Raw genomic sequence first — 57,671 nt, 5'->3', positions numbered from 1 at the left:
GGGTTCGCCGCGCCCGGTGAGTACGCGCGAGTGGTAGTCCGCGGTGACGTGGCCGCGCGCGAGTTCGTCGCATTCTGGCTCGATACCGATAACCGGGTCTTGGCGGGCATGAACGTGAACATCTGGGATGTCACTGACCGGATCAAGGAGCTGATCGGCCAACAGGTCGATCCAGAACTGCTCGCCGACACCTCCGCGCCACTGTGACGCAGGCCATGATCGAGTATGCGTCGAATCGGCGGTGCCGGTTCCGACCTCATCGCGAGCGCGCCGCAGAGGCGCACCGCAGGCTAGGAGACCCGATATGAAATACATGCTGCTGAAGACCTACGGCCCCGCCGCCAACTGCGACGTCCCGATCACCGAGTGGACGCCGGAGGAGATCAAAGCGCATATGGACTTCCAACGGGCCCTCGGCGCGGAACTGGCCAAGTCCGGTGAGCTGGTAGACGCGCAGGGCCTGGCGGGCCCGGATGAGGCACGGCTCGTCAGCTCGGACGGGCGCGCCGCGCCGGTGATCACCGATGGGCCGTTCCCGGAGACCAAGGAGTTCCTGGCCGGATACTGGATTGTCGATGTGGAAAGTCCGGAGCGTGCGCTGGAGATCGCCGCACAGGCCTCGGCGGGCCCCGGACCCGGTGGCGCGCCGATCGGTGAATACATCGAGGTACGCGCGGTGATGGGCGCCCCGGCGACCGAGCAATAGTTGGCGATGAACCGACCAGTGCCGATCGAGGACCTGTTGCGCGAACTCGCACCACAGGTCCTCGGCACGTTGGTCCGCCGATTCGGCGATTTCGACACCGCCGAGGATGCGCTCCAAGAGGCGATGCTGGCAGCGGCCACCCAGTGGCCCGCCGATGGCTTGCCGGATAATCCACGTGGCTGGCTGATCCAGGTCGCACAACGACGGATGGCCGATGCGGTGCGCGCTGACGTGGCTCGGCGACGCAGGGAGACAACGGTTTTCGAACGCGACATACCCGACGCGGAGACCTTCGACCGCGACGACACTCTCGCCATGTTCTTCCTCTGCTGCCATCCGGCACTCTCATCCGCGAGCGCCATCGCCCTGACACTGCGCGCCGTTGGCGGTCTCGGCACCGCGGAGATCGCCAATGCCTTCCTGCTGCCGGAAACGACCATGGCGCAACGAATTACGCGCGCGAAGAAGAAGCTGGCCACCCTGGACCGCCCATTCGCCCGACCCGGTGACGTGGAATGGCACGAGCGACTCAGTGCCGTGCTACATGTGCTGTACCTGATCTTCAACGAGGGCCACACCACCACCACAGGCCCAGACCTCCAGCGACCCGACCTCTCCAACGAAGCAATCCGCCTGATCAGGTCGATCCACCGGCTACTCCCCGACGACACCGAGGTCACCGGCCTGCTGGCACTCATGCTGCTCACCGACTCCCGGCGAACCGCCCGCACCGGAACCCACGGTGAACTGATACCTCTCGCCGAACAGAACCGCGCACTATGGGACCGCGACCTGATCACCGAGGGCATCACATTGACAACCAGCACCCTCGCCTCGGGCCTGGCCGGCCCCTACCAAATCCAGGCCGCAATCGCCGTTCTACACGCGAAGGCGCTGCGCGCCGAAGACACCGACTGGCACCGAATCCTGGCTCTGTACAACATAATCGAGCGCATCTCGAAGAATCCTATGGTCACCCTGAACCGCGCCGTCGCCACCGCCATGGTCCACGGCCCCGTCGCCGGACTGGAACTCGCCGACACCCTCGAAGACCAACTGGCAGGCAACCACCGCCTCGACGCCGTCCGCGGCCATTTACACGAAATGGCAGGCGATTTCCCCACAGCCATCGCCTACTACACCTCCGCCGCCAACCACACCACCAGCACCCCCGAACGCAACTACCTGACCCTGCGCGCCGCCCACCTCCGCCACCACCCCTGAACCAGCGGAGGCACCCATGGGAAGCCAAGCTGTTGAGCCGACTCCGCGCGGTGCAGGGCCCATTCCCGATTGGCGCGGGGATGCGCGATCCGGGTGAGAGATCGGTGCTGCGACGCAGTGAGCGAGCTGGTACGCAGCCCAGACTGGCTGTGCGCCTTGGGCATTCGTGGTGGATGTCCGGTTGAAGCGCAGATATTGTGACTGGTCGGCGGCGTGCATCGAGACAGATCCACCCCTCGCTGGATCCGTGTGTCTCGTGCGCGCGCTGGCGGCAGGCGGCAGACTGCTTGGTGTGGCAGGCAAATTCAGTGCTGGGATTCTGTTGTTCCGCCGGAGCTCCGGTGCGGTCGAGGTGCTGATCGGGCATATGGGTGGGCCGTTTTGGGCGCGCAAGGATGCGGGGGCCTGGTCGATTCCGAAGGGTGAGTACCAGCCGGAGCACGAAAGCGCGGAGGCGGCCGCGGCGCGGGAATTCGTCGAGGAGCTCGGGCTGCCGGTGCCCGAGGGCGAGCGGGTGCCGTTGGGCGAGGTCCGCTATGGCAGTGGCAAATCCACCAAGAACCTCACCGTCTGGGCCGTCGAGGGCGATCTGGATCCCTGCACAGTTGTCCCCGGCACCTTCGACATGGAATGGCCGCCCAAATCCGGCCGCCTCGCCACCTTCCCGGAAATCGACCGCGCCGCGTGGTTCGACCTGCCTATCGCCCGCGAAAAACTCGGCACCGGCCAACGCCCCTATCTCGACCGACTCGCCGAACACCTCGCCTGACCGGCGCTATACACCGAACACTCTGCCTGTTACCGGCCCTCCGGCCGATGGTGAGCACTCCGCACACTTGGGAACCGGGCGCACCACGCGGGAACCGGGCACCCGACACAAAGGTTGCCCGGTCCTCGGCGGGCTGCTCGGCGGCCAGCGATTATGCGGCTCCGGGTCACGCTGCCACTCGGCACGGCACGCGACCAGAACGGCACCCCGCCGATCACGTAGTCTGCCGCCCCGCCCGCGCCGAAGGTCGGCAATGCATGCACCCAAAATCCTCCAGCGGTCAGCGCAAGCACGGCACCAACGTCAACGCTGCTGGGCAACACAGGACACCACCTCAGCTCGACGATCATCGCGATGTGCCGCCCAACTTCCGATAGTCAGCGGAGCATGCCGGCCAACATCCTGCCGGTCAGAGCGGCATGCCCGACGTCAGCGCGGCACACCACCCCAGGTCTGCCCGGTAATCAGCTCATACGCCTCCATGTACTTCTGGCGCGTGGCATCGACAATCTCAGCGGGGATCTCCGGCCCCGGGTACTCCTTGTTCCAGCCGGTGGAGGTGGACCAGTCTCGGACGAACTGCTTGTCGAAGGAACGCTGGGGACGCCCGGGTTCCCATTCGGCGGCGGGCCAGAAGCGGGAGGAGTCGGAGGTCAGTACCTCGTCGCCGAGGGTGAGAATGTCATCGTCCCAACCGAATTCGACCTTGGTGTCGGCGACGATGACACCGTGTTCGGCGGCGTGCGCGGCACCGCGGGAGTAGATCCGCAGCGTCAGGTCACGCAACTGCTCGGCGACCTCGCGGCCCTCCTGATGCACCACATCGGCGAAGGTGATGGGCTCGTCGTGGCCCTCGGCGGCCTTACTGCTGGGGGTGAAGATCGGCTCGGGCAGTTTGTCCCCATCGCGCAGACCCGGCGGCAGCGCAATGCCGGAAACCGTCCCGGTCTGCTCGTATTCCCTCAGCCCGGATCCGGTCAGATAGCCGCGCGCGATGCATTCGACCTGCACCATCTTCAGCGGCTTGACCCGGATGCCGCGACCGGCGAACTCCGCGGGCACATCGGTCGCGGAGACCACATGGTTGGGCACCTCGGTGAAGTATTCGAACCACCAGTTCGACAGCTGGGTCAGCAGTGCGCCCTTATCCGGGATCGGTGTCGGCAGCACCACGTCGTAGACCGATACCCGGTCCGACGCCACGAGCAGCAGGGTGTCGCCGTCCTCATAGAGGTCGCGCACCTTTCCGGCGTGGACATGCTTCACGTCGCAGCTCCGATCCTGGTCGATAGGGTTTATGGGAAAAAGTCCCGCGCGGGCAACCTTACCGAGGTGGCATTGTGGTGAGTGTTGTGCCCGCCGGGGGCCGCCCGCGCACGTTCTTCGAACCACGAAGGAGTCCCATGTCCGCACCGAATCTGACACGCGACCAGGCGATCGAACGGGCCTCGACAGTGCAGGTCGAGAACTATCGCATCGAGCTCGACCTGACCGACGGGGCGGCGCAGCCGGGCGAGCAGACCTTCTTCTCCCGCAGCACGGTCACTTTCACCGCGACCGCGGGCGCGAGCACGTACATCGATATCGTCGCCCGCGGGGTCCGCTCCGCCGTGCTCAACGGCACGCCGATCGACATCGCCGACTACGACGAAGCCAAGGGCATTACCCTCACCGGTCTGGCCGAGCGCAACGAACTCGTCGTCGAGGCCGATTGCGAATACTCCAACACCGGTGAAGGCCTGCACCGCTTCGTCGACCCCACCGATTACGAGGTCTACCTGTACTCGCAGTTCGAAACCGCCGATGCCAAGCGCATGTTCGCCTGCTTCGATCAGCCGGATCTCAAGGCCACCTTCGATATCAGCGTCACCGCCGCGCCGAACTGGAAGGTCATTTCCAACGCCGCCGTGGTCGATACGCTCCTCGCCGACCCCGGCAAGCACCTGTTCAGCACCACCCCGAGGATGAGCACCTATCTGGTCGCGCTCATCGCGGGCCCGTACGCGGAATGGACCGACGCCTACACCGACCATCACGGCACCATCCCGCTCGGCATCTACTGCCGTGCCTCACTCGCCGAACATATGGACGCCGAGCGCCTCTTCACCGAGACCAAGCAGGGATTCGGCTTCTACCACAAGAACTTCGGTGTTCCGTACGCCTTCGGCAAGTACGACCAGCTGTTCGTCCCGGAGTTCAATGCGGGCGCGATGGAGAACGCGGGCGCCGTTACGTTCCTGGAGGACTACGTCTTTCGGTCCAAGGTGACCCGGGCGTCCTACGAGCGGCGCGCCGAGACCGTCCTGCACGAGATGGCCCATATGTGGTTCGGCGATCTTGTCACCATGAAGTGGTGGGACGACCTGTGGTTGAACGAGTCGTTCGCGACCTTCGCCTCGGTGCTGTGCCAGTCCGAGGCGACCGAATATGCAAGTGCCTGGACCACTTTCGCGAATGTGGAGAAGTCCTGGGCCTACCGGCAGGACCAGCTGCCGTCCACCCATCCCATCGCGGCGGACATCCCGGACCTGCATGCGGTGGAGGTCAACTTCGACGGAATCACCTATGCCAAGGGCGCTTCCGTGCTCAAGCAGCTCGTCGCGTATGTCGGTCTGGAGCCGTTCCTCGCGGGTCTGCGCGCATACTTCACCGAACACGCCTACGGCAATGCCACTTTCGACGATCTGCTGTCGGCGCTGGAACAGTCCTCGGGCCGTGATCTGTCCAGCTGGGGCGCCCAATGGCTCAAGACCACCGGTTTGAATATCCTGCGGCCGGATTTCGAGGTCGACGCCGAAGGCAAATTCACCTCGTTCGCGGTGGTGCAGGAGGGCGCCACGCCGGGTGCCGGCGAACGTCGTGTCCACCGCCTCGCCGTCGGCGTCTACGACGACCAGGACGGAAAGCTGGTGCGCACCAAGCGCGTAGAGCTCGATCTCGATGCCGCCGACCGCACCGCCGTCCCCGAACTGGTCGGCGTCCCGCGCGGCAAATTCGTGCTGATCAACGATGACGACCTCACCTACTGCTCGGTGCGCCTCGATGCCGATTCGCTCGACGTGCTGGTGAACCGCATCGCCGATATCGCCGAACCGCTCCCCCGCACACTGGCCTGGTCGGCCGCATGGGAGATGACCAGGCAGGCCGAATTCCGGGCCCGCGATTTCGTCGCCCTGGTCCAGCGCGGCATCGGCGCCGAATCCGAAATCGGTGTGGTGCAACGACTCCTGATGCAGGCCAACACCGCGATCGGCAGCTACGCCGATCCGGAATGGACCACCACCGCCGGCTGGCCCGAATACGCCAACCGGCTGCTGGAACTCGCCCGCGAGGCCGAGGCGGGTTCGGACCACCAACTCGCCTTCGTCAACGCACTGACCGGTGCCAAGCTGTCGGCCTGGCATACCGAGGTGCTGCGCGAACTGCTCGACGGCGATCCGGCGAAGGTCGGTCTCCCTGGGCTGATCGTCGATACCGATCTGCGCTGGCGGCTCGTCACCGCACTCGCCGCCGCCGGTGAGATCGACGCCGACGGGATCGACACTCCCATGATCGATACGGAGTTGTCCAACGATCCGACCGCGGCGGGTAAGCGGCACGCCGCGGCCGCGGCGACGGCCCGTCCGATCGCCGAGGTGAAGGAGCAGGCCTGGACGACGGTGATGACCGACGATTCGGTCCCGAATATCACCGCCCGCTCGATCGTCGGCGGCTTCGCGCCCAACGGCCAGGGTGAGCTGCTGACGCCCTACGTGGAGCGCTACTTCGCCGAGATTCCCGCCGTCTGGGAGCGCCGCTCCAGCGAAGTCGCGCAGACCGTGGTCGTCGGGCTCTACCCGGCGTGGGCTATCAGCGAGGAAGCCGTCGCGACGGCGGACAAATTCCTTGCCGATGACCATCCGCCGGCCCTGCGCCGCCTGGTGATCGAAGGCAAGGCGGGCATCGAACGCTCGCTGCGCGCCCGCGCCTTCGACGCCCAGGACTGAAATACAAACGGCGCGTTCACCTCAACCGAGGTGAACGCGCCGCAGGCGCAACGGTCAGCGACCGATGGCCGCGGCCATCACCCGAACCGCGGAGACCAGACCGTCGATGAGCTGGCCCTGCCGGAACGAGCTCAGTGCGGCGGTGACGCCGAGCTGGCAGACGCGGTCATTGACGCGATCGGCGACCTCGTGGCCGGAGCGCACCTCGATGGCCTTGTCATTGGGCGAAACCGCGATGAGCACCGAACGCGCTGCCTCGGGGGTCGCGGGGAAGACCGCGTCCGCACCGGCGGCCGGATCCGCGCCGAGATCGCCGATGTAGATGTTGAAGCGCACCTTGGTCGCACGGGTCGCCTCGGTGAGCACGTTGTCCATGGTGAGCCGCTCGTCATCGCTGAACGGGGCTTCCTTGAATACCGCACCGGCCTCATGTACGCCGGAGACCCGGCCGCTGCTGGTGACCACCGAACCGTGCGGCAGTTCGGATTCGACTACCGCGGGCCAATTAGAACTTGCCACTTGCCCGGCCTCCGATCAGCTCCACCTCGGTGGATTCGATTGCCGCATGGTGCCCATGCGACGACTCAGCGGTGTGGTGACCCGATCCGGTCACCTCGTCGGTGGCACTCCACAGCACGGCAGGCTGAGTCCACTTCTGACCGAGGTCGAAGTGGACCGGCTTCTCGCCGGGCAGTGGCTTGCCGAGAAACGACAATCCGGCGATCGCGCCGTAGATCACCAGCGGAATGCCGAGGAAGATCAGCACTGTCTCGAGAATGCTCACGACTGCGCCTCGCTGACGCTCGGCTCCGTCATGCGCATCGCGCGCTGGCACATGGTTCGCTCGCTTCGCTCACTCACGAACCTAACGGTAGACGATCGTGTGTAGTAGTTCGCGCTCTGGTCGAACTCGTGTTGTCCGGTCACACCAGCCAGGCGGCGGCATTCGCGGGCAACTGTCCGTTCACCGGCGGTGCGCTGACCAGCAGTAGGTCACCGGGCGGCAGCGAGATCGGCGCGGGCGAGGCGTTCAGTACGCAGACCAGTCCACCGGTGCGCCGGAAGGCGAGGCAACCCGCCGGACTGCCGTACCACTCGATCCGCGGACCCGCGAATTCCGGTCGGACACTGCGTAATTCGATTGCCAAGCGGTACAGCGACAGCGTGGAGCTCAACTCCTCCAACTGCGCCTCGACCGAGGATGACACCCACTCCGGCGGTATCGGCAGCCAGGATCGCGCGGCCGTGGTGAAGCCGAACGGCGGCGCCGCACCCTCCCACGGAATCGGCACCCGACAGCCGTCGCGGCCGCGCTCGGTATGTCCGGAGCGTTCCCAGACCGGATCCCGCAGTACCGCCTCGGGCAGATCATTCACATTCGGCAGTCCGAGTTCGGCGCCGTTGTAGATGAAGACCGCACCGGGCAGCGCCAACTCCACCATGATCATCGCGCGGGCCCGCGCCACCCCGACGGAGCCGCCACCGTAGCGGGTGACCTCGCGCTCGATGTCATGGTTGGACAGGGTCCAGGTGGGCGAGGCGCCCACCGGCGCGACGGCCGCGAGCGAATTATCGATGGCGGCCCGCACGGTATCGGCGGCGAATTCGGTCTCGGCGAGGCGGAAATTGAAGGCCAGGTGCAGTTCGTCCGGTCGGACGTACTCGCCGAAGCGGGTGTTGTCGTCGACCCATACCTCACCGATCGACACCGCGTTCGGATACTCGTCGAGCACCTTGCGGATGCGGCGGTGGATCTCGTGCACATGGGGATTGTTGAAGCGCGGATCGCTGTCGTCGTGCACGAGCATCTTGGTCTCGACCCGTTCCATATCGGGCAGGCCGTCCGGTTTGGCCATGCCGTGCGCGACGTCGAGGCGGAAGCCGTCGACACCGCGGTCGAGCCAGAACCGCAGCGTCTGCTCGAAATCGGCGGCGACCTCGGGATTCTGCCAGTTCAGATCGGGTTGTTCCGGCGCGAAGATGTGCAGGTACCACTGACCGGGTGTGCCGTCGGGCTCGGCGATGCGGGTCCAAGCGGGTCCGCCGAAGATGCTCGGCCAGTTATTGGGCGGCTTGGCGCCGTCGGGTCCGCGGCCGTCGCGGAAGATGTAACGCTCGCGTTCGCGGCTACCGGGTGCGGCGGCCAGCGCCGCGGTGAACCACGGATGCTGGTCACTGGTGTGATTCGGCACCAGGTCCATGGTGACCTTGAGATTGCGGTCGTGCGCCTCGGCGATCAGCTCGACCATTGCCGCCATGCCGCCGAACAGCGCGTCGATATCGCGCGGATCGGCGACATCGTAGCCTCCGTCGGCCATCGGCGAACGCATCACCGGACAGATCCAGAGCGCGTCGACCCCGAGTAGTTCGAGATAGCCGAGCTTCTCCCGAACGCCACCGAGGTCGCCGATCCCGTCACCGTCGGAGTCCGCGAAGGATCTCGGATAGACCTGGTAGAACACGGCCGACCGCCACCAAGGTTGGGCGGTGCGATCCACCGACGCCGGCACGACAGGTGTATCAGTCACATCCGCAATAGTGCCAAAGATTTCGGTGAATTCGCCCAGGCTCAGCGATATTCATCGATATCTGGCAAATATTCAGCGTTGCACGCCTCGAGTCGAAACCTTGTCGCTGACCCGGAACCAGCGGGAAATACCTCACCGAGCCACATTCATCAGCGAATTTGCCGCCATCTCCAGATAGTCGAGCAACGCCTTGCGATGCTCATCGTCCAGAATCGCCGGTTCGATCTCCGCCACGCCGATGCGCATGCAGCGCAGCCAGGCGTCGCGCTCCACCGAACCGATTTCGAATGGCATATGCCGCATCCGGAGCCGCGGGTGTCCCCGTTCTTCGGAGTAGGTGCGCGGACCGCCCCAGTACTGCTCGAGGAACATGCGCAGGCGCCGCTCCGCCGGTCCGAGGTCCTGCTCCGGGTACAGCGGGCGCAGCACCTCATCGGCTGCCACCTCGCGATAAAACGTCGCGACGATCCGTTGGAACGTTTCCGCCCCGCCGATCGCCTCGTAGAACGACGTGGCTGTTTGCTCGCCGGAACTCATCGGATCCTCTCGATCGGGCCAATCTGCCGCCGTCCATTGTGCCCGCGTTACGAACGGGCGGCCCTTCAACCACAGTTCACCCGACATTGTGCGAAATCACCGTGCAATGGCGGGCGTTCCATGGTCAACTGGGTGGCAGTCTCTGCCGAGATACCACATGATCTTGATGACGAAGAAACCGGGGTCACTTATGAAGCAGCGGCACGGCCGATCACGTGAGGCCAGGACGCACCGACAACTCCAGCCCGCCGACGTCCACAATCGTGGGTCGGGGGCTACTCCGCTGCACATCTTGTCCGACTACTATCCGGGCGCCCATCGCACCGATGAGCCCGCTCACCACAATTCGCACCTCACGCCGGTCCAGAACGAGACCGCCAATTGGTTGAAGCGCCGGGTGCTGCTTCTCAATGCCACCTACGAGCCGCTGACCGCGCTGTCCGCACGCCGCGCCGTGGTGCTCCTGATCTGCGATAAAGCCGATACCGTTCACCACGACCCGCAGGGCTCGGTGGTGCATTCCGCCGAATCCGCCGTCACGATTCCGTCGGTCATCCGGCTGCGCAGCTACGTTCATGTGCCCTATCGGGCGCGCGTCCCGATGACCCGGGCCGCCCTCATGCATCGCGACCGCTACCGCTGCGGGTATTGCGGCGGTAAGGCGGAGACCATCGATCACGTCATCCCGCGCAGTCGCGGCGGCGAGCATTCCTGGGAGAACTGCGTCGCGAGTTGCGCCCCGTGTAACCACCGCAAAGCGGACAAACTGCTCAGCGAGCTGGGGTGGACGTTGCGTTCGCCGCTGATCTCGCCGAAGGGTCCGCATTGGCGGCTGTTGTCGACCACCACGGAGCTGGATCCGGTGTGGTTGCAGTATCTCGGCGAGGGTGCCGCCTAGCTCCCGACCAGATCGGTTCCGTCGGGCCGGGACTCACTTTCATTCGCCGCACCTGTTGTCGGTCACCGCGTTCGAATCCACGGGGTCGATCAATGCACGTCGCACCGGCCACGTCCGCGGCCGACGATTTCCGACTAGGGGTACTCGATGACGAAAGCCGCCGAGGTGTTGGGAGCCAGGGCTTCGAAGACGTGGGGAGCATCGCCCGGGTGGGCGATGTAGTCGCCGGGTCCGAGTTCGACGGGTGCGTCGATCGGGCCGATGAGGGCGCGACCGCTGGCCAGCAGTACATGCTCGATCACACCTGGACTGTGCGGGTCGGATCGGCGGGCGTGGCCGGGTTCGGCGGTGATCCGGAAGAAGTCACGACGCGTATTGGCCGGTCCGGCCGCCAGCAGGGTGGCGCGGTAGTCGGATTCCGCGGCGGCCAATACCGGGCCCTTCCCCGCGCGAATCACCTGAACGGTCGGGCGCGGCGGGTCGAGCAGCCGCGATAAGGGCATATCCAGGGCAACGCACAGCGCCCACATGGTCTCCAGGCTCGGATTGCCGGTACCCGATTCCAGTTGGGACAGTGTGGATTTCGCGATGCCCGCACGGTTGGCGACCTCGGTGAGCGACAGCCTGGCGCGCGTACGCTCCCGGCGCAGCGCAGCGGCGATCAGTGCCTGCGGCGTCGTCGAATCCTGGTCCATGCGCGCTCCCGTCGACTAGGGGATGGCAGGCTGGCGGAGCCGGCCGGGGTGGGTGAATACAGTTGACCGACCATCAGAGAACTATATTGACGAATCGCCCCGCCATGTTCACTATAAACAACATGCGTTCGATATGGCGAACACTCGATCGGGATACACTCACCGGCATCGCCGCGGTACTGCTGGCGGTCGCGCTGACCGCGGTTTCCTATGGCGCTACCGCCGTCACCTCCGGTTTTCCCGTATGGGTTCCGATTGTGCTCGGGGTCGTCGTGCTCGCGGGCGGTGCGGAGTTCCTTTTCATCGGGATCATGGCGTCCGGTGGCAGCCCGATCGCAGCCGTATTGGCCGGGCTATTGGTCAATGCCCGGCATCTGCCGTACGGGCTTTCGGTGCCCGATGTGGTCGGCACCGGATGGCGGCGGCGGATCGGGGTCCATGTGATGAACGACGAATCCGTCGCGCTGGCCCTGGCCCAGCCGGATATCGCGCGTCGGCGGGCCGCGTATTGGGTGAGCGGGTTGGGTGTGCTCGTCGTCTGGCCCAGCGGTGCGGCGATCGGCGCGCTGATCGGGACGATAGTGCCCGACACCGGTGCGATCGGGTTGGACGCAGTGTTCCCCGCGGTGCTGTTATCGCTGATCATGCCCGCGCTGCGGGCCCGAGATACCTTGCGGACAGCGCTGATCGGAGCGATCGCGGCCGTGGCGAGCGCGCCGTTCCTGCCGACGGGAATGCCTGTGCTGGTTGCGCTTTCGGGGTTGTTCTTCGCGATCTCGCGAGACGGCGACGGTAAGACCGAGCCCGGACAGGCGCAGGCGGCGTGAGCAAGCGATTCATCGGCGGAGCTCCGGCCGCCCAAAGGGCCGAGCAGGCGCAGGCGTGAGTACCCCGATCTTGCTGGTGGCCATGTCCGCACTCTCCGCCGGAACCTATGCCTTCCGCTCATCGGGCCCCGCGCTGCGCAATCGCATCCGCATCCCGCAGCGAGCAACGAAACTGCTGGAGATCGGCGCGGTCGTCCTGCTCGCGGCGATGGTCGCCATCACCACGGTGCCCACGGGCTCCGGCCACCTCGGATTCGCCTTGCCCGCAGGGGTTTTGGTCGGCGGCCTGCTGGCCTGGCGCAACCAGCCGATGCTGGTGGTCATCCTCGCCGCGGCGAGCACAACCGCCCTGCTGCGTTTGGTCGGCGTCACCTGACCCCTTGTCGCGGCTGCCTTTCGTGCGACAGACGTTCGGTGGCCGCGCGGGAATCAGCTGGGGGTAAGCGGGATGCCGCCGCCTCGACGGCGGGCGACCGAGCCGTAGCGGGCGTCGATGCGGAGCCAGGTTTTTGTGGCGCGGACCCGCACGATTTCGGCCGGCGGGATGCGGCGGGAATCGGCCTTGTCACCGGAGTGTGGGATGAAATCCATTGCGGTGAGTGCGAATACGACGCGCATCGGGACCTGGACCTGGGCCAGCGCCCCGGAGACGGTGAGCACCGTCTGGTCGAGCAGGGAGGCGGGTGGTCCATGGCTGCTGCCATGTTCCTTGGCCAGTGCCGCACCCCGTTCGGCGAGTTCGACGAGGGTGCGCGCGGGCACATCGTCGACATGTTCGAAGCCGACATCCGGCGGGAGCGCACCGCGCCAAGCCGAATCCATCGAATAGCCGAGATCGATCGGACTGGCGGACGGCAAACCGGCCAGCACCAAATCGGCACCGACGGTGACATCGTCGGTGCCGAGCTCGGCAACCACGGTACGCATTGCGAGCGCCTCGAAACCCGTTGCCACCCATGCGGATACGTACCGTTCCCCACGACGGCGCAGACGCACCACCGCCGCGGGATCCAGCCGAATGGCCCGGCTCAGAAAGGTCGCCAGATTCTCCCGCTCGGCCGGATCGGCAACCTTTAGGACGCGCTGTCCCGACATCAGTGCTCCCACATCACCACATCGCGGTCGCCACCGCATGACAACCGCAGTCCGCCACCACCACTACCCAACCGGATTCCGTCGGCACCACACAAGCCGGTGCCGACGACCGCTGCTCGACGGCCGAAGCCGGCCACTACTGTCCAGCACCCGAAATCCGCCGCCCGAACGCCCCGGGCTCAGTCCTTCCACTCGGCGAGGTAATCCCGTTCGGTATCGGTGAGCCGACGCAGGCGCTGCGAGCGCATATCGAAGGCCGCGATCTGAGTGGAGGCGATCACCGCGGGCGGCGAGTCGGGGGCCGCGCCATTGGCCCGGACCTCGTAGCCGATGGTGAAGTCGACCGCACGCAGCTGCTCGATCCACATGGCGATATCGAGCGGGGTGTCCTCGTGCCGCAGCTGGCCGCGGTAGCGGACCCGAAGGTCCGCTAGCACACAACCCTCGCGCAACGGCGCGGTCGGGCGTCCGTCCTCGAACAGCCACGGAATCCGCGCCTCCTCCAGCAGCGTCACCATGCGGGCATGGTTGACGTGCTGGAACACGTCCATGTCCGACCACCTGACGTCTACCTTGGCGTGGAAGCGCTTGGGCAGCAGCAGGCTGCCGCCGAGCGCCCTTCCTTTGCCGTTGAGCGAACTGGTCAACGCGGTACCTCCGATTGAGCGCCCACCCCGCTCACCATGCTTCGCACTTGCCGCGCCGCAACCGACAGCGTGGCGAGATCGTGGGTTCCGGACTCGAACAACTCCGACAGCGCGGCCCGAGCGCGCCCGAGCCGGGACTGGTTTTTCGACTCCCAGTATGCAATCTTCTCGTCGGCTGTCTCCTCCGGGTCACCACCGGAGAGCACATCGAGGGTTAGCGAGCGCAGCGATCCGTACATATCGTCGCGCAGTGCGAGCCGGGCCAGCGCATGCCAGCGATCACCGCGTTCCAGGTGACTGACCGCTTGCAACAGCCAATCGATCTTGAGGTGATCGTTGAGCGCGTAGTACAGCGAGCCGACCTCGTCGCCGCTGCGATCGGTGATATCGGCGATATCCAACACATCGAGCAGCGGGAACAGATTCAGCAACCCGAACACCTCGGTGGCGAGGTCGGTCGGTGCGCCGCGCGCGATCAGCTCGGCGGACTGATCGGTCAACATCGAGACGTGATGCCCGCGCAGCCAGCCGGGTACCTGCGGCGCCAGTTCCCGCACGCCCCGGCTGTACCGGTTGATCTCCGCACCGACCGCGATCGGCTGCGGACGGTTGGTCAGCAACCAGCGGGAGGCGCGGTCCAGCGTCCGCTTGGTCTCCAGCTCGAGTTCGTCGCGCACCGACACCGCGGCGTCGGTGGAACGGATCCGAGCCCACATATCGTGCAGATCGAAGATCTCACTGGCCGCGGCGAATGCGCGCACGGCGTCGGTCGAGCTGGCGCCGATCTCCTCGTTCAGCCGATGGGCGTAGGTGATACCGCCGTAGTCGACCATCTCGTTCACCACCATGGTTGTGGTGATCTCGCGACGCAGTCGGTGCCGCTTGATGGCGGTACCGAAGCGCTCGCGCAGCGGTGTCGGGAAGTACTTCGGCAGCCGGGCGGCGAAGTACGCGATATCCGGCAGATCGGTTTCGAGCAGATCGGCCTTGAGCGAAAGCTTCACGTGCGCCATGAGATTGGCCAATTCCGGTGAGGCCAGACCCGTGCCCTCTTCGAGCCGGTGCTTGATCTCCACTTCCGAGGGCAGCGCCTCCAACTCGCGATCCACCCCGCGTTGCGCCTCCAGGTCTTCGATGAGCCGCTGGTGCACATTCAGCATCCCGGGCGCGTCGGCCCGGGAGATGCCCATCAGGAAGTTCTGGGAGACGTTGTCCTGCAACACCAGCTGGCCGACCTCATCGGTCATCGAGGCGAGCAGCGGATTGCGTTCGGCCTCGGGCAGTACGCCCGCGCTGACCACACCGTCGAGCAATACCTTGATATTGACCTCGTGGTCGGAGCAGTCGACACCGGCCGAGTTGTCCAGTGCGTCGGTGTTCATCTTGCCGCCGTTGCGGCAGAACTCGATTCGGCCGAGCGCGGTCGCACCCAGATTGCCGCCCTCGCCGATCACCTTGGCCCGCAGCTGATTTCCATTGACGCGCACCACGTCATTGGACTTGTCGCCGACCTCGGCATTGGTCTCGGTGCTCGCCTTGATATAGGTGCCGATGCCGCCGTTCCACAGCAGCTGCACCGGCGCGAGCAGGATCGCCCGCACCAGTTCCGGCGGCGACAGCGCGACCACATCGTCAGCCAACCCCAATGCCTTTCGCGCCTGCGGGCTGATCGGCACCGATTTCACGGTCCGATCCCAGACGCCACCGCCGGTGCTGATCAGCGAGGTGTCGTAATCGGCCCAGGACGAGCGCGGCAGTGCGAACATCCGCTGCCGCTCCCGGAACGACGGCGCCGCATCGGGCTCCGGGTCCAGGAAGATGTGCCGGTGGTCGAAGGCAGCCACCAGGCGGATGTGCTCGGACAGCAGCATGCCGTTGCCGAATACATCGCCGCTCATATCGCCGACCCCGACCACGGTGAAATCGGTTGTCTGCGTATCGATATCCATCTCTTGGAAGTGGCGTTTCACGCTCTCCCAGGCGCCCCTGGCGGTAATGCCCATCGCCTTGTGGTCGTAACCCGCCGAACCACCGGAGGCGAAGGCGTCACCGAGCCAGAACCCGTAGCGCTGGGCCACATCGTTGGCGATGTCGGAGAAGGTCGCGGTGCCCTTGTCGGCGGCGACCACCAGGTAGGTGTCGTCGCCGTCGCGGCGGATCACCCGCTCGGGCGGCAGTACCGCACCGGTCGCGCGGTCGACATTATCGGTGACATCGAGCAGACCGGAGATGAAGGTCCGATAGCATTCGACGCCCTCCGCGCCGAGTGCCTGCCGATCCGCGGTCGGATCACCGGTGGCCGGGGGCGGCTGCTTGACTACGAATCCGCCCTTGGCACCGACCGGCACGATGACCGCGTTCTTCACCGCCTGCGCCTTCACCAGGCCCAGGATCTCGGTGCGGAAGTCCTCGAGCCGGTCCGACCAGCGCAATCCGCCACGCGCCACCGGACCGAAGCGCAGATGCACACCCTCGACTCGCGGCGAATATACGAAGATCTCGAATTGCGGCCTCGGCTTGGGCAATTCGGCGATCTCGCGCGGTTCCACCTTCACCGAGATGTACGCGCGCGAATTGCCCTGGGCGTCGGTCACGTAGTAGTTCGTCCGCAGCGTCGCTTTGACCAGCGACAGGATCGCCCGCAGGATCCGGTCGGCGTCCAAGCTGACGACCTCATCGATGCGGCCGCGGACCAGGGTCTCCGAATCGGACGCGTGCTCGGCCGATTCGGTATCCGGGTCGAACCGCGCCGTGAACAGATCGACGAACAGGCGCGCGATATCCGGATAGGCGAGCAGGACCCTGGTGATATTCGCCTGGCTGTACGGGAAGTCGGCCTGCTGCAGGTACTTCGCGTACATCCGCAGGATCGATACCGCACGCCACGACAGCCGGGCCCGCAGCACGAGTTCATTGAGCCCGTCGGCTTCAGCACGCCCGAACCAGACCGCTTCGAAGGCCTCGGTGAACCGGTCGTGCAGGCCGCGCTCCTCGGATTCGAGCACAGCGGCTCTGGCCGAGGACTCGAGCAGTTCGGCGTCCAGATCCCGGTCCAGCGAACTGCGCAGCAGTTCTGGCCGAGCCAGCAAGCCGAAGTCATAGATCCAGCGTTCCCCGCCGTCATCGCCGACCACCGGATCCAGCAGAATCTGATATGGCCGCTCGTCGACCACCTCGACACCGAGGCTCTGCAGCACCGGCAGTACCTGGCTCAGCGAGATGCCGCTGCCGCCGATATAGAGCGTGAACCGCCACGAACCCGGCACCGAATCCGCACGGCGATACAGGTATTGATCGATCGAGCCAGCGGAGAGGCCCTCCAGTCGGGCCACATCGGCCAGGGCGCGCTCAGCGGCGAAATCCTGTTTGTAAGCCTCAGGAAAGGCCTCGGCGTAACGCTGTACGACGCCGGGATCCAGCACGGTCGAGGTGCTCACCGCGTCGTTGAGGCGGTCGTCCCAGGTGTGCGTCGCATCGGCGAGCAGGCTCTGGATGCGCAGCCGATTGGCCTCGGAGGTGTCGGCTTGGGCTACCGATTCGCGCGGCACCCCGTGCTCGGACTCCGGCATGCGCACCGTGAAATACACACTGGCCAGCTCACTTTCGCTGACCCGCGCGGAGTAGTCGATGGAGACACCGCCCAGTTCGCGCACCAGGATTTCCTGCATCTCCAACCGCACCCGCGTGGTATAGCGATCCCGAGGCAGATAGACCAGGCACGCGACGAACCGGCCGTAGCCGTCCGAACGCAGGAACAGCCGAATCTGTCGGCGCAGACCGACATTCAGCACCGCGGTCGCGGTGCGACGCATGGTCTCGGCATCGGAGGAGAACAGTTCGGTGCGCGGGAACGATTGGATGACCTCGAGCATGGCCTGTCCGGAGAACGAATCCAGATCGAAGCCGCTCTCCTCGATCACCGCACGCACCCGGCGCTCGATCACCGGGATATCCAGGACGTTCTCATGGACCGCGGTCACGGTGAAGACACCGATGAACAGGTGCTCACCAACGATCGTGCCGGACTCGTCGAAGTCGGCGACGCCGATGAAGTACGGGTACACCGAGCGGTGCACGGTGGCGGGCACCAGGCCCTGGGTGAGCATCAGCAGCGGGCGGTCGCCGGCGTTGATCGGCACCCGGAAGTCGGTGCCGACATCGGGCCGCAGCACTCCGAGGCAGGTAGCGGGCAGCGGATTCGAGATCATCTGTCCCTGCTCGGCGCTGAGCCGGTAGCGGGCGTAGCCGAGCACGGTGAAATTGCCACTGGCCAACCAGCGCAATAGATTCGCGGTATCGACCAGATCGGTCTCGGAGAACGGCGCGTGGCCGGATTTCGCCGCCAACTCCAGCTCATCGGCCAGACTGCTCTGCACCTGTTTGATGGCCTCGGTATCACCGATGACCTGACGCACATCCGCGACCACATCCGGCATCGACTGCTCGATCCGATCGAGCAGGGCCGGACTGGTCGACGGGTGCAGCTGCAGATGCATCCACGATTCGCGCAGGCCTCCGATGCCGTTGCTGTCGACCTCGTGCGGCGCGGCGCTGGTCAGCCGTCCCTCCGGATCGCGCGTCACCTCGAAGATCGGGTGGATCACCTCGCTCACACTGACGCCCATCCGGCTCAGCGACGAGGTGACCGACTCCACTAGTAGCGGCATATCGTCGATGACCAACTGCACCGCGGCGCCGAGGCCGGAGCCATCATCGGAGTGGTAGACCCGCACCAGCGCCCGCCCGACGGGGCGGGTCATCGCGAGTTCCAGATGCCGCCGGAAGATCTGAGTGATCCCGGTGATCGCGCAGTCCACATCGCCCGCGTCGACGTGGCGGAAATACGCCTCCTCGAGGGGTGCGAGCTCACCGCGCAGCGACTGCGGCAAACCCGCGGCCCACGCCGCACTGGACAATTCGGACGAGACCGTCATTTTTTCGCCAACTCCTCGGATTCGGTTCCGCAACAAAGTGACGCCGGTCCGAGAGTAGCTGTGCCTTGCTGACGCGCGGGTGAAATCCCTTCTAAATGCAGGGTGTTCACCGATACCGCAGCGTTCGCCGCTTGATTGCCGAGGTGGATGGTCCCGGCACAGCACCCGGTCGGACCGGCAACGTCAGGTAGACGCAATCGCGATGGTAGCGACCCAATGCCGGGACTGCGCCTGCACATGCACGGTCCCCACCATAGTCAGATCTTTGGCAGGGTGTGCGTCGACCGTATTTCCTTCGATGAAGACACTGCGCGGTGCCTGTCCGCCGCAGTTCCTTCGGAAGAATGACCGTTCGACACCGTCATGCACAGATGTGATCGCCTCGGCACCGGTTCGCAACCCGATGCGGCGGCCCGGCACCGAACGGTCTTCGGCGATGGCGACCGTGGATTGCTCGAACTGCGTCTGCGCATGCACACTCCAACCTTATCGCCGTGACTTATGCATATGGCACATCGTGGCGTCGGAACTCACGCCTTATTCATGAAGGAGATGAATAGCGAGGCATCGAGCACGACGCCACGCATCGGCAAACAAGAGACACTGGTGCAGATCGGCTCGATGCGCGCGGGTCGGGTGCGGTGATCAGGGCACGCACGATCAGGTCGTCAACGATTTCCTTCGTCCTCGGGAAACCGGAACCACCCCGCCCGACCTCTGCGCCGAGGACGTCTTCTACGACTTCACTGCCGCGAAACGGCCCAAGTCGATACGATCGCGGGTCCATCATCGACCTGTCGGCGTACTGCATTGAGTGAGGTACTCGGCGACCAGCCAAGGCGGCATACCGGTGTCGCCTCCACGACCTGGACGAGGAAATCGCCGAGGCTACTGCATGGTCCGACGCAGCCCGCACGCACACCTGCTACCGAACGCGACGCTCTCCTCGAGCAACCCGCCGCCACAGCAAATCTGCTCAGCCCCAACTGGGTGACCGGTTCGAATGCCGAGCGCGCCAGGGCACGGTGCGCACAGCAATCGTCGCCGGACCGAAACCGATCCCTTCGGCGGGGCAGTACCCGGCAACCGCCCCGCCGAACGCCGGACTCAGTCGCGGGTGAGCTTGCGGTGCGTCACCCGATGCGGGCGGGCCGCTTCCGGGCCGAGGCGCTCGATCTTATTGGCCTCGTATGCCTCGAAGTTGCCCTCGAACCAGAACCACTTGGCCTCGTTGTCGCTATCGCCCTCCCACGCCAAGATGTGGGTGCAGGTGCGGTCGAGGAACCAGCGGTCGTGGGAGATGACCACGGCGCAGCCCGGGAACTGCTCGAGCGCGTTCTCCAGCGAACCCAGCGTTTCCACGTCGAGGTCGTTGGTCGGCTCGTCGAGCAGGATCAGGTTGCCGCCCTGCTTGAGGGTGAGCGCGAGATTCAGGCGGTTGCGCTCACCACCGGAGAGCACCCCGGCCGGCTTCTGCTGGTCCGGCCCCTTGAAGCCGAATGCGCTGACGTAAGCGCGCGAGGGCATCTCCTGGTTGCCGACCTCGATGAAGTCCAGCCCATCGGAGACGACCTGCCAGACATTCTTCTTCGGGTCGATGCCCGCGCGGTTCTGGTCGACGTAGCTCAGCTTGACCGTCTCGCCGACCTTCACCTCACCGCTATCGGGCGACTCGAGGCCGACGATCGTCTTGAACAGTGTGGTCTTACCGACACCGTTCGGACCGATGACACCGACAATGCCGTTGCGCGGCAAGGTGAACGACAGATCCTTGATGAGCTGACGGTCACCGAAGCCCTTGTCCAGATGCTCGACCTCGACGACCACATTGCCCAGGCGCGGACCCGCCGGGATCTGGATCTCCTCGAAGTCCAACTTCCTGTGCTTCTCGGCCTCGGCCGCCATCTCCTCGTACCGGCCGAGGCGGGCCTTGTTCTTGGCCTGGCGGGCCTTGGCGCCGGAACGCACCCAGGCCAGTTCCTCCTTGAGCCGCTTCTGCAGCTTCTGATCCTTCTTGCCCTGGACCTCGAGACGATGGGCCTTCTTCTCCAGGTAGGTGGAGTAGTTGCCCTCATAGGGATGGGTCCGGCCGCGGTCGAGTTCGAGGATCCACTCGGCGACATTGTCGAGGAAGTACCGGTCGTGCGTGACGGCGAGGACGGCGCCCTGGTAGGTGGCCAGGTGCTGTTCGAGCCACAGCACGCTCTCGGCGTCGAGGTGGTTGGTCGGTTCGTCGAGCAGCAGCAGGTCGGGCTTGCTGAGCAGCAGCTTGCACAGCGCGACGCGGCGGCGCTCACCACCGGAGAGGTTGGTGACCGGCTCGTCCGGCGGCGGGCAGCGCAGTGCGTCCATGGCCTGTTCGAGCTGGGAGTCGACATCCCAGGCGTCGGCGTGATCGAGGTACTCCTGCAGCTTGCCCATTTCGTCCATGAGCTCATCGGAGTAGTCGGTGGCCATGAGTTCGGCGATCTCGTTGAAGCGATCCAGCTTCACCTTGACCTCACCGAGGCCCTCCTCGACATTGCCGCGAACCGTCTTCTCCTCGTTCAGCGGCGGCTCCTGCTGCAGGATGCCCACCGTCGCACCTCGTGCGAGGAAGGCCTCTCCGTTATTCGGCTGGTCCAGTCCGGCCATGATCTTCAGCACGCTGGATTTACCCGCGCCATTGGGGCCGACGACGCCGATCTTCGCGCCGGGAAGGAAGTCCAAGGTGACATCGTCGAGCACGACCTTGTCGCCGTGCGCCTTGCGAACCTTCTTCATTTGGTAGATGAACTCAGCCATACGGGAAAGCCTATCGGTGTGGGTGTCAATGGAATGCAGCAGAGCCACCACTGTCGCCGGGGGTATCCGACCTGTGGTCAAGCGTCGACTGGCTCGGTATCCGCGGGTTGAGGTGGTGCGGTCGTCGCGTCCTCCCCCGGTCCCTCCCCATCGACGCGTGCACGGTCATCAGTGCTGGATCGGTCGCAACTATTCCGTGCCAGGGTACCGGGTCCGGACGCCGCGCCCGAAACCGCGCGCCGGACCACCTGTGCGGTGCAGCGGGACAGGTCCGGTCCGATCGAGCTGGCGCGCATCTCGACGTCGCGCCGCTCCACGCCATCCCTGGCCCGATACTCGTGGGTGCGCAACTGCCCGTGGGCGATAATCGGATCACCGCGACGCAGTGAGGCATCGACACCGACCACCAGCCGACGCCAGCAGCTGACAGTGAGATAAAGAGTCCCGCTGTCGACCCATTCACTCGTCTCCGGATTGAACCGCCGAGAATTGCTCGCCATCCGGAACGTCACCACCTGCTCGCCATTGGTCAGACCCCGCTTGACCGGATGCGTCACCACGGTCCCGATCACGGTCACCATCGCTTCGTACATCGTTGCGCCCCTTTATATTTCGATCGGTCAGACTCTCGGGTGTTACTCCCCTTCAAGCCTGACGGCTCCGAACCCCTCCGGCCGCGCCAATTCCCGAATGTGGACAACTTCGCCGCATGTGGACAGTCGCCGCTTCACAAACCCCAGCGGAGTTAGATGACCGACAGATCGGTATTGGCGCCACACAGCACGATCACCGGCCGCTCGCCCTCGGCAGGCACATACGCACCGCTCTGCACGGCGGCCAATGCCGCCGCACCCGCAAGTTCCACCACGATCCGGAATTCGCGCCACAGATATTCGCGAGCGGTCGAGATGGCGTCATCGGTCACCAGCAGCGACCGGACCTCATAGCGACGCGCGATATCCAGCGCAATATCCCCGATGCGATTGGCACCCAAGGAGTCCATCGCGATGCTGCGGACATTCACATCCACCGGCCGGTCCGCGAGCAGTGCGGCGTTCAGCGTCGGAATGCCCTCGGGCTCGACCCCGACCACCTGCTGGCGCCGCCCCAGCGCCGCCGCGATCCCGGCGACCAGTCCGCCGCCACCGACCGCGACCAGCACCGACGGCCGCCCGCGCACCTGCTCCTCCAACTCCAGCCCAACCACACCCGCACCGGCGACCACGGCGGGCAGGTCGTAGGCGTGCAGCTGCAACGCGCCCCGCTCTTCGGCGAGATCGGTCGCGTATTTGTACGCCTCGGCGTAAGTCGTTCCGTGCCATAGCACTTCGGCACCGTAGGACCACATCGCGGCCACCTTGGTATGCGGTGCCGACTCCGGAACCACCACCGTGCACGTCTTGCTGAGCCGAGCCGAAGCCAGCGCGGCCGCGATCCCGGCATTGCCCGCGGACGCGATAACCACCTGGTCGACCTGCGCGGGCGACTCCAACAGCGCATTGAAACTGCCACGCACCTTGAATGTCCCGCCATGCTGCAGGTACTCGAGTTTCAGCGTGACCGGAACCAGCCCGTTCGGTCCGATGATCGAGGTATGGAAAACCGGCGTCTTGCGCACCTGCCCGGCCAGCCGTCTGCGGGCCGCCCGCACATCGGATCGATAAACCCGTCGGGCGTGCCTGTTCTCCATCACCGCGGTACTCCGCTCACTCACGCTTGCACCTCGATGGGAGCTCAATGACGTATTCCTCGATCACGTTTGGCCAATTCGGCGAACATGGCATTGTGGGCGGCCAATTCCGCGTCGTGGTCGCGGTCGGCGGCCCGGTCGGTTCGTTTCGCGAGTTTCGCATCGCTGCGCGACCACTGGATGAGCAGTGCCAGCATCACCACGACCAACGGCACCTCACCGCTGGCCCAGGCCAGGCTACCGCCGGTGCGCTGATCACCGAGCAGGTCGTTGTTCCAGCCGAGGGCAAGACTGCCGAAGAACCATCCACCCATCACGGTGGTCATGCTCATCAGCGCGATGCCGAAGAAGGCATGGAAGGGCAGGGAACCGAAGATCATGCCCAGTTTGGTCAGCGGCTGCACCTGGCGCGGCTTGGGGTCGATGCCGATGACCACCCAATAGAACAGATAGCCGCTCAGCAGGAAATGCAGATTCATCATCAGATGCGCGGCATGGGAATCGACGAACGAGTCGTAGATACCGCCCATGTACAAGGCGTAGAACCCGCCGACGAAGATCACCGAGGCGACGATCGGATGGGTCAGAAAACGCGAGACCGGATTGTGCACCGCGGCCAGAATCCACTCCCGCGGCCCTGGCACGCCGCCGCGCCCGGCCGCGGGCAACGCCCGCAGCGCCAGGGTGACCGCACCGCCGAGCGCGAACAGAATCGGCGCCAGCATCGATAACGCCATGTGCTGTCCCATGTGCACGCTGAACACCGCGGGCGAATACCGTCCCACCCCGGATGAGGTGGTAAAAAGCAGGATGGCGCAGGCCGACAACCAGGCGATGGTCCGGCCGATCGGCCAGGCATCGCCCCGCGCGCGCAACCGCCGCACCCCCATCAGGTACAGCACGGCAAGCACGATGGCCAGCGTGCCGAAGATCAAGTCGAAGCGCCAGTCGAACAGGATTCGCGATGTCGTGGGCGGGCCAGCGAGGTTGTAGCCGAGTTTCACCTCGGCGGGTGTCGGCACACTGGTCGGCGGCGGTGGCGGCGTGCGCCCCAACCCAACGGCCAGACCCATGGTCGCAGCGAAGATCAGCACCTCCAGCCCGCCGAAGCGGATGAGCGCGGCGCGGTCCCGCGGATTCGCGGCGAGTGCGGGCAGGCTGGCGCGGCGCTGCAGATATCCGAATACGCCGAGCACTACCAGTGCACCGGCCTTCGCGATGACGAGTCGGCCGTAGGTGGTGGTGAACAGATCGCTCCACGGCACCCGCACCCAGGAATTGATCACACCGCTGACACCGATCACGACGAAGGCGATGGTGGCGGTGAGCGAGAACCGCCGGGCCGCGATATCGGTGTGCTCGCCGCCGCGCATCGCATGCGCGAGCACCGCGAACAATCCGCCGACCCACACCGCGGCCGAAACCAGGTGCAGGATCAGGCTGTTGGTGGCCAGGTCGTGCGAGCCGCCCGCGGCCGAATGCCCGGTCAGTGCCAGCGGCATCATGGTCACGATCGCGCCGCCGAACAGCACCGGGGCCCAACCCCAACGCAGCGCGAGTCGGCAACCCACCGCGACGATGAGCGCGAACACCGCCGTCATCCGCCAGGCCTGGGCCAGCTCCACTTGGCCGATCGCGTGCCACAGCTGCTCCGGCCGCCAGATCTGCCCCACCGGCTGCCCGGTGGTGTCCGACACTGTCAGCGGAATGAGCAGTGCCGCACAACACGCCCAGGTCAACGCGAAGTTCGAGGCGCGCCGCACCGCGCGATATCCGCCGACATCGAGCAGCCCATCGGACTGCGGCGGCACCAGGAATGCGGCGAGCAGCAGCGAGCCGACGGTCAGCGCCGCGGCCAGATCGGCGAGTGCGCGCACCGCGGGCAGGCCATAGGTGGTCAACGGTCCTGGATCCGGAATACCGAGCAGACTCAGCGCCTGTGCCGCCGACAGTCCGACGATCATCGCGGCAACCACCGCTGCGATCGCACCGGCCAGCACTGTCAGCGTCGCAAAGGTCGCCCCGGAGCCCGGCTTACCCGCTTCGAGCTCGGGGACGGCGAACGGGTCCTGCGGTGACGACATGGCACTGAGCGTAGTCGGCCCTTGATACGTGGCCCGGTGGGGTTTGGGCCGATATGGCGGCGAGCGGATCGGAGGTGCGATGTCGATCATGCCGCGACTCGCTTGGCCGCACATCATGGTGGCTGAGATGTTGCTGAGGCCAAGAACCTAGCCACCTGGACGGTCGCTATGATTGCCGCGCTGGACAGCACGGCCAATGTCGGCCATGGTGGAACCCACTGCCTCCGTAGCTCAGTTGGATAGAGCAAGGGCCTTCTAATCCCTAGGTCGCAGGTTCGATTCCTGCCGGGGGCACCACGCAGCCCGTCTGTTCGCGTTTATGCGGGTAGACGGGTACCGCGTACGTCACCTCGGCCGCTGTCGACCGTACGCGGATCCAACCTCGAGGGTTCGTCCCCGAGTCGCATCAAGGAACTCACCGATTCAGTTGTCATGTCTGTGACCGATCTCCCATCCGGATAGCCCGAAGTGTGCAGAGGTCACCGCAGTGGGATAGGTACCACACCAGCCCACGCGTTAAACGGGGTAAACCAGACTTCTTCAGCCGAGGTCTACCCGATCCGCGGTCAGATCGTGCCCATCACCGATCCGGGCGTCTCGGCATCGGTGCGTGACGAAGCGCATCCTCTGGGGCGCGCCTATGTCCACCCTCGCAGCCACGATTGGAGCCTTGGTGGCTCACTGGACCGGTTCGACAAGGATACGGCGGTACCTTCGGTATCCAACTGCTCCGGGCAGTGCGCCGTGAATTGGCCGCCGCTGACCGTGAATCGCGATCAGGCGTTCTACACCAGGGGCGTCGATCCCCAGCTCGTCGGATTCATCGAACGTGCCGACGGCTCCTGCCAGATCACCATCGACGGTTGGCCGATGTACTACTTCTTGAAAGACACCAAGCCGGGTGACCTGCTCGGTCAAGGTGTCGGCGGAACGTGGTTCGCGGTGAGCCCGAACGGCGGCAAGGCTCTGAGCAAGTGAGTACAACGGCCCCGTACGCCGCCGGTCGGATGTCTGCTCAGCTGTCGAGTTCAGCAATTCCCACGACAGCAGATCCGTCAGCCCAGGATCTTCCGCCTCCATGAGCGATAGACCTGGTATATGAGGTCCATTCCGGCAAAGCCGGATAAACCGGTAATCCTGGCATGGCAGTGCTGGTCCGGACCGTCGGCGCGGAACTCGACGCGTAATCGACATCGACTTCCTCGTCGCGGTCCGGGGCCTGGTCACCGACGTAGTCGAGGTGGATCTGGAATATCGGCAACAAGTATCTATCCGCAGATCGCCGCCACCGCACCGGCGAGCAACGACAACCCGCGATCCAGTTCATCGTCACTGATTGTCAACGGCGGCAACAGCTTTACTACCTCATCGGCCGAACCCGAGGTCTCCACGAGCAGCCCGCGTTCGAAGGCGAGTCGGCACACCTTGCCCGCACGGGAGGCTTCCTCGAACACGATGCCGTGCACCAACCCGCGCCCACGCGTCGAGACACCGGGAAACGCCGCCGCGATTTCGGCGAGCGCGTGCGCTACGTATTCCCCTTTGGCCAGCGTAGACATCTCCAGCGCGCGATCGGACCAGTAGTGCTCGAGCGCAACCCGCGCGGTGATGAATGCCGTATTGTTGCCACGGAAGGTGCCGTTGTGCTCACCGGGCGCCCACTGATCGAGTTCGGGCTTGAAAAGCACCAGCGCCATAGGCAACCCGTATCCGCCGATCGATTTCGACAGCGTCACGATGTCGGGGGTGATGCCCGCGAACTCGAACGAGAAAAATCCACCGGTCCGTCCGCAACCCATCTGCACATCGTCGACGATCAGCAGAATTCCGCGCGCGCCGCACAATTCGGCCAGCTGCCGCAGCCATTGCGCGCGTGCGACATTGACCCCGCCCTCACCCTGCACCGTCTCCACGATCACCGCGGCGGGCTTGTCCAAACCCGAGGAGGCGTGGTCTAATGCGCGCCGCATCCAGCGCAGATCGTCGGCTTCATCGAGGAAGCCGTCGTACGGCATGGGCATCGCATGTGGCAGCGGCACACCGGCAGCGGCACGTTTGGCGGCATTGCCGGTCACCGAAAGCGCGCCGAGCGACATCCCATGGAAGGCGTTCGTGAAGTTGAGTACGGTCTGGCGTCCGGTGACCTTGCGAGCCAGTTTCAATGCCGCCTCGACCGCATTCGCGCCGGTCGGACCAGGGAACTGCACCTTGTAGTCCAGCCCGCGCGGTTCGAAGACCGTGTCGCGCAATGCCTCGAGCAGCCGCCGCTTGGCGATGGTCGACATATCGAGGCTGTGCGTGATCCCGTCACCGACGATGTAGTCCAGCAACGCCTGCTTCAGCACCGGATTGTTGTGGCCGTAGTTGAGTGCACCCGCGCCCGCGAAGAAGTCCAGGTAGTCCTTGCCGCTCTCATCGCGCAGCCAGGCGCCGCTGCCGGTGTCGAAGACGGTCGGCCAGGCCCGGCAGTACCCACGCACGTTCGACTCGAGCGTCTCGAAAACGGCCATCGCAGTAGCGTTTCGAGCGACCTGCAAGCAGCCGCTAGCGGCGACAGTCATCGCGATCCTTCCTGTCGTGCGCGATCGCCCATGAGGCAAATCTGAAGTGACTGTGTTTCTAACATTGGTGCAGCAGGTTTGTCGCACTTTTCCAAAAATCGCGCGCTGACCTACCGCGCGTCCCCCAACGCGCCGTAGAGTCAACCGTTTGTGCGCGGTAAAGTAGAGGGCAACAGATCGCAACTCGCCGCACTGCACGCACTCCGAACCGCGCGGCTGTACCTGTACCTCATCCGAGCCGGTTTCCGGCGCCAATCCCAGTACAAGCTCGCGATGTTCGCCGGCCTGTTCACCAACTGCGTCTTCGGATTCGTGCGCGCGGCGGTGATGATTTCGGCGGTGCGGGCCTCCGGCGGTTTCGGCGGTTATGACGCGGGATCGATCGGCGCCTACGTCTGGCTGTCCCAGGGACTGCTCGGGGCGACCCAATTCATGGGACCACCACTGGAATTGGTGGATCGGGTCAAGAACGGCGATATCGCGATCGACTTCCTGCGTCCGGTCGATGTCCAATTCAGTTATCTCGCCATCGATCTCGGCCGCGCGGCTTCCACCTTCCTGCCGCGCGGCGTGCCGAGCGTCCTGGTCGGCATCCTTACCTTCGGACTGGTCATGCCGGGTACGCCGGGGCCCTACGTGCTCGGGCTGGTCAGCGTGCTGCTAGCCGTCGCGTTGTCATTTCTATGCCTTTTCGCCGTCGGATTGATCGGATTCTGGGTTGTGGAAACCCGTGGGCTCCGAGTGCTATACCAGATTTGCGGCACGTTTCTGGCCGGGCTGTTCGTGCCGGTCCACATGTTCCCCGCATGGCTGCGCACCGTCGCGCATGCCACTCCGTTCCCATCGATCCTGCAGTCGCCGATCGATGTCCTGTCGGGTCGGGTCACCGAGATGGATGCCGCGATAGTCGTTGCCGCGCAAGCATTCTGGGTACTCGTGGTCGGCGCGGTCGGCCGGGCGCTGCTGGTGGCCGGGCGCCGCAGGCTGGAGGTGCAGGGTGGTTGAGCCCCCGTATACGCCCCTACCGGCCGGCACCTGGTTCACTCCCTACGCCGCGGTGTTGCGCTCGCGGATGCGAGCCCAGCGCGCATACCGATTGTCCTTCGCCAGTGAGGTATTCAGCGCCTTCCTGATCGGCATCGTCGAATTCGTCGAGGTGTGGGTCATCTACCACAATGTCCATCTGCTCGGCGGGCTCGATCTCGACGGCGCACTCCTGCTGTTCGGTCTGAGCAACACCGGATTCGCACTGGCCCAAGTCCTATTCGGCCACCTGGATTCACTACCGACGCTAATCCGACTCGGCGTGCTCGACGCCTATCACCTACGACCCCAGCCACTCCTGCTGCAGCTCATCACCAGCGACATCTCGCTGCGCCGATTCGCCCGTGCCTCGGTGGCGATCATCGTGCTCGGACTCGGTCTCGTTCGCAACGATCTCACCTGGGGTCCACAAACTCTCGCACTGCTGACGACTACCCTGCTCAGCGGCATCGCCCTCTTCGGCGGCCTGTTCGTCTGCGCCGCCGGCGCGCAGTTCTACCTGATCGACGGTGCCGAACTGACCAACAGCTTCACCTACGGCGGCTCCTTCGCCGCCATGCAACCGGCTTCGGTATTTCCGACATCACTGAAGCTGGTATTCGGCCTCGCCATTCCGGTCGCGTTCACCGCGTACCTACCGACCATCGCACTGCTGCACCTACCCGGCCCACCGCTGCTGCCGGCCTGGCTGGCCTGGTACGCACCGTTTGCGGCGCTGTGGGTGTGGCTGCTCGCATTGGGTCTGTGGCGACTAGGCACTCGGCACTATCAGGGAGGCGGCGGATAAGCGTGGCGGACAGTGAGTTATCGGACTCGATCATCGAGGTCGACAACCTGACAAGGCAATTCACTCTATACCGGAGAAACGGGCAGCGCTGGCGACACAGCCGCGAAACGCTCACGGCGGTCGACCGGATGACGTTTCGCATCGAACGTGGTTCGGCAGTAGGCTATATCGGCGCGAACGGGGCGGGCAAGTCGACCACAATCAAAATGCTGACCGGGATCCTGGTCCCTACCTCAGGCGCTGTGCGCACTTGCGGCCTGGACCCGGTGCGACAGCGGCGCGAACTCGCCGCCCGGATCGGGGTGGTATTCGGGCAGCGCTCCCAGCTGTGGTGGGATCTACCACTGCGCGAATCGTTTTCGATTCTGACCGCGATCCATCGGCTGGAATCCGATGTCGCGCAGAAACGTACCTACGAGTTGGTCGAACAATTGGAGATGGCCGAGACGCTGGACACTCCGGTGCGCCAGCTCTCGCTCGGGCAGCGCATGCGGGCCGAGGTCGCCGCGGCGCTGCTGCACTCCCCCGAACTGGTCATTCTCGACGAGCCGACCATCGGCCTCGATGTGCTGTCGAAACAGCGGTTACGTGAGTTCCTCCGCGCCGAACGCGCCGAACGCGGCACCACCCTGTTGCTGACCACACACGACATGGGCGATATCGAACGGCTCTGTGATCGGGTGCTCGTCGTCGACCGCGGCAGTCTGGTGTACGACGGTTCACTGACCGGACTCGCGGCGCGCGTCGGTGCCCGGCGGGTGCTGGTCGTCGATCTGGCCGAACCGACCCGCAATCTCGACGATGTGCCCAGCGCCGAGCTGTTGACCAGCGAGGGCGGCGGCATGCGCCAGCGATTGGCCTTCGATGCCGAATCGACCACCGCCGCACAGGTTCTCGCTGCCGTCTCCGAGCGTGCCGAGGTTCGCGACCTGTCCATAGAGGAGCCGGACATCGAGGACGTGGTCCGGCGGATCTATGAATCCGCCTGGTGACCGACGCCGGTGTCCGGCTCCCGATTCGGTTGGTATTCAGTTGTTTTCGGGTTCCCGAGCTCCTTGGTCGAGCCGGAACGGCGGGTATTCGTCACGCATCAGCGAGGCGTACGCACTCACCCGGATGGCCCATCGGTGCAGGCCGAGCAGGAAATCGAACAGCCCCTTCGGATAAACCGCTGTGAACAGCAGTGCCACCACCGCGACCAGTAGCAGCGCGTTGGCCAGCGTGAATCCGCCCCAGTTATCCTTGCCGCCCATACTCGCACTGAAAATCGCACCGAGGATCAGGTAGTGCGGAATGGCCAGCAGCCACCATTTCACCAGCACCAGACCACGACTCAGCTGCTCGGGATAGTCGATCTCCAGGTCCGCCGGATAGTCCGGATCGGACTGCAGACTGAACGGCGGATACCTATCGGTGCCGAGCACGGAGTAGGCGTAGAAGCCGACCCGCCAGCCCCACCGCATGACCCCGACATTGAAGTCGAACAGTGCGCGCGGATAGTTACCGGTGATCAGAATCGCGAAGAATGCGACCACCGAGACGATCACGTATGCGATGTACAGAAAAATCAGAATAATGGCGTGTGGGATGGCCAGGATCCATTTGACCAACCACATCCATCGCGATAGCGCGGGATCGAGATCTCCTCGGACACGAACCGGATTGGCCGGGCCAGCCGCAGCGACGGTGTTCTCGGGCTCCATAATCGATGCTCCTTCCAGGTGCTTCGATGCCTCGACAAACGGGAGGAATGTCCTGATTGTCCCGTAACGGACGTCCGGTTACACCACATTCCGATACCGACACGCCAACGAAACGGTGGCTGCCGCCGTGGCGAATCATGCAGTGCCGCAATGGCCCCGCCGCGGGCCTCAGCCTGGCGCCTGCCCCTGGGCCGAGTACAGACTGACCTCGCCCTCCTCACCGAGGAAGGCGTTCACCAGCATGATCTGCCCGGCCTCCAGCTCGTCCGAGTCGGGAGCGCTGGTGGTGATCGAGATCTGCGGAACCACCGCCCAGTTCACGACATAGCGTTCCGGCGGTCCGTCGTCGTCGGACAGGCGCGCGAGTCGAAACACCGACACCGTCTTGCGGAGGATGAGCGTGCGCACGACCTCGGCGATTCGCTCCGGATCTTCCAGCGCGAACATGAACCCGAACGTCAACTCGGGCGAAGACACATAGGCGGGCACAAATACCGAGGCTAGTCGATCGAACGATGTCGCGCTCGCGCTCCCCCGAAGTGGTTGCTGCCCATGCGCTCAGCGATTTCCCGAGGGCCGGAAAATTCGGCAGTTATGTGACCGATCCGTAACGGATCATAACGATTTCCCGGCAGCTCATCTGCTTTTACACCATACTATTGCGCCGATTCGACTATCGCGCTTTCCTGAAAAGGTCCCGATTTTCTCGGGCCGTCTTCCTCATCGCATCGTCGCGGATTTCCCGGTTTCTTTGCCGTGCTGATGGCTGTGTGGGCGGCGATCCGGGTGCGGGGCTGCGCCGGAGCCGAGGGGTGCCCCTCGCTGAAATCCTCCTCGGCCCTGGCGCATCCAAATACACTCATCGTCACCGCAGGGGCGTGCATCATGCCTACCGAATACGCAACGGGTCGTATCGGAGCCGACGAGCTGCCATCGCCATCGGCACTACTGCGCGCATTTCGCGAACCCCACGATCCGAATCGACACCGGCACCGTGTCCTGGACTCAGGACGCGAACTGGTCGAATGCCACGAACGCAGGCGCGATGCCCTGCGGGCGGCGCATGCGCCGGACGTGTCGAGCGGATGCGTCGCGCAGTGCCTGCAACTCGTCGACGACGTCGACGCATACCGCACCGAACTGGTCGGCCACATCGACAATTGGGTCGCCGACAATGTGCAGCACCGCACCGGCGCCTCGTTGCACACCGAGACCCTGGGCGCCGTCATCGATCGAATGGCGGCGAAATGGGTTGCGGCACACCATGCATTGGGTATATCGGCATCGATCGAGCCGCCGCATCCACTGCAGTTGGACGATGACGCCCAGCTGCAGTGGAGCCGGTTGGCCGAACTGGCCGACGGGTACAAGGACCTGATCACCGATGTGATCGAGCACCGGCGCAGGCTGCCGTTATGGTGATCACCCGGGGGTTCTCCAGCCCCCTATCGATCGTTGTGGGGCTCGACCACTTCCGCGTCGACAAACGAGGTGCTCGGCTCGACTTCCGCGTCATAGAACACATCGGCCTCATCGTCGACGAGCTCGTTGGCGCGCTGCGCCGCGGCATCTTTGCGCGCGGCGGCCGCGGCCTCGTTCATCTCGATGGCGTCGGTGATCCACTCACCGATCTCCCGAGTGACCTCCGCGACGGTGCCGGTGATGATGTTCGCAATATTTCCGACATGCCGCGCACCAGAGGAAGTCAATTCTTGAATTAGATCCTTGTTACTTTCGAATTTCCCGATCATTCACCCGCCCACTTCGGTTGTGTTCCGTTGTCGCATCACGATAACACCGGACGTGGACTCTTTCCCGACCAAGAACGGCGGCAGTGCCAGTTTGAAAATCTTCAGCCGGACCGATCCGACTTGCTTACCGAGCGAACCGGTGTTGTAGGGCATCCCATACTTTTCGCACAGCGCCCGGACCTCCGGGGCGATCTGCGGATAACGGTTCGCGGGCAGATCCGGGAACAGATGGTGCTCGATCTGGTGCGACAAATTGCCGGACATGATGTGGAACAGATTGCCGCCGGTGATATTGGCCGAGCCGAGCATCTGCCGGACATACCATTCACCGCGGGTCTCCTCGGCGGTCTCCTCCTTGGTGAACGTCTGTACGCCCGTGGGGAAGTGGCCGCAGAAGATGATGGAGAAGGCCCAGAGGTTGCGCACCAGATTCGCGGCGACGTTTCCGGCGAGTGTGCTGATGAACAGCGAGCCGGTCAGTGCCGGGAAGACGACGTAGTCCTTGAGCACCTGCCGACCGGCCTTGCGCCACTGGCCTTTCAGCAATCGCTTGATCTCCGACCAGCTCTTGTTGCCCCGGAGGATGTTCTCCACTTCCAGGTCATGGCCCATCACACCTCGGCGATGACCCACACGACGAATATCGCCGGTCAGTCTACGGCGCGAATGTCCCCGACTGGGGTATGCCGTCCGGGCTACGGACGGGCAGCAGGGCAGCGACACCAACGGTCAGGACCACCAGAATGCCGACAATGCCCGCGCGGTCCGCGTCGAAGGCCCAGACGAAGAAACCGAAAAGTGCTGGAGCGAGGAAGGATACGGCGCGGCCCGTGGTCGTGTAGAGGCCGAACATCTGCCCCTCGCGGCCGGGTGGGGCCAGCCGGGCGAGGAACGAACGGGCGGCGGACTGGGCCGGGCCGACGAAGATGGTGAGCAGTAGGCCGAAGACCCAGAACATGACCGGACCGGACACGATCAACAGCGCGATGCCACATATCACCATGGCGACCAGCGATGTCACGATCACGATCTTCGGACCGAGACGATCGTCGAATCGGCCCGCGGTGAGCGCACCAAGTGCCGCAACGACATTCGCGGCAATGCCGAACAGCAATACATCGGAGTCGGCGATACCGTAGACCCGCACGGCCAGGATCGCGCCGAAGGTGAATACGCCGGCCAGACCATCGCGGAAGATCGCGGCGGCGACCAGGAAGCCGACGGTGCGTCGATCCACGGCCCACAACTCGCGCAGATCCCGCCACAGCACCTGGTACGAGCCGAAGAATCCAGCCTTCGCCGCGCCGGGATCGGCATCGGTATGCGGTAATTCGGGTACAGCGAAGAGCACCGGCAGGGCGAAGGCTGCGAACCAGACGGCGGCCAGCATCACGACCAATCGGATATTCGTACCGTCATCAATGGGGACGCCGAGTAGGCCGCGGTTATCACCGTGGCCGGAGATGAAGCCGAAGTAGCTGATCAGCAGGATGAAGATGCCGCCGAAATAGCCCATGGCCCAACCGAATCCGGAGACCCGACCGACATCGGTAGGGGTGGAGACCTGACGCAGCATGGCATTGTAGGGCACGCCTGCCAGTTCGAAGAATGCGGAGCCGAAGCCGAGCAGGACGAGGCCGAGCCAGAAGTAGTGATAGTCGTCGTGGACGAAGAACATCAGCGCCATCGTCAGGATGGTCAGCGCGGTCAACACGCCGAGTGAGCGTTTACGTTTCGCACTCGCGTCGTAGCGCTGACCGCTGATCGGCGCGGTGAGTGCGACCACGAAACCCGCGATGCCGAGGGCCCAGCCGAGCCACGCACTCGGCGATACACCGCCCGGCAGATCGTCGCCGACCTTATTCGTGAGGTACACCGAGAAGACGAAGGTCAGGATCACGGCATTGAATGCCGAGGCCCCCCAGTCCCACAACCCCCATGCCACGACTTGCGCGCGCCCGGCGGCCTGCCCGACAGTCGCCCGTGCGTCAACCTCCGCCCCACCTGTCACTCGGCCACCACCCTCATCGAAATCGCTGCGCGATGTGGCGCTCATGGGCGCAGCCTAGTGCGGATTCCGTCGGCAGGCGGGCCAACTCCCGATACGGCCCTCGATATGCACTCAGTTGCATAGTACTGAGTGTAACTATAGCCTGGCGTCATGGCACTCGAACATGCGCTGCTGGTATCGCTGACCGAGCGCGCCGGTTCGGGGTATGAGCTGGCGCGCCGCTTCGACAAATCCATCGGGTTCTTCTGGCGCGCCACCCACCAGCAGATCTATCGCGTGCTCAAGCGCATGGAGGAATCCGGCTGGCTCAGCAGTGAGACGGTCGCCCAGGAGGGCAGGCCGGATAAGAAGGTCTACTCGGTGAACGAGGCGGGCCGCGTCGAACTGGCGCGCTGGATCGCCACTCCGACCGATACCTCGATGCCGCGCAATGAGCTCGGCGTGAAGATCCGCGCCGCTGCACACGGCGATATCGGCGCGCTCTGCAATGAGGTCGCCCGGCATCGCGAGCAGCACAATCAGCGCCTCGAGTTGTTTCGGCTCATCGAGAAACGCGATTTCGGGGGATTCGGGGGGTCGCCCCCCGATGGACAGAGCCCGGCACCGGATCAGCTCTCCGGTACCCCATTGCATCAGTACCTCGTGCTGCGCGCGGGCATCCGCGTGGAGTCCGGATTCGTCGAATGGTGCGACGAAGTACTGCAAGCCCTGCTACCTCGTGCAACAGCCTCGCATGCGGACCCGAAGAAAGGTGAGACTCAGCGATGAGTTCGTTTCCCCATCTTTTCGAGCCTCTCGATCTCGGCTTCACCACGCTGCGCAACCGCGTGATCATGGGGTCGATGCATACCGGGCTGGAGGATCGCGCCTGGGATACCAACCGGCTCGCCGCCTACTTCGCCGAACGGGCCCGCGGCGGAGTGGGTCTGATCATCACCGGCGGCTACGCGCCGAATCGCACCGGCTGGCTGCTGCCGTTCGGCGCGAAGCTCACCAATAAGTCCGAGGCCTACCGGCACCGGGTGATCACCAAGGCCGTACACGAAGAAGGCGGCAAGATCGCCATCCAGATCCTGCACGCCGGCCGTTATTCCTATATGCCGAGCAGTGTTTCGGCATCCTCGATCAAGGCTCCGATCAATCCGTTCCGGCCGCGCAAGCTCTCCGCGCGCGGGGTCGAGCAGACCATCGATGACTATGTGCGCTGCGCGAAGCTGGCCCAGTTCGCGGGCTACGACGGTTGCGAAATCATGGGCGGTGAAGGCTATTTCATCAACCAGTTCCTCGCGCCGCGCACGAATAAACGCACCGACAAATGGGGCGGCTCCCCGGAGAACCGCCGCCGCCTAGCGGTGGAGATCGTGCGCCGCACCCGCGCGGCAGTCGGTCCGGACTTCATCATCGTATTCCGTTTGTCCATGGCCGAGTTGGTCGAGCAGGGGCAGACGTTCGACGAAATCGTCACGCTGGCAAGGGAACTCGAGACCGCAGGCGCCAGCATTCTGAATACCGATATCGGCTGGCACGAGGCGCGGGTGCCGACCATCGTCACCTCGGTGCCGCGGGCGGCATTCGTCGAATTCACCGCGAAGATCACCGCGCAGGTGAACATTCCGGTCTGCGCGTCCAACCGGATCAATATGCCCGAGATCGCCGAGGAGATCCTCACGCGCGGTGATGCGCAACTGGTTTCGCTGGCGCGGCCGTTCCTCGCCGATCCGGAATGGGTGAACAAGGCGCGGGTTAACCGGGTCGACGAGATCAATACCTGCATCGCGTGCAATCAGGCGTGCCTGGACCACGCCTTCCAGCACAAGACGGTCTCATGCCTGTTGAATCCGCGCGCGGGCCATGAAACCCACCTGAAGCTGCTGCCGACACGGCGCACCAAGCGCGTAGCGGTGGTCGGCGCGGGTCCGGCCGGGCTGTCAGCGGCGGTGCATCTCGCCGAACGTGGGCACCGCGTAGACCTTTTCGAGGCCGACGACAAGGTCGGCGGGCAGTTCGATATCGCCCGCCGTATTCCGGGCAAAGAGGAGTTCAACGAGTCGATCCGCTACTACACCAGGATGCTGGAGGTCACGGGCGTGATTCTGCATCTGAACAAGCGGGTCACCGCGGCGGAGTTGCTCGACGCGCGCTACGACGAGATCGTGCTGGCCACCGGTGTGCGCCCGCGCATTCCGAATATTCCTGGCATCGACCACCCGATGGTGCTGTCCTATGCCGAACTCGTGCGTGAGGAGCAGACGGTCGGCAAGCGCGTCGCCGTCATCGGCGCGGGCGGCATCGGCTACGACGTGAGCGAATTCCTGACCGTCGACGGACATCCCACCCTCGAGCTCGACGAGTGGAAGCAAGAGTGGGGCGTCGACTCGGCCGACGAGCAGACCCGCGGCCAGCTCACCGAGCCAAGGCCCGCCCCCGCCGCCCGCGAAGTCGTTTTGCTGCAACGCAAGTCGACTCCGTTCGGCAAGGATCTCGGCAAGACCTCCGGCTGGGTGCACCGCGCCGCGCTGAAGGCGAAAGGCGTCGAGCACGTCGGCGGCGTCAACTACGAACGCATCGACGACAACGGCCTGCACATCAGCTTCGGCGAGAAACGCCAACGCCCCCAACTGATCCCGGTCGACAATGTCATCATCTGCGCGGGCCAGGAATCCGTACGCGAACTCGAAGAGCCGCTGCGCGCCGCCGGTGCCAATATCCACCTGATCGGCGGCGCCGACCTCGCCGCCGAACTCGACGCCAAGCGCGCGATCGACCAGGGCACGCGACTCGCGGCGCGCTTGTAGCGGCGCCACCCACCGTGCCGTTGCCCTGGAGGTCCCCGTCCACCGCGCACATTTTCACGCCCGCGATTCCGTGCGCAGCACGGGCAGACGGCGCACTCCGCCGCACCCTGCGGTGCGATGCCGGCCCCTCGACCACCATGCAGTGGTGCAGGCCACGCGAGAACACCCCGCCACCAAGGCATTCTCGACTGACGCAGAGATCCGCGAGGTGATCCCGTCGAATCGGGGCAGGCATGGGTGGTGCCGACGCCTCGCATTCGGATCCCCTAGGCTCCTCTCGTGAGTCTGCCCTCCCCTACCTCCGAAAATCGCGCGGTCGTTACCGGCGCCTCGTCCGGCATCGGCACCGCGCTCGCCGCTGAGCTTGCTGTTCGCGGGTATTCGTTGATTCTGGTCGCGCGGCGCGGTGAGGTGTTGACCGAACTTGCGCAGCGGTTGACGTTGGCGCATGGGATCGCCGCGGAGGTGCGGGCGGTCGATCTGGCCGATCGGACGGCGCGGGGGGCGCTGGTCAAGGAGTTGGCGGCGCGCGATATTTCGATCCTGTGCAATAACGCCGGTATCGCGACCTTCGGTGCGGTCGCCGAATTGGATCCGGCCTACGAGCGAGCCCAGATGGAGCTCAATGCCGTCGCCGTGCACGACCTCACGTTGGCCGTGCTGCCCGGCATGATCGCAAGGGGTAGCGGCGGCATCCTGATCAGCGGTTCGGCGGCGGGCAATATGCCGATTCCGAACAATGCGACCTATGCGGCGAGCAAGGCCTTCGCAAATACCTTCTCCGAATCGCTGCGTGGCGAATTGAAGGGCTCCGGCGTGCACGTCACCCTGCTCGCCCCGGGCCCGGTCCGCACCGAAAACCCCGATCCGGCCGATGCCTCCATCGTCGACCGCATGGTGCCCGACTTCATGTGGGTCACCTCCGAGTACACGGCCAAGATCTCCATCGATGCCCTTGCCCGGAACAAGATGCGCGTGGTCCCCGGCCTGATCAGCAAGGGCATGAGCGTCGCAGGCCAATACGGCCCCCGCGCCCTCACCGCCCCGGTCGCCGGTGCGTTCTACAAGAAGCTCGGCGGCTGAGAAACAGCGGGGTGCGGGCCGCGGCACAGTGCTGATCAGCAACCCGTCAGGAAACATTGGCGGTGCGTCAAGGAACCGTCAGCATCACCCATGATCAATAGGTACCGGCGTAGTCCTGATATCGGCCCCGCATGCCCGAGAAAGCGGGGGCGCACCCAGGAGAATCACGTGACGCTGCTCGAAATCTTCCCCTCGCTACGATCGGGAAGCCCTTCGCGGCTCGACTCCGCCGTCTGGCCGCAGGATACCCACTATGACGGCGACGGCAGAATCACCCTCGGTGGGGTCGCCTTGGCCGATATTGCCGACCAGCACGGCACCGCCACCTATGTGCTCGACGAGCATGAGGTCCGCACCCGCTGCCGGGCCTACAAGAAGGCCTTCCCGGAGGCCGAGATCATCTACGCGGGCAAGGCGCTGATGATCCGCGCGGTCGCGGAATGGGTTACCCAGGAAGGACTTTCGATCGACGTATGCTCGGCGGGCGAACTCGCCATCGCCATGGCGGCCGGTGTCGATCCGAAGCGAATCGTATTGCACGGCAATGGAAAATCCTTCGACGAGCTCGCGGTTGCCGTGCACAGCGGGGTCGGCCGGATCGTGGTCGATTCGCTGACCGAGATCACCCTGCTATCGGCAGTGGCCACTCGACCGCAACAAGTCCTGCTGCGACTGTCCCCCGGCATCGATGTGCACGGGCATCCGGCCGTGAAAACCGGTGTGCTGGACCAGAAATTCGGTTTTCCGATCGGCAGCGATCCGGCCACCGAGGCGGTCCAACGCATTATGCGCCAGCCGAACCTCGAACTGATCGGCTTCCACTGCCACCTCGGTTCGCAGATCTACGATCCGGACCATTACGGTGAGGCGGTACGCCGGGTGATCGGCGAAATGGCGAGGGTCCGTGCGGATCACGGCCGCATCCTCACCGATCTCGACCTCGGCGGCGGACATGCGGTTGCCTACCGCAGCGGCGACGCCGAGATGAATCTGACTGAACTCGCCGACATCATCGATGACGCCTTGGACGCGGCCTGCGCCCGCCACCACTTCCCGCGCCCGAATATCGCCTTGGAACCGGGTCGCGCCATCGTTGCGCGCGCTGGGGTGACGTTGTACCGGGTGCTCTCGATCAAGCACATCGACGGCGGCCGGACTTACGTCACCGTCGACGGCGGTATGGGCGATAACGCCCGCGTCGCACTGTACGGCGCGAAATACGAAGTGGTCGTTGCCAATCGGCATCCCTGTGGTCCGGAGATGACCGCGACGGTGGCGGGTCGCTACTGCGAGGCGGGCGATGTGCTGGCCACCGATGTCCGACTCCCGGCCGACCTGCGCCCCGGCGAGGTGCTCGCGGTGCCGTGCACCGGCGCCTACCACCACAGTCTCGCCTCGTCCTACAACAGCGTCGGTCGACCACCGGTCATCGCGGTACGCGACGGGCGTGCCCGCCAACTGATCCGCCGCGAAACCACCGACGATCTACTCGCCCGCGATATCGGCAACTGACAGGCGCGCCGCCGGTCATCGACTTGTCCGGCGGCAGGGCTGATATATCGGGCACCGACTATTCGCAAACAACCGACCGCCGACCGCACCGTCGGCGGTCCAGGTTTTCCACGCACACTCAGCGCTTGCGGGTGCCGAAAATGCTGCGGCTGATCTCCCGACCTGCTGCGGTCGCGGCCGAACGCAGGAAGCTCTTCACCGCCGGATTCTTCATAATGCGCTCGGCGGCGGATTCCGCTTCGGGGGCGGCCTTGGAACGCCCTGGCGCCGGGGGCGCCTCCGCTTCCTGTTGGGCCGCGGCGACTTTCGCGGCCAAGATCTCATAGGCGGACTCACGATCGATGGTCTGGCCGTACTTCGCGGCCAGCGCGCTGGACAGCGCCCGCGACTTGATCTGCGCCGCGCCGATGGTGTCCATCAGGGAGCGTGGCGGCTGCATCCTGGTCCACGCCACGGGAGTCGGCGCGCCCTGCTCGGAAAGCACTGTCACGATCGCCTCACCGGTACCCAACGAGGTCAGCGCTTGCTCCAGGTCATAGACACCGGTCTTCGGGTAGGTGCGTACGGTCTTGGACAGCGCCTTTTGATCGTCGGGGGTGAAGGCACGCAGCGCATGCTGAATGCGCGCACCGAGTTGGGAGAGTACCGAATTCGGGATATCGGTGGGCAGCTGAGTGCAGAAGAAGACGCCGACGCCCTTGGATCGGATCAGCTTGACCGTCTGCTCCACCTGCTCCAGGAATGCCTTCGAGGCATCCGCGAATAGCAGGTGCGCCTCGTCGAAAATGAAGACCAGCTTGGGCTTTTCGACATCGCCGACCTCGGGCAGCGTCTGGTACAGATCGGCGAGCACCCACATCAGGAAGGTCGAGAACATCACCGGCCGCGCCGCCTGTGCGCCGAGTTCGAACAGCGTGATCACGCCCTGACCGCCCGCGGTGCGCAGCAGATCGGCCGGATCCAGTTCGGGCTCACCGAAGAAGGTGTCACCACCGTCGGCCTCGAGATTCACCAGCGCGCGCAGGATCACCCCAGCGGTCGCCGCCGAAACCCCACCGATGCCATGGAGATCCTCCTTGCCCTCTGGGCTGGTGAGGTGGGTGATGACCGCGCGCAGATCCTTCAGATCCAGCAGACCGAGCCCCGCCCTGTCCGCCCAGTGGAAAATCAGCCCGAGCGTGGACTCCTGAGTTTCGTTGAGTCCCAACACTTTACTGAGCAACACCGGGCCGAATGCGGTGATGGTCGCACGGATCGGCAGGCCGACTCCGCCGGTGCCGAGCGAGACGAATTCGGTCGGATAGCCGGCCGGCGCCCAGCCGGGCGCACCGGTCTCGGCCGCCCTGGCGCTGAGCTTGTCATTCGTCTGCCCAGGCTGCGCGAGCCCCGACAGGTCACCCTTGATATCGGCGAGTACCACCGGAACCCCGGCCCGCGACAGCTGTTCGGCAATGCCCTGCAACGTTTTCGTCTTACCGGTACCCGTCGCACCGGCGACAAGCCCGTGCCGGTTCATGGTGCGCATCGGAATCCGCACGCGCGCAGTCGGATCCACGACGCCGTCCACGACAACGGTGCCCAATTCCAGCGCCGCACCGTCGCACGCGTACCCGGCCGCGATCTCCTGCGCCACCGACTGTTCCGCGGTCTTCGCCGTCAATTGCGCGGATTCCGCCGCGGCAGCGCTGGCGGCCGCGGTCTGCGCCGTCACGGCGGCCCTGGATTGCGCGGCAGCGGCCTGTGCCACCGCTTTCGCCGCATTCGGATCCGCTGTCGCGGCGGCCGCCTCCTGCTCGGCCAACTCGCGTTCGGCGGCCTCGGCCGCGGCGGCAGCTTCGGCGGCCACGCGCGCCGCCTCCTCGGCCGCTTTCCGTGCCGCGGCCGCCTTCTCCTGAGGGGTTGGCCCGCCCGGCTCCCGACCACCACCCCCCATCGAATCGCTTCGCGATCCTGCGTTCATGGCGTCCTCCGTCTGGTCTGCCCCTGACTGCTTCCCCACTGTTAGCTGTCATGCCGAAAACGCATCCGCCGACCTCCCGCAAACTCTATAACCGCTGCTCCCACTGAGTCGGCTCAACCCAGTGGTGACATGCACTCCTGCGCAAACAGCACCGGCACAAGCTCCGGTTTCGAGCGAAGTGAGAGCGAGCAGCTGCCGCGAACAGGTACGCCGAAGGCATCGCCGATAAATACGGCTAATGTTGCCGAGGTGTCCGACAAATACGTGGTGTGGATGGATTGTGAGATGACCGGCCTGCGCCTCGACAGCGACAAGCTGATCGAGGTGGCCGCGCTCGTGACCGATAGCGACCTCAATGTTCTCGGTGACGGCGTGGATATCGTCATCCACGCCGACGACGCAGCCTTGGCCGCCATGCCGCAGGTGGTCGCCGATATGCACGCACGTTCGGGCCTGACCGAAGAAGTGCGCCGCTCCACGGTCACCCTCGCCGACGCCGAGCAGCAGGTACTCGACTACATCCGCGAATACGCCCCGACCGCGGGCACGGTGCCACTGGCCGGCAATTCCATCGCAACCGACCGCGGCTTCATCGCCCGCGATATGCCCGCACTCGACGCACATCTGCACTACCGGATGATCGATGTGAGTTCCATCAAGGAACTGTGCCGCCGCTGGTATCCGCGCATCTACTTCGGCCAGCCGGAGAAGGGCCTGACCCACCGCGCCTTGGCCGATATCAAGGAATCCATCCGCGAGCTGGAGTACTACCGGCGCACAGCCTTCGTCGCCGCGCCTGGCCCGTCGACCACGGAGATCGCCGCCGTCGCGAACGAACTGAGCGGTGGCACCGATGCGGGCGAGCAAAACGCGACGTCAGAAACCGATTAGGGACTCGAGGGGTTCACACGCTAATATCGACCGCGCTGGTGATTCACCGGCGATGGTGAGTGTAGTTCAGTTGGTAGAGCACCAGGTTGTGATCCTGGCTGTCGCGGGTTCGAGTCCCGTCACTCACCCAAATGCGATAGGCGCGGACTAAATCCAAGGGATTTAGTTCCGCGCCTTTCGCATTTTCGCAGGTCAGGCAGTTCGGTGAGTTGGTTCGTACGTGGGGATGTCAGCTCACTTGAACGGGGGTATGCGAGCCATCGCGGCCGAGGTGCGGCCTTGACCGCGATCTTTCGCGCGGTTGATGTACCGGCCCGATCGGGGTTCGGGAGGTGCAACTCCGGTCGGTGGGGACGCCGACGCCGCAGGGCCCGCGTTCGCAGCGCGGACCAATCCGCCCGAGCAGGGCGAGGTCGATATCTCGTCCACAATGCCATGTAATATTGCACATGAGCCGTTGCGGTCGAAGCCACGCTGTGCGGCAGGTTCGGTTGGGCAACCGCACGGGGACCCTCGACGATCTCCCCGAGACACATGTATTCGAGGAGGAACCGATGTCCGTGAGCGACACGGCCACACCGGCACTTGTGGCCTTCCAGCGCCGTCCCAACATCCGCGAGGAGATCATCGAGACCCTACGCGGCGCTGTCATCTCCGGGGAGCTGCGCCCCCGAGTGGTCTACTCGGCCCCGGCCCTGGCCGAACAATTCAGCGTATCGGCCACCCCGGTCCGCGAAGCGATGATCGACCTCGCCAAGGAAGGACTCGTCGAGGCGGTCCGTAACAAGGGATTCCGGGTCACTGAACCGTCCGAGGAAGAACTGGACCACCTGACCGAGCTCCGCATGCTGATCGAAGTTCCGACGGTGCGCCGCATCGTCGAGTCCGGCGTCGACCCCGAGCGCATTGCCGAACTTCGTCCGCTCGCCGAGGGCATCGAGAACGCCGCCGCCGCGCACGACCTCATCACCCATATCACCATGGATATGGAATTCCACACCAAACTGCTGAGTTTGGCGGGCAACCCGCAATTGGTCGAGACGGTGCGATCGTTGCGCGCCCGCTCCCGAATCTATGGGCTCAAGAGCCTGGCCGACCGCGGCCAGCTCGTTGCCTCCGCCCATGAGCACACCGAGCTGCTCGACCTCATCGACAGATACGACGCCCAGGGTGCCGAGCAGCTCATGCGCCGCCACATCGGCCACGTCCGCGGAATCTGGGCCGACAAACCATCCGACCCGGCCGACCCCGGGCGTGACGCGGACCAGTGAGAACTGGGCCTTCACCCGGCCACGATTCCGCTTCGTCGTGCCGGAACTGCTCCACTTAGCCGGTGGTTGGGCGATGCGAGGCCCACTCGCGCCGGACGTGGCCGATATGTGTGCGGACCAAGTCCACCATGCCAGCACGATCTCGGGCCAGGGCAAGATCGATCATTTGCTCATGTTCGATAGTCGTCGCCACCAGGTTGCCTTCCGCGGCCAGTGATTCGAGGCCGTAGAGGCGGCTGCGACTGCGCAGTCCGCGAACTTCTTCGACGATCCTCGGGTTGCCGTGCAACGCCAGGAAGCGGATGTGGAATTCGGTGTCGAGTTGGGTGTAGCCACGCAGGTCGACAGCTTCGGCCGCCTCGACGAGTTGACGAGCGAGTGGGCGAAGTTCTGCGACGCGACGCGCAGTATCACCCTCGCAGAACTCTGCCACCGCACCCATGATCGGCGCCTCGATCAGCAGGCGTAGCTCCACGAGATCGTCGAGTTCGGCGTCGCTCATCTCGGTGACGCGGAAGCCGGTGTTCCGGACAACTTCGACCAGCCCTTCGCGAACCAGCTCGAGCATGGCTTCGCGCACAGGAGTCGCCGACACTCCGAGCTGAGCGGCCAGCAGTGGGGCTGGATAGACCACTCCGGGCTTCATCTCGCCGGTGATCAGTGCCGAGCGCAGGGCCTCGGAGACCTGCCCTCTCAAGGTGGTTCGAGAGCGGACGGATTTGAGTGCCAGCTGCTCAACTGGTGCCATATGCCCACCCCGGTTCCTGGTTGTGAGAGAAGCCGAGCTTCGTCCGGTGTCATTTTGTAATAGCACATTCTCCAGGTGTTACCGCTCGGCCGGTTCGATGGCGATCAACCTACGGCGAACCTATTGCCATTGCAATGTGAAATTGCAATACTGTCACCAGTGGTGCATGTCACAGTACCGCATGATGCGTGCGACGCGCTGTGACACGACACCGGATTGGAGGAGTCGGATGACCGCGACGGTTGTCGTGCAAGGAGCATCAGCGACCCGGAGTCCGTCGATCACCGGTCGCGCGTGGATCACCGGAACCGCGCAGTACATGCTCGATCCATCCGACCCCTAACCATCGGGTTCCACCCTCTGAGCTTTCTAGTGCGCCGCCTGGTGTGGACCGCAGAAGTTACGTGTCGTTAAAAGGAGAAAACTCACAAAATATCCGCCGCAGGCGCTATGGTATGTGAAATGTCACATATCACATGTGATGCAAGTGTTTATTCAGTCGCGGCTCGGCCTCGGCTAACTGGATGGTCCGTCCATCGGCGGGCCACGCAAGATGGAGTGACCCAATGACCCTCATTCGTCGCGGCGCCGTGATGGCGGCCGCCATGGTGATCGGGCTCAGCCTCGCCGCGTGCGGCAACAACCTCACCCAAGGAGGTTCCGGAAGCAACGGCTCCGGAACCACCGGCACGATCAACCTCGGCATGCTCACGCCGTTGACCGGCAGTTCGGCGGCAATCGGTCCGAATATGCAGAACGGTGCCCAGCTCGCGGTCGACGAGATCAACGCGCAGGGCGGGGTCGGCGGCCGCAAGCTCGCGCTCACCGTCTCGGACGAGGGATGCGACCCGAGGACGGCCGCTGCCGGTGCCGCGAAGCTCGTCAGTGACCACATCGACATCTCTGTCGGTGGCTACTGCTCCTCCGCGACCCTGCCGACGCTGAGCATCTTCAACAAGGCGAACATCCCGATGATCATCCCGGCGGCGAACTCCGCGGACCTCGTCGCGCAGAAGCTGCCCAACGTTTTCATGATCAACGGCACCGGCGTCCAACAGGCGGAGGCCGCATCGAAGTTCATCAAGTCGCAGGGCAGCACGGCTGTCGCCCTGCTTGATGACAACACGTCATATTCGACCGACATCGCCAAGCGCGCTGGGCAGGATCTGCAGTCGCTCGGTGTCAACGTCGTCACCCACCAGTCGGTCACCGCCGGAGAATCGAACTATTCCGGCGCTGTCAACGCCGTGATGAGTTCCCATGCGGACTTCGTCTACTGGACCGGCTATTACCAAGAGGGTGGTCTGATCATCAAGCAGCTCAAGGCCGCCGGCTATCAGGGCAAGATCATGGTCGCGGATGGAACGGTCGACGAGAAGCTGGTCCAGATCGCCGGTCAGCAGAATGCGCAGGGCGTGTTCGCGACGATGACCGAGACACCGCAGACCGTCCCGGATGGTCAGGCCTGGGTCAAGAAGTACCAGGACAAGTTCGGCTCCGCGCCCGGCCCATACTCCACCCAGTCTTACGACGCCGTACGGGTTGCCGCGGAAGCGGTCAGGCTCGCTGGCTCCACGGACGGTCAAGCCGTTACGAAGGCGCTCATGCAGATCAACGGGTTCAAACTTTTTTCCGGCCCGTTGCAGTTCACGCCCGAGCACACGCTGACCGAGGGTGGATTCGACATCCTGGTCGTGCGGGGTGACGATTTCGCCCTCAACAAGTGAGAGGCGCCGGGTGGCCGCCCTGCCTCGGCCAGCCACCCGGCATTTCGATTGTTACGCAACACTTTCAACACTTCTCTCCCGCCCTGATTTCTCTCACATGCTGGGAAAACGCATGGATAATCTCCCTCAACTCGTGCTCGACGGCCTGTTCGTCGGGTCGTTCTACGCCCTGGTCGCCCTGGGCTACTCGATGGTCTACGGGATCATCAAGCTGCTGAACTTTGCCCACGGCGACATCTACATGCTCGGCGCATTCGCCGGTTTCACCACGCTGAGCGTCGGCGCCGGCGCGCTCGGCGGCGGTTTCCTGGCTCTCGTCGTCATCATGCTCGTCGCGATGATCGGGACCGGAACGTTCGGTGTCATCCTCGAGCGGGTCGCCTACCGCCCCTTGCGGAGCGCACCGCGGCTGTCGGTCCTCATCACAGCAGTGGGTGCGAGTTTCGCGCTGGAATACGGCATCGCGGTGGCGTACGGCCCGAACCCGGAGGTGTATCCGATCGGTGTGAGCGGCGGTGCATTGGACATCGCCGGAGCGCGGATCACGTACGCGCAGCTCGCGATGATGGCGATCGCCGTCGCGCTCATGGTCGCGCTCGACACCCTGGTCCGGAAGACCCGATCGGGCCGCGCAATGCGGGCGATCGCGCTGGACCCGAAGGCATGTCTGCTCATGGGGGTCAACGTCGATCGCGTCATCTCCCGGACCTTCTTCCTCGGGTCCGCGCTGGCGGGCGCGGCGGGAGTCATGGCCGGCGTGTACTACGGGAAGATCGACTTCCTGATGGGCTTCGTCATCGGGCTCAAGGCGTTCACCGCGGCGGTCATCGGTGGCATCGGGAACCTGCGTGGAGCCGTGCTCGGCGCGATGGTGCTCGGTCTGCTCGAGTCGTTCGGTGTCGCGTTCCTCGGCAGTCAATGGCGTGATGTCTTCGCGTTCGGCTTTCTCATCCTCTTCCTGACCGTGCGCCCGACAGGGCTGCTCGGCGAGCGTGTCACGGAGCGTGTGTGATGAACGACAAGTCGGCCTTGCGGGCAGACGAGGATGGCTCGGCATACGTTCGGGCCGTCGAGGAACGTGCACCTGCGAATGTCGCGCTCGCTGGGAGGGGCGTAGGGAGTCCGAAGCCGGGCGGCGCGCAACTGTCGCGCGCGCTGTCGGGTGTCCTCGCGAGCAAATGGCTCGGCGCCGTCGTAGCCCTCCTCGCGCTGGTGCTGCCGTATCTCGACTCGAGCACCTATGTGATTCAAATCGCCACGGACGCGCTCATTTTCGTGATGCTCGCGGTCGGGCTGAACATCGTGGTCGGCTTCTGCGGACTCCTCGACCTCGGGTATGCCGCGTTCTTCGCGATCGGCGCATACACCTCGGGTGTCCTGTCGACGAAATACGGGTGGCCGATGATCGCGACCATTCCTGTGGTCGTGGCTGCCGCGGTCGCCGGTGGACTCATCATCGGCGGGCCGACACTTCGGCTCCGCAGCGACTACCTGGCGATCGTCACTCTCGGCTTCGGAGAGATCATCCGCATCACCGCGAACAATCTCGATTTCACCGGCGGACCGAACGGCTTGTATGGCATCCCCGACCTGGGCAACTTCGGACTACGGTCCGACGTCGCGGTCTACTGGGTCACCGCCGTCATCGTTTGTCTGGCCGTGCTGTTTTCGAGCCGGCTCGGGCGTGGCAGGCTCGGCCGGGCGTGGCGCTTCGTCCGTGAGGATGAGGACGCCGCCGAGGCGATGGGCATCCATACCTACAAGGTGAAGTTCACGGCATACATTGCGGGTGCGATCTTCGGCGGCATCGCGGGTGTGCTCTTCGCCGCCCACCAGACGGCGATCTCACCGCCGAGCTTCAATTTCCTGTGGTCGGCACTCATTTTGATGGCCGTCGTCTTGGGCGGTATGGGGTCCACCCCGGGTGTCGTCGTCGGGGCTCTGGCGATCTCGCTGTTGCCCGAGCTGCTGCGCGATGCGCAGAACTGGCGCTACCTCATATTCGGCCTGCTGCTGATCGTCATCATGATCTTCCGCCCCCAAGGACTGCTGCCGGCACACATCGGGGAACCGAAGCGGCGCAAGCGGCAAGCATCGACCACCAACTTGGGAGGTGCCTCGTGAGCACAGTCCTCCTCGATGTCAAGGACATGGCCGTGTCCTTCGGCGGTGTCCGCGCCGTCGACGGCCTGACCTTCTCAGTCCGTGAGGGTGAGGTGCTGGCGGTCATCGGGCCGAACGGCGCCGGCAAGACGAGCGCCTTCAATTGCATTACCGGCTTCTACAAGCCGTCGGCGGGCTCCGTGACATTCGCGGGCACCGACATCACCGGAAAGCGGCCTGCCGTCATCGCCGCGAGCGGCATTGCGCGGACATTCCAGAACCTCCGGCTCTTCGGCGACATGTCGGTCCTCGACAACGTGCGGGCCGGGATGCACGTACGCATCAGGCAGAACTTCCTGGACGCGATACTGCACACACCGCGCTACCGGCGCTCCGAGGACGCGGCTACCGACGAAGCGGAAAAGTGGCTCGACTTCGTGGGGATGCAGTACGACCGCACCATACAGATCCGCAACCTCCCGTACGGCGAGCAGCGGCGGGTCGAGATCGCCCGGGCTCTGGCCCGTGAGCCCCGGATGCTCCTGCTGGATGAGCCTGCCGCCGGACTGAACCACGGAGAGAAGAAGCGGTTGCTCGACCTCATGCAACGCATCGCCGGTCTCGGAATCGCGGTGGTCCTGATCGAGCACGACATGGGTCTGGTCATGAACGTATCCGAGCGGATCGTCGTGCTCAGCTACGGCAAGGAGATCGCCGACGGCACGCCGGCCCAGATCCGGTCAAACCCGGCCGTCATCGAGGCATACCTCGGTGCCGAAGACGAGGACGCGCACGCGGAGGCGGAACGGATCGCGGCCGAAGCGACTCCGGGTGACCCGGAGCTGGAGGTGCGGCAGTGAGCACAGTCCTCGACATCACGGGGCTCGAGGTCGCCTACGGCAAGGTGGAGGCCCTGCGGGGTCTCGATCTCACCGTCGGAGAAAACGAGATCGTCGCCCTCCTCGGCAACAACGGCGCCGGCAAGTCGACGACGGTATCGACGATCTCCGGCGTGGTCCGGTCCCGGGCCGGGTCCATCACGGCATACAGCGACGACATCACCGCGGCGACGCCGTGGTCGATCGTCGAGCGCGGGATCCTGCAGGTGCCGGAAGGTCGGCGGATCTTCTCGCGGTTGACCGTGCACGAGAACCTCCAGCTCGGCGGCTACACCGTGCGAGACAGCGCAGTGATCGGCAAACGGATCGACCAGGTATACGACCTGTTCCCGCGGATGGCCGAACGCCGCAACCAGCAGGGCGGCACCCTCTCCGGCGGCGAGCAACAGATGCTCGCGATCGGGCGGGCAATGATCGCCGGACCCCGGCTGATCATGTTGGACGAACCGTCCATGGGTCTCGCGCCGTTGGTCGTGTCCCAGGTCATGGAGGCCATCGTCTCGATCAACCAAGCGGGAACGGCGGTGCTGCTCATCGAACAGAACGCACGGGCTGCGCTGAAAGTAGCTCACCGCGGCTACGTTCTCGACTCCGGCCGGGTGACGGTAACCGGGTCGGCCGACGAACTACGTGCCGACCCGCAGGTCGTCGAGGCATACCTCGGAGCATGACGGCGATGACAGGGATGACGGCGATGACAAGAAGCATGACGGCGATGACAAGAAGCATGACGGGGATGACAAGGAGCATGACGCCGATGACGAGCATGACGCCGATCGAGACGATCGACTGGCACACCGGCGGTGAACCGTTCCGGATAGTGCCGGACTGTCGAATGGCCGTGGCTGGCGGCGGGCTCACCGTCGCCGAACGCCGGGTCCTCGCGATGGAAAGCGACGAAGTGCAGTGGGTCCGGGCGCTGCTGTGCAGCGAGCCACGTGGTCACGCCGACATGTACGGCGGTTTCCTCGTCCCACCGGACGACTCCGGTGCCCACTTGGGGGTGCTTTTCTGGCACAAAGACGGTTTTTCGACAGCATGCGGGCACGGCACGATCGCACTCGGCGCATGGGCAGTGGAATCAGGTCGAGTGCAGGCACCCGCCGACGGCGTAACGGATGTGGTCATCGACGTTCCGTCCGGGCGCGTCACAGCGAGTGTTCGCACCGTCGGAGGTGCGGTCGAGGACGTGACGTTCACGAACATCGCCAGCTATGTCCTCGACGGCGGCGTCGAGGTTGCGACGTCACGGGGGACCGTCACGGTCGACATCGCATTCGGCGGCGCCATGTATGCCGTGCTGCCGGCGCAGACGGTTGGTCTGCGGGTCCGGCCGGAGGACATCACCCAGCTCATCGAGATCGGCCGGGAGATCCGCAATGCGCTCAATGCGGCCGGCGCCGCCGAACACCCGACCGATGCCCGCCTGTCCGGGATCTACGGGACCATTCTCACCGAGGAGGTCCACCCTCCGGAGCGGCGCGCCGACGGAAGTCGACGACTGCACCAGCGCAACATCACCGTGTTCGCCGATGGCGAGGTCGATCGGTCTCCGTGCGGATCAGGGACGTCGGCCCGGGTCGCGCTCCTCGCCGGCCGCGGAGAGCTGCGTCCGGGTGATGAGCTCCGGCACGAGTCCATCGTGGGCTCGGTGTTCCGGGCATGGATCGCGGAGCAGGTAACGGCACACGGAAACCCGGCGGTCATTCCGGCGATGACGGGCACCGCCTACCAGGTCGGGACAAGCCGGTTCACCGTCGACCCGCGCGATTCGCTAGTTCCGGGATTCGTGCTGCGATGAGCGTATTTCTCGACTCCGACGACATCTTCGCACTCGGTCCTGTCGCCGCGGTAGCGGCGCTACGGGACGCGCTCCGCGCCGGGCTCGACCCGGATGACGACGTGCCCCGCGCCGTTATCCCACTGAGCAAAGGCCAGGCGTTGATCATGCCGTCGGAGGCAGGTCAATGGTTCGGAGTAAAGGTCGCGACGGTCGCCCCGGACAACCCCGCACTCGGCTTGGAACGGATCAACGCCACCTACCTCCTCCACGACGCCGAGACGTTGTGTCCGGTTGCGACACTCGACGGCGTGGCGCTGACGACCCTGCGCACGCCAGCAGTCTCGGTCGCGGCCTGCCTCGACCTGCTCGGTGCACTCGCGGACGAGTCCGGTGATGGGCTCCGGCTCGTCGTCTTCGGCGCGGGCCCGCAGGGCGAAGGGCACGTGCGCACGATACGAGCGCACGCACCTGTTGTCGATGTCAGTGTCGTGACGCGTCGTGGCGGTCTGGTCCCGGCGTGGGCCGACCGGCACCTCGCGGCGGATGACGCAGCGCTCGCCGACTACGTTCGGGTCGCGGACGTGGTCGTCACGGCAACTTCTGCCCGCGAGCCGGTTTTCGATGGACACCTCGTGCGCGACGGCGCGGTCGTCATTGCCGTCGGTTCCCATGAGCCGGCGGCGCGCGAGCTCGACGGCGCGCTTCTGGGACGCGCGACGGTCGTCGTCGAGAGCCGAGACGTCGCACTTCGCGAGGCCGGAGACGTCGTACTCGCGGCGGCGGAAGGCCTGCTCGACCCGAGTTCACTGGTTTCCCTGGCCGACCTGTTCGGTGTCCCGGGGCAAAGGAACGGCCGGACGATTGCCAACGGCCGTCCGACCGTCGTCAAGACAACCGGAATGGCGTGGGAAGATCTGGTCGTCGCCGTCGCGGCATACGAACGGTGGTGTGCGAGAGCGTGACGCCGGCCGAGGAGGCTCCCGACACAGTCGGACTTCCTGGGCCTATTTCGTTTGTACGGCAGTCGATTTCACACATGTCGAAGTCCCACATGCCAGGCCCTCACGGACTCTGCCAATTATCTGACATATCTACGTTTCACTCCATAGACTGCAGACAGCAGGGGCAGTGTCAGCAGGACGCTACCCCGACTGATCAGAAAGACACCAAGTTCGTGATGCGTTCCGCGGCAATCGCAGCTTTCGTCGGCGCAACTCTGCTCACCGGAGCCACCGGTACCGCGACCGCGGATATCGTGGTCGAACCCGGCACCGGATCCAGCACGGGTTCGAGCTCGATCACCACCGGATCGGCCGGCGGTGTCACCACCACCGGCTCTTCGGGCACCGGCTCGGCCGGTGCCGCAATGTCCGGCTTCGAGAATCTGCTGTTCGGCGGGCCGCTGCTGTGCGCCGCACTCGGGAGCGCCGTCGGTGCGACCCTCAGTTGCGCGTAGGACGATTCCCTAACGGTTGTCGGCGTTGCCCGCCTTCCACTCCGGCCACGGAATGTTCCAGTCACCGAGTCCGTCCACGCCCGAAAGCGTGCCGCCCACAGTGTTCTTGACGATGGTGATGTCGCCACGCTTGGCGTTCTGCAAGACCCACAGCGCGTTCGCCGGGCTCAGATTCAGGCAGCCGTGGCTGGTATTCGAGTAACCCTGCGCACCGACCGACCATGGCGCGGAGTGAAAGAAGATGCCGGAGTAGGAAAGTCGGGTCGCGTAGTCGACCGGCGTCTTGTAGCCGTTCGGCGAACTCACCGCGACGCCGTAGGTCGAGGAATCCATGATGATGCGGTCGAAGCGGTCGCCGACGATGTAGATGCCGTTATCGGTCGGGGTGCTGTCCTTACCCATCGAGGTGGGCATGGTCCGCACAATCTGACCGTTCATCTCCACCGTCACCTGCTTGGTGCTGTCATCCGCCGTGAAGATCGTCGGATCGCCGATGGTGAAGAAGGAGTGGATATTGTCCTGTCCGAACAGCCCCTTGCCGAGATCACGGCCGTAGACATCCACATCGATGGTGACCTTGGTACCCGGCGCCCAGAAATGCTCCGGCCGCCACCGGACCTCACGATTGTTCACCCAATAGAAGGCGCCCTCGACCGGCGGCTCGGTAGTGATTTTGATCGCGTTCTGCGCGGCCTTGCGGTCCGGGATGTTCTCGTCGAACTGCACGGCCACCGGCTGACCGATACCGACCACTTCCCCCTCGCCCGGCAGCAGAAACGGCTTGGTCTGGCTGTCCGGGGAACTGGTCGTGAAGCTCAACATGGTGGTGTTCGCACCGCCGAGACCGATCGCGTCGGCCTCGAGTTTGTAGGTCTTGCCGTAGCCGAGTACCTCGGTGGTCTCCCAACTCCGCCCGTCCGCGGCCAGCTTGCCTGCGACCGGAACGCCCTTCGGGTTGGTCAATCTGACGGCGGTGAACTTGCCGTCGTCGACTTTGAAGGTCAGCGGCACGCCCGGCGAAACCCCCATGCCACCATCCTTGACCGGGGACAACAGCTTGGGCTTCATCAGTTCGGTGACCGGATTGCGGTCGATCGCGACTGTAGCGGTGTCGCTGGCGTTGGACGACGAACACGCTGTCAAGGCCAGCGCCACCACCGCGCATACGATTACCGGTCCTGTGATCTTTCTCATCGACCGATGTCGACCCTGACCAACGCTCATAACCAACCCCGTTTCAAGTCCCGATGCACCAGGGCACCGACGGCTTCGGATCCAACCCGACCACGCTCCTCCCGCAACGCCGACGGAGTTCGGTTCGGACCACGCTCCAGACATTCTGCCACCATCTCAACAAGTCCATCTCAATGGAAAGCACTCCGCCACAGGCGAGTTCCACCGGTTAGATCAACCGCACCCCGCTGGGTGTCAGCACCCATCGCGCCCCCGTCGCCCCCGGTCAGAAACCGATTTCACTTCTGGGTACTCGGCCTGTTAATGTTTGTCCCGCACCGCAATGCGGAGCACAGCAAGATACGCGCCATTAGCTCAATTGGCAGAGCAGCTGACTCTTAATCAGCGGGTTCGGGGTTCGAGTCCCTGATGGCGCACTTAAATTAGCAGGTCAGGCCCGAATTTACGGTCGAGCCTATTTGCTCTACAGGACCGTCACCGAAAGAACACCAAAAAGTCACCATCAAGGTTCCTCAGCTGGCTGTGCCTAGCCCCAGCTTCAGCACGGCCAATGAGTCCGGTGTCTGCTCAGGCGAGACGATGTAATGCCGCTCACTGATGCCCTCACGAGAATGCCCAACTGCTTCGCGGCCGTGTTCGAATCCGATGCCGCAGCGATCAGCGTTTCGACCGTCTGCCGGAATATGTACTGAGTCACATTTTTGTACAGAGCGCCTCGTGCGTCCGCCATGTCCGGTTGAAGTTGTGCCGATCGCGCAGCACCCCACCCCGGCCGGGAAACACGAGCGGAACCTTGTCCTCAACCTCGAGCGGCTGCCACCCACCTCACGAAGCACCTTCACCTGACACATCCGCCCGCGCACCAGGTCACCAGCGCCAACCCGATCTTGGTCAGAGTATCCAGCAGGCCGATGTCCGCACGAGGTGACCTGAGGCATCAGTAGCGATTCGGTCGGAACCGGTACCCGAGCTGGCGCGAAGCCTCACCGATTTGGTGGACATGGCAGCTAACAAGTTGCCACGACAACCGGATGCGACGCGATCGCTGCGGAAATAGTTCCGCTCCGACGCGGGTTAGTTTCCATGGAAACCAAATTGCGAGTCGGCGATCAGGCCGGCACCGATCTTGGAGGAAGGCACCTCATGAGCACCATCGACTCGACTCCCACCGTCGACATCCGCCGCGCCGAGGACCGGTTCAAGTCCAACTTCGGCTGGCTGGATTCCAAGCACTCGTTCTCCTTCGGCCACCATTTCGACCAGGCCAACACTCATCATGGGCTGCTGCTGGTCAACAACGACGACATCGTCGATCCCGGTACGGGATTCGACACCCATCCACACCGCGACATGGAGATCGTCACGTGGGTGCTGGAGGGCTCGCTGGTCCACCAGGACTCCACCGGCCACAACGGCGTGATCTACCCCGGCCTGGCCCAGCGCATGAGCGCCGGCACCGGCATCCTGCACTCGGAGAAGAACGACTCGTGGCGGCTGCGCGGCGACGTCCACCAGGACCCGGTGCACTTCGTGCAGATGTGGGTGGTGCCCGACGAGCCCGGTATCACCCCCGGTTACGAGCAGCTGGAGATCGAGGCGGAACTGCTGTCCGGTGGTCTGCTGCCGGTCGCCTCGGGTATGCGCAAACATGACGGCCATGCCGCAATCCGGATCCGAAACTCGCACGCGGCCCTGTACGCCGCGCGGCTCGCCCCAGGACAGTCGGTGCACCTGCCGGACGCGCCGTTCCTGCACCTGTTCGTGGCCCGCGGCGCGGTGACACTGGAGGGTGCCGGCCCGCTGCACACCGGCGACGCGGTGCGCTTCACCGCTACCGGCGGCCAGCAGGTCACCGCGAGCGAGCCCGCCGAGATCCTGGTCTGGGAAATGCACGCCAGCGTCCAGTTCTGACCCTCGGTGCCCATCCGCCGTCAAAGGGACCGTTCCACGACACCATCGGAGCCTGCGACGACAGATTCATCGGCCGACGCAGCCGCTGCGACGGCGGCTCCGGTAGACCTACCTCCGCCTCACCGGGCCAGCGCGCCGAACCCACCGGACCCGGCCTGCACACACCGCGCTGATCAACAGTGAGGTCGAACGAATGGCCGCTGGGCCAATCGCAGGCTGATGACCGAGTTCGCGGAGCGGGTTCTGCGCGGTGCCGATTGCTCGGTGCTGACCGATTACATCTGCACTCACACCTACCGCCAACACAATCCCGATACCGCCGACGGTCTGGACGGCTGCGGCACCACCGCCGCGGCCTGGGCCGAACAGGGCAAGAACCTGGTCTACCGGACCATCCACCGCGTCGTCGCGGACGGCAACCTCGTGCTCGTGCCGTCCGAAGGCCAGCTCGGCGAGCCGCTCGCCTGCTGGGACCTGTTCCGCATCGCCGACGGCAAGATTGTCGAGCACCGGCGGCCAATCGGTTTTGCCGTCGAGTTGATCGTAGCTGGCCAAATTGGCGTTGAGGCGGGCGCGATATGCGCCGAGATAGTTTGGTCGCAGGTGGTATCCGTCCTCGTCGCTGTAGCGGTCGCCGCACGTCGAGATCGCGGGCGGGTAGCACCCGATCGGCCCGACGGAAGCGAGGTCAGTGCCATGATGGCAATACTGCAAGACGCCGTCCCGATCGCCACCCTGATCTTCGTGGTGTCGAGCATGGTAGCGATGGGCCTGGGGCTCACGATCAGCGAGATCACCGCCCCGCTACGCAATCTGCGCTTGGTGGCGATGTCGCTCCTGGCCAATTTCGTACTGATGCCCGCCGCGGCGGTGCTGCTGGCCAAGATCCTGCACCTCGATGAACCCTTCGGCGTGGGTCTGCTGCTGCTCGGCGCCGCAGCCGGTGCGCCCTTCTTGCCCAAGCTGGCTCAGATCGCCAAGGGAGATCTCGCATTCGCGGTGGCGTTGATGGTCGTGCTGATGGTCATCACCGTGGGCTACCTACCGCTGGTGCTGCCCCTGCTACTGCCGGGGGTC

The 57,671-nt window shown here is 64.8% G+C and carries 51 protein-coding genes, 3 tRNA genes and 2 pseudogenes (1 of these 56 running past the window's edge); 33 read left to right on the top strand and 23 right to left on the bottom strand.

The genetic code is table 11. From position 1 onward, the window contains the following. From AB0L63_RS17180 to AB0L63_RS17165, 4 genes are all read left to right on the top strand, one after another. Positions 1-207, top strand: partial view of an FAD-dependent oxidoreductase gene (locus tag AB0L63_RS17180; protein ID WP_364501235.1) — the end only. It extends 1,017 nt beyond the left edge of the window; 207 of the gene's 1,224 nt are visible here — the last part of the coding sequence; its start codon lies off the left edge, out of view; it ends in the stop codon at positions 205-207. A gap of 97 nt (positions 208-304) precedes the next feature. After that, positions 305-706 carry a YciI family protein gene (locus AB0L63_RS17175; RefSeq protein ID WP_364501232.1) on the top strand — a complete coding sequence of 134 codons (402 nt, stop codon included), beginning with the start codon at positions 305-307 and terminating at the stop codon, positions 704-706. 6 nt (positions 707-712) lie between these two features. Then, a complete protein-coding gene (locus AB0L63_RS17170) occupies positions 713-1,930 on the top strand; it encodes a DUF6596 domain-containing protein (RefSeq protein WP_364501229.1) in 1,218 nt (405 codons plus the stop codon). Between the two features lie 292 nt (positions 1,931-2,222). Beyond that, the gene (locus AB0L63_RS17165) at positions 2,223-2,699 is read left to right on the top strand and encodes an NUDIX domain-containing protein (RefSeq protein WP_364501226.1); all 477 of its coding nucleotides are present in this window, start codon (positions 2,223-2,225) and stop codon (positions 2,697-2,699) included. A 429-nt stretch (positions 2,700-3,128) separates the two neighbouring features. Here the strand turns inward: AB0L63_RS17165 and AB0L63_RS17160 are convergent, their stop codons facing one another. Beyond that, positions 3,129-3,965 (bottom strand): phosphoribosylaminoimidazolesuccinocarboxamide synthase, encoded by an 837-nt coding sequence (locus AB0L63_RS17160; RefSeq protein ID WP_364501223.1) that lies wholly within the window; start codon positions 3,963-3,965, stop codon positions 3,129-3,131. A 137-nt stretch (positions 3,966-4,102) separates the two neighbouring features. Here AB0L63_RS17160 and pepN point away from each other — a divergent pair, with 137 nt between their 5' ends. Further along, a complete protein-coding gene (gene pepN, locus AB0L63_RS17155) occupies positions 4,103-6,685 on the top strand; it encodes an aminopeptidase N (RefSeq protein ID WP_364501219.1) in 2,583 nt (860 codons plus the stop codon). Between the two features lie 54 nt (positions 6,686-6,739). Here pepN and AB0L63_RS17150 read toward each other — a convergent pair whose 3' ends face one another. The 4 genes from AB0L63_RS17150 to AB0L63_RS17135 all read right to left on the bottom strand — a co-directional run bounded on the left by AB0L63_RS17150 (position 6,740) and on the right by AB0L63_RS17135 (position 9,750). Then, positions 6,740-7,204 carry a DUF5130 domain-containing protein gene (locus AB0L63_RS17150; protein WP_364501216.1) on the bottom strand — a complete coding sequence of 155 codons (465 nt, stop codon included), beginning with the start codon at positions 7,202-7,204 and terminating at the stop codon, positions 6,740-6,742. After that, positions 7,191-7,469 carry a hypothetical protein gene (locus tag AB0L63_RS17145; protein ID WP_364501213.1) on the bottom strand — a complete coding sequence of 93 codons (279 nt, stop codon included), beginning with the start codon at positions 7,467-7,469 and terminating at the stop codon, positions 7,191-7,193. Before AB0L63_RS17145 ends, AB0L63_RS17150 begins: the two co-directional genes overlap by 14 nt. A 139-nt stretch (positions 7,470-7,608) precedes the next feature. Next, positions 7,609-9,183, bottom strand: a complete 1,575-nt coding sequence (locus tag AB0L63_RS17140; protein WP_364501858.1) for a glycoside hydrolase family 13 protein — start codon at positions 9,181-9,183, stop codon at positions 7,609-7,611. 162 nt (positions 9,184-9,345) lie between these two features. Beyond that, complete coding sequence (locus AB0L63_RS17135; protein ID WP_364501210.1) at positions 9,346-9,750, bottom strand: globin; 405 nt, start codon at positions 9,748-9,750, stop codon at positions 9,346-9,348. A gap of 190 nt (positions 9,751-9,940) precedes the next feature. Between AB0L63_RS17135 and AB0L63_RS17130 the strand changes: the two genes are divergently transcribed. Then, positions 9,941-10,648, top strand: coding sequence for an HNH endonuclease (locus tag AB0L63_RS17130; protein WP_364501856.1), 708 nt, complete (start codon positions 9,941-9,943; stop codon positions 10,646-10,648). Positions 10,649-10,782: 134 nt separating this feature from the next. Here AB0L63_RS17130 and AB0L63_RS17125 read toward each other — a convergent pair whose 3' ends face one another. Next, on the bottom strand, positions 10,783-11,343 hold the full coding sequence (locus AB0L63_RS17125; protein ID WP_364501207.1) for an XRE family transcriptional regulator: 561 nt from the start codon (positions 11,341-11,343) through the stop codon (positions 10,783-10,785). A 122-nt stretch (positions 11,344-11,465) separates the two neighbouring features. Here AB0L63_RS17125 and AB0L63_RS17120 point away from each other — a divergent pair, with 122 nt between their 5' ends. Next, a complete protein-coding gene (locus AB0L63_RS17120) occupies positions 11,466-12,170 on the top strand; it encodes an AzlC family ABC transporter permease (protein WP_364501204.1) in 705 nt (234 codons plus the stop codon). A gap of 55 nt (positions 12,171-12,225) precedes the next feature. After that, on the top strand, positions 12,226-12,546 hold the full coding sequence (locus tag AB0L63_RS17115; RefSeq protein ID WP_364501201.1) for an AzlD domain-containing protein: 321 nt from the start codon (positions 12,226-12,228) through the stop codon (positions 12,544-12,546). Positions 12,547-12,599: 53 nt separating this feature from the next. On the opposite strand, the gene AB0L63_RS17110 is transcribed toward AB0L63_RS17115, so the two are convergent. From AB0L63_RS17110 to AB0L63_RS17075, 8 genes are all read right to left on the bottom strand, one after another. Further along, entirely contained in the window at positions 12,600-13,265 is a 666-nt protein-coding gene (locus tag AB0L63_RS17110; RefSeq protein ID WP_364501198.1) for a hypothetical protein, read from the bottom strand. A gap of 179 nt (positions 13,266-13,444) precedes the next feature. Beyond that, positions 13,445-13,867: a thioesterase family protein gene (locus AB0L63_RS17105; protein ID WP_364501853.1), complete on the bottom strand. Its 423-nt coding sequence runs from the start codon at positions 13,865-13,867 to the stop codon at positions 13,445-13,447. 41 nt (positions 13,868-13,908) lie between these two features. Beyond that, positions 13,909-18,846, bottom strand: a complete 4,938-nt coding sequence (locus tag AB0L63_RS17100; RefSeq protein ID WP_364501195.1) for an NAD-glutamate dehydrogenase — start codon at positions 18,844-18,846, stop codon at positions 13,909-13,911. Positions 18,847-19,029: 183 nt separating this feature from the next. Continuing rightward, positions 19,030-19,323 (bottom strand): hypothetical protein, encoded by a 294-nt coding sequence (locus AB0L63_RS17095; protein WP_364501193.1) that lies wholly within the window; start codon positions 19,321-19,323, stop codon positions 19,030-19,032. Between the two features lie 630 nt (positions 19,324-19,953). After that, entirely contained in the window at positions 19,954-21,630 is a 1,677-nt protein-coding gene (gene ettA / locus AB0L63_RS17090) for an energy-dependent translational throttle protein EttA (protein WP_364501191.1), read from the bottom strand. A gap of 77 nt (positions 21,631-21,707) precedes the next feature. Continuing rightward, positions 21,708-22,223 carry a single-stranded DNA-binding protein gene (locus AB0L63_RS17085; protein WP_364501188.1) on the bottom strand — a complete coding sequence of 172 codons (516 nt, stop codon included), beginning with the start codon at positions 22,221-22,223 and terminating at the stop codon, positions 21,708-21,710. Positions 22,224-22,375: 152 nt separating this feature from the next. Continuing rightward, positions 22,376-23,320: a threonine/serine dehydratase gene (locus AB0L63_RS17080; protein ID WP_364501850.1), complete on the bottom strand. Its 945-nt coding sequence runs from the start codon at positions 23,318-23,320 to the stop codon at positions 22,376-22,378. A 44-nt stretch (positions 23,321-23,364) separates the two neighbouring features. After that, the gene (locus tag AB0L63_RS17075; protein WP_364501185.1) at positions 23,365-25,404 is read right to left on the bottom strand and encodes a cytochrome c oxidase assembly protein; all 2,040 of its coding nucleotides are present in this window, start codon (positions 25,402-25,404) and stop codon (positions 23,365-23,367) included. Between the two features lie 220 nt (positions 25,405-25,624). Here AB0L63_RS17075 and AB0L63_RS17070 point away from each other — a divergent pair. Both AB0L63_RS17070 and AB0L63_RS17065 read left to right on the top strand, forming a co-directional pair. Continuing rightward, a tRNA-Arg gene (locus AB0L63_RS17070) sits at positions 25,625-25,701 on the top strand. Between the two features lie 276 nt (positions 25,702-25,977). Then, complete coding sequence (locus tag AB0L63_RS17065) at positions 25,978-26,382, top strand: hypothetical protein (protein ID WP_364501182.1); 405 nt, start codon at positions 25,978-25,980, stop codon at positions 26,380-26,382. A 290-nt stretch (positions 26,383-26,672) separates the two neighbouring features. Here the strand turns inward: AB0L63_RS17065 and ectB are convergent, their stop codons facing one another. Continuing rightward, entirely contained in the window at positions 26,673-27,914 is a 1,242-nt protein-coding gene (ectB, locus tag AB0L63_RS17060) for a diaminobutyrate--2-oxoglutarate transaminase (RefSeq protein WP_364501179.1), read from the bottom strand. A gap of 201 nt (positions 27,915-28,115) precedes the next feature. Here ectB and AB0L63_RS17055 point away from each other — a divergent pair, with 201 nt between their 5' ends. The 3 genes from AB0L63_RS17055 (at position 28,116) to AB0L63_RS17045 (ending at position 30,788) form a co-directional block, all read left to right on the top strand. After that, positions 28,116-28,970, top strand: a complete 855-nt coding sequence (locus AB0L63_RS17055) for an ABC-2 family transporter protein (RefSeq protein ID WP_364501176.1) — start codon at positions 28,116-28,118, stop codon at positions 28,968-28,970. Beyond that, positions 28,963-29,796 (top strand): ABC-2 family transporter protein, encoded by an 834-nt coding sequence (locus AB0L63_RS17050; protein ID WP_364501174.1) that lies wholly within the window; start codon positions 28,963-28,965, stop codon positions 29,794-29,796. The genes AB0L63_RS17055 and AB0L63_RS17050 overlap by 8 nt, the downstream gene beginning before the upstream one ends. 128 nt (positions 29,797-29,924) lie before the next feature. Further along, on the top strand, positions 29,925-30,788 hold the full coding sequence (locus AB0L63_RS17045; RefSeq protein ID WP_364501171.1) for an ATP-binding cassette domain-containing protein: 864 nt from the start codon (positions 29,925-29,927) through the stop codon (positions 30,786-30,788). A 36-nt stretch (positions 30,789-30,824) separates the two neighbouring features. Here the strand turns inward: AB0L63_RS17045 and AB0L63_RS17040 are convergent, their stop codons facing one another. Both AB0L63_RS17040 and AB0L63_RS17035 read right to left on the bottom strand, forming a co-directional pair. After that, positions 30,825-31,499, bottom strand: a complete 675-nt coding sequence (locus AB0L63_RS17040) for a DUF4389 domain-containing protein (protein WP_364501168.1) — start codon at positions 31,497-31,499, stop codon at positions 30,825-30,827. Positions 31,500-31,667: 168 nt separating this feature from the next. Next, complete coding sequence (locus AB0L63_RS17035; protein ID WP_364501165.1) at positions 31,668-31,946, bottom strand: hypothetical protein; 279 nt, start codon at positions 31,944-31,946, stop codon at positions 31,668-31,670. A gap of 438 nt (positions 31,947-32,384) precedes the next feature. Here AB0L63_RS17035 and AB0L63_RS17030 point away from each other — a divergent pair, with 438 nt between their 5' ends. Beyond that, on the top strand, positions 32,385-32,921 hold the full coding sequence (locus tag AB0L63_RS17030; protein ID WP_364501162.1) for a DUF4254 domain-containing protein: 537 nt from the start codon (positions 32,385-32,387) through the stop codon (positions 32,919-32,921). A 23-nt stretch (positions 32,922-32,944) separates the two neighbouring features. Here the strand turns inward: AB0L63_RS17030 and AB0L63_RS17025 are convergent, their stop codons facing one another. The 3 genes and pseudogenes from AB0L63_RS17025 to AB0L63_RS17015 all read right to left on the bottom strand — a co-directional run bounded on the left by AB0L63_RS17025 (position 32,945) and on the right by AB0L63_RS17015 (position 35,306). Beyond that, entirely contained in the window at positions 32,945-33,208 is a 264-nt protein-coding gene (locus AB0L63_RS17025) for a hypothetical protein (protein ID WP_364501160.1), read from the bottom strand. A 42-nt stretch (positions 33,209-33,250) separates the two neighbouring features. Beyond that, a pseudogene (locus AB0L63_RS17020) lies at positions 33,251-33,868 on the bottom strand (acyl-CoA desaturase); the annotation flags it as partial. Between the two features lie 37 nt (positions 33,869-33,905). Next, positions 33,906-35,306, bottom strand: a complete 1,401-nt coding sequence (locus AB0L63_RS17015) for an MFS transporter (RefSeq protein ID WP_364501157.1) — start codon at positions 35,304-35,306, stop codon at positions 33,906-33,908. A 105-nt stretch (positions 35,307-35,411) separates the two neighbouring features. Between AB0L63_RS17015 and AB0L63_RS17010 the strand changes: the two genes are divergently transcribed. The 4 genes from AB0L63_RS17010 to lysA all read left to right on the top strand — a co-directional run bounded on the left by AB0L63_RS17010 (position 35,412) and on the right by lysA (position 40,651). Then, the gene (locus tag AB0L63_RS17010) at positions 35,412-36,029 is read left to right on the top strand and encodes a PadR family transcriptional regulator (protein WP_364501154.1); all 618 of its coding nucleotides are present in this window, start codon (positions 35,412-35,414) and stop codon (positions 36,027-36,029) included. After that, complete coding sequence (locus tag AB0L63_RS17005; protein ID WP_364501148.1) at positions 36,026-38,056, top strand: NADPH-dependent 2,4-dienoyl-CoA reductase; 2,031 nt, start codon at positions 36,026-36,028, stop codon at positions 38,054-38,056. Before AB0L63_RS17010 ends, AB0L63_RS17005 begins: the two co-directional genes overlap by 4 nt. A 279-nt stretch (positions 38,057-38,335) precedes the next feature. Then, positions 38,336-39,139, top strand: coding sequence for a mycolate reductase (gene cmrA, locus AB0L63_RS17000; RefSeq protein WP_364501145.1), 804 nt, complete (start codon positions 38,336-38,338; stop codon positions 39,137-39,139). Between the two features lie 168 nt (positions 39,140-39,307). Then, positions 39,308-40,651, top strand: a complete 1,344-nt coding sequence (gene lysA, locus AB0L63_RS16995; RefSeq protein WP_364501142.1) for a diaminopimelate decarboxylase — start codon at positions 39,308-39,310, stop codon at positions 40,649-40,651. 118 nt (positions 40,652-40,769) lie between these two features. Here lysA and AB0L63_RS16990 read toward each other — a convergent pair whose 3' ends face one another. Further along, positions 40,770-42,584 (bottom strand): helicase HerA-like domain-containing protein, encoded by a 1,815-nt coding sequence (locus AB0L63_RS16990; RefSeq protein ID WP_364501847.1) that lies wholly within the window; start codon positions 42,582-42,584, stop codon positions 40,770-40,772. A 276-nt stretch (positions 42,585-42,860) separates the two neighbouring features. Between AB0L63_RS16990 and orn the strand changes: the two genes are divergently transcribed. The 3 genes from orn (at position 42,861) to AB0L63_RS16975 (ending at position 44,773) form a co-directional block, all read left to right on the top strand. Then, positions 42,861-43,502: an oligoribonuclease gene (orn, locus tag AB0L63_RS16985; RefSeq protein ID WP_364501139.1), complete on the top strand. Its 642-nt coding sequence runs from the start codon at positions 42,861-42,863 to the stop codon at positions 43,500-43,502. Positions 43,503-43,557: 55 nt separating this feature from the next. Beyond that, a tRNA-His gene (locus tag AB0L63_RS16980) sits at positions 43,558-43,630 on the top strand. A gap of 426 nt (positions 43,631-44,056) precedes the next feature. After that, a complete protein-coding gene (locus tag AB0L63_RS16975; protein WP_364501137.1) occupies positions 44,057-44,773 on the top strand; it encodes a GntR family transcriptional regulator in 717 nt (238 codons plus the stop codon). A 55-nt stretch (positions 44,774-44,828) separates the two neighbouring features. Here the strand turns inward: AB0L63_RS16975 and AB0L63_RS16970 are convergent, their stop codons facing one another. Next, the gene (locus tag AB0L63_RS16970) at positions 44,829-45,521 is read right to left on the bottom strand and encodes a GntR family transcriptional regulator (protein ID WP_364501133.1); all 693 of its coding nucleotides are present in this window, start codon (positions 45,519-45,521) and stop codon (positions 44,829-44,831) included. Between the two features lie 271 nt (positions 45,522-45,792). Between AB0L63_RS16970 and AB0L63_RS16965 the strand changes: the two are divergent. From AB0L63_RS16965 to AB0L63_RS16925, 9 genes and pseudogenes are all read left to right on the top strand, one after another. Beyond that, a pseudogene (locus AB0L63_RS16965) lies at positions 45,793-45,864 on the top strand (proline racemase family protein); the annotation flags it as partial. Positions 45,865-46,087: 223 nt separating this feature from the next. Continuing rightward, positions 46,088-47,248 carry a branched-chain amino acid ABC transporter substrate-binding protein gene (locus tag AB0L63_RS16960; protein WP_364501131.1) on the top strand — a complete coding sequence of 387 codons (1,161 nt, stop codon included), beginning with the start codon at positions 46,088-46,090 and terminating at the stop codon, positions 47,246-47,248. 112 nt (positions 47,249-47,360) lie between these two features. Then, a complete protein-coding gene (locus AB0L63_RS16955; protein WP_364501128.1) occupies positions 47,361-48,260 on the top strand; it encodes a branched-chain amino acid ABC transporter permease in 900 nt (299 codons plus the stop codon). Continuing rightward, positions 48,260-49,372 carry a branched-chain amino acid ABC transporter permease gene (locus tag AB0L63_RS16950; RefSeq protein ID WP_364501125.1) on the top strand — a complete coding sequence of 371 codons (1,113 nt, stop codon included), beginning with the start codon at positions 48,260-48,262 and terminating at the stop codon, positions 49,370-49,372. Before AB0L63_RS16955 ends, AB0L63_RS16950 begins: the two co-directional genes overlap by 1 nt. Further along, positions 49,369-50,211 (top strand): ABC transporter ATP-binding protein, encoded by an 843-nt coding sequence (locus AB0L63_RS16945; RefSeq protein ID WP_364501123.1) that lies wholly within the window; start codon positions 49,369-49,371, stop codon positions 50,209-50,211. The genes AB0L63_RS16950 and AB0L63_RS16945 overlap by 4 nt, the downstream gene beginning before the upstream one ends. Beyond that, positions 50,208-50,921: an ABC transporter ATP-binding protein gene (locus tag AB0L63_RS16940; RefSeq protein WP_364501120.1), complete on the top strand. Its 714-nt coding sequence runs from the start codon at positions 50,208-50,210 to the stop codon at positions 50,919-50,921. Before AB0L63_RS16945 ends, AB0L63_RS16940 begins: the two co-directional genes overlap by 4 nt. Before the next feature lie 86 nt (positions 50,922-51,007). Continuing rightward, positions 51,008-52,051: a proline racemase family protein gene (locus AB0L63_RS16935; RefSeq protein ID WP_364501117.1), complete on the top strand. Its 1,044-nt coding sequence runs from the start codon at positions 51,008-51,010 to the stop codon at positions 52,049-52,051. Continuing rightward, entirely contained in the window at positions 52,048-52,995 is a 948-nt protein-coding gene (locus tag AB0L63_RS16930) for an ornithine cyclodeaminase family protein (protein ID WP_364501114.1), read from the top strand. Before AB0L63_RS16935 ends, AB0L63_RS16930 begins: the two co-directional genes overlap by 4 nt. Positions 52,996-53,210: 215 nt before the next feature. Next, positions 53,211-53,489, top strand: coding sequence for a hypothetical protein (locus tag AB0L63_RS16925; RefSeq protein ID WP_364501111.1), 279 nt, complete (start codon positions 53,211-53,213; stop codon positions 53,487-53,489). A 9-nt stretch (positions 53,490-53,498) separates the two neighbouring features. Here AB0L63_RS16925 and AB0L63_RS16920 read toward each other — a convergent pair whose 3' ends face one another. Next, entirely contained in the window at positions 53,499-54,683 is a 1,185-nt protein-coding gene (locus tag AB0L63_RS16920; RefSeq protein WP_364501108.1) for an Ig-like domain-containing protein, read from the bottom strand. Between the two features lie 343 nt (positions 54,684-55,026). Here AB0L63_RS16920 and AB0L63_RS16915 point away from each other — a divergent pair. The 3 genes from AB0L63_RS16915 to AB0L63_RS16905 form a co-directional block, all read left to right on the top strand. Further along, a tRNA-Lys gene (locus AB0L63_RS16915) sits at positions 55,027-55,099 on the top strand. A 727-nt stretch (positions 55,100-55,826) separates the two neighbouring features. Beyond that, positions 55,827-56,594, top strand: a complete 768-nt coding sequence (locus AB0L63_RS16910) for a pirin family protein (RefSeq protein ID WP_364501105.1) — start codon at positions 55,827-55,829, stop codon at positions 56,592-56,594. A gap of 219 nt (positions 56,595-56,813) precedes the next feature. Further along, positions 56,814-57,671, top strand: an 858-nt coding sequence (locus AB0L63_RS16905; RefSeq protein WP_364501103.1) for a nuclear transport factor 2 family protein, incomplete at its 3' end; no start/stop codon positions are given.

Origin of the sequence: Nocardia sp. NPDC051990 (assembly GCF_040680755.1) — a bacterium.
Classification (GTDB): Bacteria; Actinomycetota; Actinomycetes; order Mycobacteriales; family Mycobacteriaceae; genus Nocardia.
The sequence above is the reverse complement of the archived record's forward strand: the minus strand, read 5'-3'. Positions and strand labels throughout refer to the sequence as shown.

What these genes read in the sequence shown, in the direction of transcription:
- AB0L63_RS17175 (WP_364501232.1), top strand. Translation starts at nt 305, where the DNA reads ATGAAATACATGCTGCTGAAGACCTACGGCCCCGCCGCCAACTGCGAC.
- AB0L63_RS17170 (WP_364501229.1), top strand. Translation starts at nt 713, where the DNA reads ATGAACCGACCAGTGCCGATCGAGGACCTGTTGCGCGAACTCGCACCA.
- pepN (WP_364501219.1), top strand. Translation starts at nt 4,103, where the DNA reads ATGTCCGCACCGAATCTGACACGCGACCAGGCGATCGAACGGGCCTCG.
- AB0L63_RS17135 (WP_364501210.1), bottom strand. Translation starts at nt 9,750, where the DNA reads ATGAGTTCCGGCGAGCAAACAGCCACGTCGTTCTACGAGGCGATCGGC.
- AB0L63_RS17130 (WP_364501856.1), top strand. Translation starts at nt 9,941, where the DNA reads ATGAAGCAGCGGCACGGCCGATCACGTGAGGCCAGGACGCACCGACAA.
- AB0L63_RS17125 (WP_364501207.1), bottom strand. Translation starts at nt 11,343, where the DNA reads ATGGACCAGGATTCGACGACGCCGCAGGCACTGATCGCCGCTGCGCTG.
- AB0L63_RS17120 (WP_364501204.1), top strand. Translation starts at nt 11,466, where the DNA reads ATGCGTTCGATATGGCGAACACTCGATCGGGATACACTCACCGGCATC.
- AB0L63_RS17110 (WP_364501198.1), bottom strand. Translation starts at nt 13,265, where the DNA reads ATGTCGGGACAGCGCGTCCTAAAGGTTGCCGATCCGGCCGAGCGGGAG.
- AB0L63_RS17100 (WP_364501195.1), bottom strand. Translation starts at nt 18,846, where the DNA reads ATGACGGTCTCGTCCGAATTGTCCAGTGCGGCGTGGGCCGCGGGTTTG.
- ettA (WP_364501191.1), bottom strand. Translation starts at nt 21,630, where the DNA reads ATGGCTGAGTTCATCTACCAAATGAAGAAGGTTCGCAAGGCGCACGGC.
- AB0L63_RS17085 (WP_364501188.1), bottom strand. Translation starts at nt 22,223, where the DNA reads ATGTACGAAGCGATGGTGACCGTGATCGGGACCGTGGTGACGCATCCG.
- AB0L63_RS17080 (WP_364501850.1), bottom strand. Translation starts at nt 23,320, where the DNA reads ATGGAGAACAGGCACGCCCGACGGGTTTATCGATCCGATGTGCGGGCG.
- AB0L63_RS17075 (WP_364501185.1), bottom strand. Translation starts at nt 25,404, where the DNA reads ATGTCGTCACCGCAGGACCCGTTCGCCGTCCCCGAGCTCGAAGCGGGT.
- ectB (WP_364501179.1), bottom strand. Translation starts at nt 27,914, where the DNA reads ATGGCCGTTTTCGAGACGCTCGAGTCGAACGTGCGTGGGTACTGCCGG.
- AB0L63_RS17045 (WP_364501171.1), top strand. Translation starts at nt 29,925, where the DNA reads ATGACGTTTCGCATCGAACGTGGTTCGGCAGTAGGCTATATCGGCGCG.
- AB0L63_RS17040 (WP_364501168.1), bottom strand. Translation starts at nt 31,499, where the DNA reads ATGGAGCCCGAGAACACCGTCGCTGCGGCTGGCCCGGCCAATCCGGTT.
- AB0L63_RS17035 (WP_364501165.1), bottom strand. Translation starts at nt 31,946, where the DNA reads ATGTTCGCGCTGGAAGATCCGGAGCGAATCGCCGAGGTCGTGCGCACG.
- AB0L63_RS17030 (WP_364501162.1), top strand. Translation starts at nt 32,385, where the DNA reads ATGCCTACCGAATACGCAACGGGTCGTATCGGAGCCGACGAGCTGCCA.
- AB0L63_RS17015 (WP_364501157.1), bottom strand. Translation starts at nt 35,306, where the DNA reads ATGAGCGCCACATCGCGCAGCGATTTCGATGAGGGTGGTGGCCGAGTG.
- AB0L63_RS17010 (WP_364501154.1), top strand. Translation starts at nt 35,412, where the DNA reads ATGGCACTCGAACATGCGCTGCTGGTATCGCTGACCGAGCGCGCCGGT.
- AB0L63_RS17005 (WP_364501148.1), top strand. Translation starts at nt 36,026, where the DNA reads ATGAGTTCGTTTCCCCATCTTTTCGAGCCTCTCGATCTCGGCTTCACC.
- AB0L63_RS16990 (WP_364501847.1), bottom strand. Translation starts at nt 42,584, where the DNA reads ATGGGGGGTGGTGGTCGGGAGCCGGGCGGGCCAACCCCTCAGGAGAAG.
- AB0L63_RS16975 (WP_364501137.1), top strand. Translation starts at nt 44,057, where the DNA reads ATGTCCGTGAGCGACACGGCCACACCGGCACTTGTGGCCTTCCAGCGC.
- AB0L63_RS16970 (WP_364501133.1), bottom strand. Translation starts at nt 45,521, where the DNA reads ATGGCACCAGTTGAGCAGCTGGCACTCAAATCCGTCCGCTCTCGAACC.
- AB0L63_RS16960 (WP_364501131.1), top strand. Translation starts at nt 46,088, where the DNA reads ATGACCCTCATTCGTCGCGGCGCCGTGATGGCGGCCGCCATGGTGATC.
- AB0L63_RS16955 (WP_364501128.1), top strand. Translation starts at nt 47,361, where the DNA reads ATGGATAATCTCCCTCAACTCGTGCTCGACGGCCTGTTCGTCGGGTCG.
- AB0L63_RS16950 (WP_364501125.1), top strand. Translation starts at nt 48,260, where the DNA reads ATGAACGACAAGTCGGCCTTGCGGGCAGACGAGGATGGCTCGGCATAC.
- AB0L63_RS16935 (WP_364501117.1), top strand. Translation starts at nt 51,008, where the DNA reads ATGACGAGCATGACGCCGATCGAGACGATCGACTGGCACACCGGCGGT.
- AB0L63_RS16930 (WP_364501114.1), top strand. Translation starts at nt 52,048, where the DNA reads ATGAGCGTATTTCTCGACTCCGACGACATCTTCGCACTCGGTCCTGTC.
- AB0L63_RS16925 (WP_364501111.1), top strand. Translation starts at nt 53,211, where the DNA reads ATGCGTTCCGCGGCAATCGCAGCTTTCGTCGGCGCAACTCTGCTCACC.
- AB0L63_RS16920 (WP_364501108.1), bottom strand. Translation starts at nt 54,683, where the DNA reads ATGAGAAAGATCACAGGACCGGTAATCGTATGCGCGGTGGTGGCGCTG.
- AB0L63_RS16910 (WP_364501105.1), top strand. Translation starts at nt 55,827, where the DNA reads ATGAGCACCATCGACTCGACTCCCACCGTCGACATCCGCCGCGCCGAG.